The organism is Pseudomonas sp. NY15435, assembly GCF_048068295.1.
Lineage (GTDB): Bacteria > Pseudomonadota > Gammaproteobacteria > Pseudomonadales > Pseudomonadaceae > Pseudomonas.
On the sequence record NZ_JBLUQA010000004.1, the window covers coordinates 57,079 to 114,749 of the forward strand.

Genomic DNA, 57,671 nt, shown 5'->3' on the forward strand with positions numbered 1-57,671 from the left:
ATTGACCCTGCCACGAGAGCTCTTTCGTTGCATTGGCCCCGTCGTAGTATGTCTCCCAACCATGGTCAACCAGACTCTGGCCGGACGATGCCGACGTCGCCAAGGTGGTAGTGAAGTTGTCCAGCAACGTACCGTTCTTGTCCTGGTAGACCACCGCTTTGCCAATGTTCATCCCTTCCGGCGCGGTATAGGACACTTGCTCATAGTTGTAGGTCGAGCCGCCGTTGTTCACGACATAACGGTCGAAGATCAAGGCGCCATTGGTGTCGTAGACCTCCAGCCGGGAGCCGTTGTTGGCGATGGCCTGCTGGGTTTCCAGGCCCCACAGGTTGTAGGAGATGGACTGCACTGGCTGGTCGAAGGTGAAGATCGCTGCCGAGTTGCTGATCGCGCCGGTGCCGGTACCGATGTAAAGGTATGAGCCATCCAGGTTGTGCTCGACGTCACTGCGTACCGATACAGTGCCCTGCGATGTCAACGTGAAGTGCCCCTCATCGCTGTGATAGCCAGTGCCCGAGGTAGCCTTGCCAACTTCATTGGTAAATGTGTCGTTGTAGCCAGGCACGTGATGGACCTGAGAGAACTTCAGGGTATCAAGAACGACACCGCCTCCGGCCGCGCCCGAGCTGTTCACACCATCGCCATAGATCATCACTTTGCCGATGTCCGTACCAACCGGTGCGGTGAAGCTGTATTTCGCCGAGGCGCTGACACCACCACTTCCGTCAGCCAGGACATTCGAATCGGAAAGGACATTACCCTCGGTGTCGTAAACCACCACGCGCGAGCCACCCGAGGTGTTCTGCAGCGAGCTAATGTTGACAGAGAAGCTATCCACCGCCGTGGTGAAGTTGATCTGCGCATAGTTGGTGGTTGCGCCACTCGACGGGTTATCGAAGTACAGGCCGTCGTTACCCGAAGCGGTCGCAGCAAGGTGAGTAAGGGTGCCGTTGGAGGTGATGGTAATGCCACCGCCCTGGTAGACCGTTTGCGAGCCAAAGGTGGTGACGTTGCGGTTCAGGTCATCGATAGCCAGCGTCTCCCAACCCTGGCTGTGAACCTGGAACGCCGAACTCGGCAAGCTCACCTGCCCCTGCGGGGTGACAATTTGAGCGGTGACCGCGAAGTCCCACTGGCCGCCCTGGGTAGTGGTCTGCTGGGTTGGAACATTGGCCGTCACAGTGCCCGACGCGATGTCGCCAGCGGTCAGAACCTGATCATAGGTAGTGTCGCCCCAGACGATGTGCAAGGTGTCGCCCGCCTTGGCGTTGGTACCGGCCAGGGAGACGTTTACATCGCTACCGTCGGCCGCCTTGTCCGTGGTGTATGCGCCGACAGCATCCGGAATACCGGTGATTGTCGGCGCACCGCCTGCCGCGCCCAGTAAGGTCACGTTCTGGCTGGCCACATCGGTCTGCACCACACTGCCATCCACAACACGGGCCTGGATAGTCCAGTTACCGGTGTGTGCGCCGGTGTCTACGGCAGTCCAGTTCAGGTTGTTCGTGGCAGCGTCTTTCCAGGTAGCGCCGCCATCGAAGGAAACCTGAACCTTCTGATTGCCGGTCAGTGCCTGCGCAACGGTGCCGTACACACCACGTCCAGCCCCACCATCCTGGGTGATGAAATCGCCGGAGTGCGCCATGTCGTTGGCCGAGTCCTTGCTCATGCCGGTGATGAACACCGCGTTCAGCTGGACCTGATACGAATGACTGGCAGTGATGTCGCCCGCGTTACCCGCCGCATCATGCGCCACAAGGGTCGCATCGATCTGGCGGGTGCTGTCGGCCACCAGCACAGAACCCGGAATAGCCACGCTCCAAGTGCCATCCGCGCTTACATCGGCGCTGTAGGAGGAGCCATCGAGCACAAAGCTGACCTTGTCGCCGGCAATGAACTCACCGGTCACCTTGCCGCTGATGGTGACATTGCCAGCTGCTTCGACGGAATCGACGATGTCATCGCCTGCTACCGCATTGATGGTCAACTGGGTACTGGCCGAGTCTGGCGGGGTTGTGTCGATGATGACCGGATACGACTGCGAAGGCTCGCTGATATTGCCCGCCGGGTCTTCTGCCCTGGCAGTGAAATCATGCGCGCCTTGGTCCAATGCCTTGCCCGCCGGGACTTCGAACGACCAGGTGCCATCGTCGTTGGCAACGACGGTGCTGCCCAGTTCAGTCTCGCCATCGAACACATGGATGATGTCGCCCTTCTCGGCGCCGCCACCGGAAATCACCGGCGTGGTGTCGTTGGTCGAACCGTCCTTCGGTACGTCGATCAGGTGCGCCGGGTCATCGTTGTTGACGATGGAGTCGATGGTCGGGGCGCTCGGTGCGGTCGTGTCGATGTGGATCGGGTACGGCTGCGACGGTGCGCTCTGGTTGCCAGCAGGATCTTCAGCAACCACGGTGATGTCGTGCTCACCCTCGTCCAGGGCCTTGTCGGCCGGGACTTCAAACGACCAGTTGCCTTCAGGATCAACTACGGCGGTGCCGATCTCGGTGCCATTGTCGATCACGTGGATGGTGTCGCCCGGTACGGCGCCGCCACCGGAGATTACCGGCGTGGTGTCGTTGGTCGAACCGTCCTTCGGTACGTCGATCAGATGCGCCGGATCATCGTTGTCGACGACGGAGTCGATGGTCGGGGCACCTGGGATGTCGGTGCTGATGTTGACCGGGTAAGACTGCGAAGGCTCGCTGATATTGCCCGCCGGATCTTCTGCCTTGGCGGTGAAATCATGCGCGCCTTGGTCCAGTGCCTTGCCAGCCGGGACTTCGAACGACCAGGTGCCATCGTCGTTGGCAACGACGGCGCTGCCCAGTTCGGTCTCGCCATCGAACACATGGATGATGTCGCCCTTCTCGGCGCCGCCACCGGAGATTACCGGCGTGGTGTCGTTGGTCGAACCATCCTTCGGTACGTCGATCAGGTGTGCCGGGTCATCGTTGTCGACGACGGAATCGATGGTCGGGGCGCTCGGTGCGGTCGTGTCGATGTGGATCGGGTACGGCTGCGACGGTGCGCTCTGGTTGCCAGCAGGATCTTCAGCAACCACGGTGATGTCGTGCTCACCCTCGTCCAGGGCCTTGTCGGCCGGGACTTCAAACGACCAGTTGCCTTCAGGATCAACTACGGCGGTGCCGATCTCGGTCCCATTGTCGTTCACGTGAATGGTGTCGCCCGGTACGGCGCCGCCACCGGAAATTACCGGCGTGGTGTCGTTGGTCGAACCATCCTTCGGTACGTCGATCAGGTGCGCCGGATCATCGTTGTCGACGACGGAGTCGATGGTCGGGGCACCTGGGATGTCGGTGCTGATGTTGACCGGGTAAGACTGCGAAGGCTCGCTGATATTGCCCGCCGGGTCTTCTGCCCTGGCAGTGAAATCATGCGCGCCTTGGTCCAGGGCTTTGCCAGCCGGGACTTCGAACGACCAGGTGCCATCGTCGTTGGCAACGACGGTGCTGCCCAGTTCAGTCTCGCCATCGAACACATGGACGATGTCGCCCTTCTCGGCCCCGCCACCGGAAATCACCGGGGTGGTGTCGTTGGTCGAACCGTCCTTCGGTACATCGATCAGGTGTGCCGGATCATCGTTGTCGACGACGGAGTCGATGGTCGGAGCGTTCGGGGCGGTCGTGTCGATATGAATCGGGTACGGCTGCGACGGCTCACTCTGGTTGCCAGCAGGATCTTCAGCGACCACGGTGATGTCGTGTTCACCCTCGTCCAGGGCCTTGTCGGCCGGGACTTCGAATGACCAGTTGCCTTCAGGATCAACCACGGCAGTACCGATCTCAGTGCCATTGTCGCTCACGTGAATGGTGTCGCCCGGTACGGCGCCGCCACCGGAAATGACCGGCGTGGTGTCGTTGGTCGAACCGTCCTTCGGTACATCGATCAGGTGTGCCGGGTCATCGTTGTTGACGACGGAGTCGATGGTTGGAGCGGTCGGTGCGGTCGTGTCGATGTGAATCGGATACGGCTGCGACGGTGCGCTCTGGTTGCCAGCAGGATCTTCGGCGACCACGGTGATGTCGTGCTCACCCTCGTCCAGGGCCTTGTCGGCCGGGACTTCGAACGACCAGTTGCCTTCAGGATCAACCACGGCAGTACCGATCTCGGTGCCATTGTCGTTCACGTGAATGGTGTCGCCCGGTACGGCGCCGCCACCGGAAATGACCGGCGTGGTGTCGTTGGTCGAACCGTCCTTCGGTACGTCGATCAGGTGTGCCGGGTCATCGTTGTTGACGACGGAGTCGATGGTTGGAGCGGTCGGTGCGGTCGTGTCGATGTGAATCGGATACGGCTGCGACGGTGCGCTCTGGTTGCCAGCAGGATCTTCGGCGACCACGGTGATGTCGTGCTCACCCTCGTCCAGGGCCTTGTCGGCCGGGACTTCGAACGACCAGCTACCTTCAGGATCGACCACCGCAGTGCCGATCTCGGTGCCATTGTCGATCACGTGAATGGTGTCGCCCGGTACAGCACCGCCACCAGAAATCACCGGCGTGGTGTCGTTGGTCGAACCGTCCTTCGGTACGTCGATCAGGTGTGCTGGATCATCGTTGTTGACGACGGAGTCGATGGTCGGAGCGCTCGGTGCGGTCGTGTCGATGTGGATCGGGTACGGCTGCGACGGTGCGCTCTGGTTGCCAGCAGGATCTTCGGCGACCACGGTGATGTCGTGCTCACCCTCGTCCAGGGCCTTGTCGGCCGGGACTTCGAACGACCAGCTACCTTCAGGATCGACCACCGCAGTGCCGATCTCGGTGCCATTGTCGATCACGTGAATGGTGTCGCCCGGTACAGCACCGCCACCGGAAATTACCGGCGTGGTGTCGTTGGTCGAACCATCCTTCGGTACGTCGATCAGGTGCGCCGGATCATCGTTGTCGACGACGGAGTCGATGGTCGGGGCACCTGGGATGTCGGTGCTGATGTTGACCGGGTAAGACTGCGAAGGCTCGCTGATATTGCCCGCCGGGTCTTCTGCCTTGGCAGTGAAATCATGCGCGCCTTGGTCCAGTGCCTTGCCAGCCGGGACTTCGAACGACCAGGTGCCATCGTCGTTGGCAACGACGGTGCTGCCCAGTTCAGTCTCGCCATCGAACACATGGATGATGGCGCCCTTCTCGGCGCCGCCACCGGAGATTACCGGGGTGGTGTCGTTGGTCGAACCATCCTTCGGTACGTCGATCAGGTGCGCCGGGTCATCGTTGTCGACGACGGAGTCGATGGTCGGAGCGTTCGGTGCGGTCGTGTCGATATGAATCGGATACGGCTGCGACGGTGCGCTCTGGTTGCCAGCAGGATCTTCGGCGACCACGGTGATGTCGTGCTCACCCTCGTCCAGGGCCTTGTCGGCCGGGACTTCGAACGACCAACTGCCCTGAGGATCGACCACTGCAGTGCCGATCTCGGTGCCATTGTCGATCACGTGAATGGTGTCGCCCGGTACAGCACCGCCACCGGAAATCACCGGCGTGGTGTCGTTGGTCGAACCGTCCTTCGGTACGTCGATCAGGTGCGCCGGGTCATCGTTGTCGACGACGGAGTCGATGGTCGGGGCACTCGGAGCGATGGATTCGATCACGATCGGCAGAACACCAGGCTCGCTCTGGTTGCCCGCAGGGTCGGTGACAACGACGCTGATGTCGTTGTTGCCTTCAGGCAGTGGCTGGGTCGGCGTCACCGACCAGTCACCGTTCTCGTCGGCCTTGGCGTGGATTTCTTCACCGGTCGGGAAGGTGACGGTCACGTCAGAGCCCGGCTCGGTCTTGCCATCGATGGTCGGTGTGGTGTCGCTGGTGATGTTGTCGCCCTTTACGCCCGAATCGGACGCAGGATCGAGCCAGGCCTCCGGTGCAGCCGGAGCCTGTGTGTCGATGACCACGCTGACGGTAGTCGGCTCGCTCTGGTTACCGGCCAGGTCGGTAGCGACGACGGTGATGTCGTTGCTCCCTTCGGCCAGCGGCTGGGTCGGGGTCACGGACCAGTTGCCGTCATCGTCAGCCGTGGCGGTGACGATTTCGCCGGTCGGGAAGGTGACGGTGATCTCCGCACCCGGCTCGGTCTTGCCATCGATGGTCGGCATGTTGTCGTTGGTGATGTCATCACCCTTGATGCCCGAGTCGGACGACGGGTCCAGCTTGGCCTCGGGCGCAGTCGGGGCGACGGTGTCGACCACCACGGTAATGACCGCCGGCTCGCTTTGGTTGCCCGCCGCGTCGGTAGCAATGATGGTGATGTCGTTGTTGCCTTCAGGCAGCGGCTGGGTCGGGGTTACCGACCAGTCGCCATTCTCGTCGGCCTTGGTATGGATCTCTTCACCCGTGGGGAAAGTAACGGTCACGTCAGCGCCGGGTTCGGTCTTGCCGTCGATGATCGGCAGGGTGTCGCTGGTGATGTCGTCGCCTTTGATGCCGGTGTCCGAAGCCGGGTCCAACTGGACCTCCTGAGCTGTCGGGGCAATGGTGTCGATGATGAGCGGAATGACGATCGCGGTCTGATTGCCGGCCGGGTCCTGTTCGATCACCTGAATATCATTGCTGCCTTCCGGCAGCGGCTGGGTCGGAGCGGGAGCGACCCAATCACCATTGGCGTCCACGGTGGTGGTCACGGTCTCCCCGGTCGGGAAGACGATGATGATGGTGTCGCCCGGCTCACCCTTGCCATGGATGGTCGGGATATCGTCGTTGCTGTAGGTGTTGTCGCCGTCGGTCTTGGCGCCTTCGATCTCCGCGCTCGGCGCGGCCGGCGGCGTGGTGTCGACCACGATGTCGACGATGTTGATCGGTGCGCTAGGTTTCTCGCCCGGCAACTGCTGGGTGATATCGATGCTGTGCGCGCCGTCGGCGAGATCAGGTGTGAACGACCAGGTACCATCCGCCGCTACGATAGCGGTGCCGATTTCCTGGCCATTGTCGTAAACATGAATGGTCGCGCCAGGAATGCCGTTGCCGGATATCTCCGGGTGCGCATCATCAGTAACGTCACCGTTGTGCAACTGGCCCTGGATGGGGCCGACATCGTCAGTGGCGACTGTGTTGGCCGGCGCGCCCGTGGTGTGGGTTTTGTGGCTATCCTGCCGGTTGTGGTGGATGATCGCCGCGGTCGCAGCACCGACGCCAGCCAGCGCGGCCAGCCAGGGCCACAGGGCGAAGCCTGCTGCGTCAACGAGTCCGTTCGCCAGATAAGGGGCGCCATCGGCCAGGGCATCACCGCCCAGCGCAATGGAGGCTGATTCGCCGTCCGCCACCAGCAATTGGCCGTAGAAGCCCTCGCCGTCGGTACGTACGTACGCGTACAGCTGGCCATCCTCAGCCACACCGTACAGTTGGCTATCCATGCCTTCGGCGAAGAAGTTCGCGATCGTCAGATCGGGCTTGTCACTGCCCTCGAAGAAGACCTGCAGGTCCTTACCAGCGCGTTTGACCGTGACGTTTTCGGGAGCGATGTCACTGCCATCAGCCTGGAGAAGATACTTGGTACCTGACTCCGCCTTGATCTTCCCACCGGCCTTGACCGCAACCTTCCTGGCTGCGTTTTCGGTGACGGCGACAAGACCGATATTTTCAATTGCCATTTAACAGCCCACCTCAGGGAACACGGTTTGTGAGGTGGAAAGCTTAATTTTCTACTGGAGGCAAGAAGATCAGTCCGATCCGAGCTCTGGAGCGGTTTTTCTGGTCTATATCAAGGACATCCGTAGGAATCTCCAAGTTACCTGAGAGAAAGCAGGCACGGAAATGAAGGAAAAAGCGAAGGTCTGACGAATTGAACTGATGGGACCGGCCGGCGCTGATATCGCAAACCAAGAAGAAAAACCGTCACAGCGGTTGAACTATCCGCCATGCCATGAGCGAAATCCCATTGAAAGCTCAAAAAAAAAAACCCACCTGAAAAGGTGGGTTTCTTCCGAAGCGAGTTATTTTTCGCTTCAGTACCTGTAGGGAACAGGTACTTTAATATGGTGGGTCGTGTAGGATTCGAACCTACGACCAATTGGTTAAAAGCCAACTGCTCTACCGACTGAGCTAACGACCCAAATGTTGGTCGGGGTAGGGGGATTCGAACTCCCGACATCTTGCTCCCAAAGCAAGCGCGCTACCGGACTGCGCTATACCCCGTTTGAAAGTTGGCTCCGCGACCTGGACTCGAACCAGGGACCCAATGATTAACAGTCATTTGCTCTACCGACTGAGCTATCGCGGAACGACAAGCCTTTCAATCTCCTCCACTTCGCTTCCGGCTTCACCGGAATCCCGTATCAGAGGCGCGCCATTTTACGTATATCGAAACGCCTGTCAACACTCTGATCCAAAAAGTTTTTCTCTGCTTTGCAGGTGGCCGGACAGGTTGCTATATCTGCATGGAAAAACACGAGTGATCCACCGCGGGTGTAAACGGAAAGATCACGCACAGGATGGCCATGAGCACCAAGGACACCCCACCGCCCTCCCCAATCGCCAGCCGGGTCATTCAGCCCCGCTTCGGCGAACTGGTGCAGGGCTGCCGTCAGCTGGCGATGAATCACCTCGCCGAGCTACTGGGAAATGTTTTCGCCCAGGTGGACGACACGCTCTTCGAATGCGCCGAGAAAGCCGAGAACAACCAGGTCCAGGCGCTGTTCTTCGACGCCATGCGCGAAGTCCGTCGCGAACGGCCGAACCTCGAGCGCTTCTACCACCAGCGCATTGCCCAGGGCCTGAGCGACTTCCTCGAAGGCAAACTGCCCCTCGTGGAACCGCTGGACGAACTGGACATGGACCAGTTGACCCTGGTCGGCAACGACGAATATGAAGAGACGCTGCTGGTGACCAACATGGTCAACCAGGTGCGCGCCCACTGCGCCCAACTGCTATTCGCCCTGGATCAACGCCTGGCGCTGCTCAACAACGGCAGCAAGCTTGGGGAGGATCGAAACCCCTTTGGCCCGCAAGCCATTGCCCAGGCGTTCCGCGACACCCTGGCGCGCAGTGTCTTCCCACTGCGGATCAAGACCATCCTTTATGTGCTGTTCGATCAGCAGGTCATGCAGCACCTGCAGCCGTTATATGAACAGCTGAACAAGCGACTGGCCGACGCCGGCATCCTGCCGAACCTGAAATACCGCCCACAGGGTCAACGCTCGGCGGCTCCGCCTGCCCACCGCCCGGCCGCCGTGGAAACACACTCTGCCACGACAGACGGCATGACAGCGTCGGCGCCTGCCTATAGCTCCGGCGATCTGCCGGATATGCCGCCCGGCGACCGTAACGCCCTGTTCGATGGCCTCGCCGTGCTGCTCGCCGAGCACCGCCGGCGCGGGAACAAGGCCACGCTGTTCGGCAATACCCAGAGCATTGTCAGCTTCGGGCCGAACTCGGCCACGACGACCTACAGCGCCAATGAGCTGCTGGAGGCGCTGAACCGGCTACAGCGCGAGTCCGCCAATGAACTGGCCCAGCGACTTCGCCAGCCACAGCCGGTCGACGCACTGAAAGCCGACCTGCAACGCCAGCTCGAAGCCGGCAGCGCGCAGCCGACCAATACTCGGCTGACCGAACAGGAGGCCGACGTCATCGATCTGGTGGGCATGGTCTTCGACTTCATCCTCGACGACGAGAACCTGCCTGACAACTGCAAGACCACCCTCTCCCACCTGCACACGCCCTTCCTCAAGGTGGCGCTGCTGGACAAGCAGCTGTTCACCCAGCATCACCACCCCGCGCGCAAGCTGCTCAACGCCATGGCCCAGGCCGGCGTGCTCTACGGCGGCGAAGGCGAGGAGCGCGCGCTGCTGGCGAAGATGCACTGGGTGGTCGAGCGAGTGATCCAGGATTTCGTCGGCGACCTTGCGCTGTTCGATACCCTCCTGGGTGAGTTCAACGAGTACGTTGCCAACCTACGGCAGAAAGTCGAGCTGCGCGAGCGCCGCGCCATGGAGGCTGCCCGCGGCCGCGATCGCCTTCTGGCCGCACGGGAGCACGCGCTCGACGCCATCGCTAAGGTGACCCATAACCGCGATCTGCCGGAGTTGGTACGCAATTTCCTGGAAATGAGCTGGTGCGACGCTCTCACCTTCATCGTGCTGCGCAGTGGTGAACACAGCGACGAATGGAGGCGTGCCTGCGAGGTCGGTGAGCAACTGGCCTGGAGCGTGACACCACTGGACGCCGCTGGTCGCGATCATCTGCAGGCGATCCGCCTGGCCCTGCTGGAAGAGTTGCGCAAAGGTCTGGAAGTTCTGGGCGGCTACCACGAGGACGGCATCCGCCGGCTGCTGCAGGATCTGGTCGCCTGCCAACGCGCGATCCAGGCGCAACAGCCGCAGATCGCTGCGCAGCTCAAGCAGGAGCTGCCGGAAAGCCCGCTGGGCGCGATGCTCGGTGCCGAGGGGCACACCCTGGTCAAGCCCAACGGCGGGGAGCTGTCCGAGCGCGCGCGAACCCTGATGAAAGAGCTGAGCCACCTGGAGTTCGGCACCTGGTTCGAGTTCAGCGATACCACGCCGGCCCGCCGCCTCAAGCTTTCGTGGTTCAGCCCGACCACGCGCAACTACATGTTCGTCGACCACACCGGACAGCGGGTGGCGGTCAAACCGATAGTGCAGTTGGCCCAGGAGATGGAAGCGGGCAAGGTCCGCCTGGTGCCGACAGAACAATCTGCCCCGCTGATGGATCGCGCCTTGAATGCGATTTACCGGGTCCTGCAACGCTTTACTTCCGGGCGCAGCCCGGCACAGACCTGAAGGAGCAGTCGATGGGAGAACGTCGCCAGCATAGCCGGCAACAGACCGGGCTGACCGTGGAAGTCTTCGACCGCCACTCCGGGCGCAGCCTTGGCCGCCTCGCCGACCTGTCCGCCGAGGGCTTCATGCTCTGCGGCGTGGAAGTGCCCGAAGCCGATTCCGTCTGGGACTGCCGGCTCGTACCGGCGCCGCCGCTGGACGAGATCGGCGAGGTCCACCTGGGTGCAGACTGCCTGTGGAGCCGCGCCGGCGCCGATGGCCAACTGGGCTGGGCTGGCTTCCACATCATCGATATCGCCGAGGATCAGGCCGAGCTGATCGAGCAATTGCTGGTCATGCTGAGAGGTGGCGACCAGTCCAGCTGAGCATTTGCAGGAGCGAGTCTGCCGGCGAACCGAGCCCCACTTCGGAGGCTGTTCGCGAGCAAGCTCGCTCCTACGAAGAGCCCAAGGAAAAGCCCGCCAATTGGCGGGCTTTTTCGTGGAGCGCGGATCAGGCGAAGACGATCTCGTCGTTCTCGACCTTGGCATGGATTTTCGCGCCAGGGTTGAACTTGCCGGCCAGGATCATCTGCGCCAGCGGGTTCTCGATCCAGCGCTGGATTGCGCGCTTGAGCGGCCGCGCGCCATACACAGGGTCGAAGCCGACGGCGATCAGCTTGTCCATCGCCTCATCACTCAGGTCCAGGCTCAGCTCTCGCTCAGCCAGGCGTTTGCGCAGGCGGCCCATCTGAATCTGGGCGATGCCGGCGATCTGCTCGCGGGCCAGCGGCTCGAAGACCACCACCTCATCGATCCGGTTGATGAATTCCGGGCGGAAGTGCGCATTCACCGCATCCATGACGGCAGCGTGCTGGGCTTCGCGGTCGCCCACCAGTTCCTGGATCTGCGCCGACCCCAGGTTCGAGGTCATCACCACCACGGTGTTGCGGAAGTCCACGGTACGACCATGGCTGTCGGTCAGGCGACCGTCTTCCAGCACCTGCAGCAGCACGTTGAAAACGTCCGGATGGGCCTTCTCGACCTCGTCCAGCAGCACCACAGAGTAAGGCTTGCGGCGCACAGCTTCGGTCAGGTAGCCGCCTTCTTCATAGCCGACGTAGCCCGGAGGCGCACCGATCAGGCGAGCCACGGAGTGTTTCTCCATGAACTCGGACATGTCGATGCGCACCAGCGCCTCCTCGGTATCGAAGAGGAACTCGGCCAGGGCCTTGCACAGCTCGGTTTTGCCCACGCCGGTCGGGCCGAGGAAGAGGAACGAGCCGCTGGGGCGATTCGGGTCCGCGAGGCCGGCACGGGAACGACGCACAGCGTTGGAAACGGCCACCACGGCCTCATGCTGGCCGATGACGCGCTTGTGCAGCTCATCTTCCATGCGCAGCAGCTTCTCGCGCTCGCCTTCGAGCATCTTGGACACCGGAATACCCGTCCATTTGGCAACGACTTCGGCGATTTCCTCGTCGGTCACCTTGTTGCGCAGCAGTTGCTTCTCGGTCTGGCCGTGCTGGTCGACCATCTGCAGGCTGCGCTCCAGATCTGGAATGGTCTGGTACTGGATGCGAGCCATGGTTTCCAGGTCGCCCTTGCGCCGCGCGGTTTCCATTTCCTGCTTGGCCTGCTCGATCTTCTGCTGGATCTGCGCGGAACCCTGGACCTCGGCTTTCTCCGATTTCCAGATTTCCTCGAGGTCGGCGTACTCGCGCTCGAGCTTGGCGATGTCTTCTTCCAGCTTGGCAAGACGCTTCTTGGTGGCCTCGTCGTCTTCCTTCTTCAGCGCTTCGCGCTCGATTTTCAGCTGGATCAGGCGGCGATCCAGGCGATCGAGTTCCTCCGGCTTGGAGTCGATCTCCATGCGGATGCGGCTGGCGGCCTCGTCGATCAGGTCGATGGCCTTGTCCGGCAGTTGGCGGTCAGTGATATAGCGGTGGCTGAGCTTGGCCGCGGCAATGATCGCGCCGTCGGTGATGGTGACACCGTGGTGCACCTCATAGCGCTCTTTCAGGCCACGCAGGATGGCGATGGTGTCTTCCTCGCTCGGCTCATCCACCAGGACCTTCTGGAAGCGGCGCTCCAGAGCGGCGTCCTTCTCGATGTACTGGCGGTATTCATCCAGCGTAGTGGCACCCACGCAGTGCAGTTCGCCTCGGGCCAGGGCCGGCTTGAGCATGTTGCCGGCGTCCATGGCGCCCTCGGCCTTGCCGGCACCGACCATGGTATGCAGTTCGTCGATGAACAGGATGATCCGGCCTTCCTGCTTGGACAGCTCGTTGAGCACGGCTTTCAGGCGCTCTTCGAACTCGCCGCGGAACTTGGCGCCAGCGATCAACGCGCCCATGTCCAGCGCCAGCAGGCGCTTGTCCTTCAGGCCGTCGGGCACTTCGCCGTTGACGATGCGCTGGGCCAGACCTTCGACGATGGCAGTCTTGCCGACGCCGGGCTCGCCGATCAGCACGGGGTTGTTCTTGGTGCGGCGCTGCAGGACCTGGATGGTCCGGCGGATTTCGTCATCACGGCCGATCACCGGGTCGAGCTTGCCGTCCTCGGCGCGCTTGGTCATGTCGACGGTGTATTTGTCCAGTGCCTGACGAGATTCCTCGGCATTGGGGTCGTTCACCGCTTCACCGCCGCGCAGGTTTGCCACGGCGTTTTCCAGGGCCTTCTTGGACACGCCCTGGCCGGTCAGCAATTTGCCCAGCTTGGTGCTGTCATCCATGGCGGCGAGCAAAACGAGCTCGCTGGAGATGAACTGATCGCCCTTCTGCTGGGCCAGACGGTCCGCCTGGTTGAGCAGGCGCGCCAGATCCTGCGACAGGTTCACGTCGCCGGTGGGGTTCTGGATCTTCGGCAGCGTGTCCATCTCCTTATTAAGAGAGGAACGCAGCGCGGGAATATCGAAGCCGACCTGCATCAGCAGGGGCTTGATGGAGCCGCCCTGCTGATCGATCAGCGCGGATAGCAGGTGCACCGGCTCGATGGCCGGGTGGTCATGTCCAACGGCCAGGGACTGGGCATCGGAGAGTGCAAGCTGGAGCTTGCTGGTCAAACGGTCGATTCGCATGAGGGTCGTCCTTCCTTTCTATAGCGGGCCGGAGCGATGAGTGCCCCTGGTCACGACAAAGCCCGCCGGGATGCCAGATAGATAAGGACGATTTTGGTCGGTTCAAGCCATTTGGCCATGACACCCGTCAGTTTGTGCCTACAGAAGGCCATAAGGTGCAAGCCTGCAAAGCTTCAGCGCAGGAGAAACCTGTAGGAGCGAGCTTGCTCGCGAACCTCACCCGGTACCACGGCATCAAGTGGTTCGCGAGCAAGCTCGCTCCTAAAAACCCGGCTCAGGCCAGCCAGATCAGGCTGGCGAGGCGGCCGGTACGGGAGTTGCGGCGGTAGGAATAGAAGCGCTCGGTGTCGGTGAAGGTGCAGAAATTCCCACCATAGACGGCGGTCACACCTTTTGCCGCGAGACGGATGCGCGCCAGCTCATAGATGTCGGCCATGAACTTGCCGGCATTGGCGCTGGGTACGAAGGCACGTGCGGCTTCGGCGTGGTCCGCCAGGAAGGCTTCGCGTACTTCCGGGCCGACTTCGAAGGCCTGCGGGCCGATGGACGGGCCGAGCCAGACCAGCAGCTCTGCCGGTGCGACGCCCAAGGCGTCCACGGTCGCTTCCAGCACGCCACCCGCCAACCCGCGCCAGCCGGCGTGGGCGGCGCCAACCCGTGTGCCGGCGCGGTCGCAGAACAGTGCCGGCAGGCAATCGGCGGTCATGATGGTGCAGGCTATGCCGGGCGCGGCGCTCCAGCTGGCATCGGCAGTGGCGACGGCGGACGGGTCAGCCTCGACCACGTCGATACCATGCACCTGGCTCAGCCAGGCCGGCTGGCAGCCCAATTCGGCCGTCAGGCGGCGGCGATTCTCGGCCACAGCGGCCGGCTCGTCACCGACGTGGTCACCGAGGTTGAAGCTGTCAAAAGGCTCGACGCTGACGCCGCCGGCGCGGGTGGTCACGCAGGCGCGAACATTTGCCGGAGCCGGCCAGTCAGGCGTCAGCCAGGCGGTCATACGAAGGACTCGTTGTCCTGACGCAGCAGACTCAGCAGCCAGGTGAAGTCGTCCGGCAGCGGGGACTCCCACTTCATGCGCACGCCGGTGGCCGGGTGATCCAGCTCGAGGAAGCGCGCATGCAGGGCCTGGCGCGGGAAATCACGCAGAGACTCGACAAGGGTCGGGCTGGCACCCGGCGGAATGCGGAAACGCCCGCCGTAGGTGAGGTCGCCCACCAGCGGGTGGCCGATGTGCGTCATATGGACGCGGATCTGGTGGGTACGCCCGGTTTCCAGCTTCACCCGGGTGTGGGTGTGCGCGCGGAAACGCTCCAGTACGCGGTAATGGCTGATGGCGACCTTGCCAGTCTCGATCACCGCCATCTTCTGCCGCTGTACACCATGGCGACCGATGGGCGCGTCGACGGTGCCACCGGCCACGATGACACCGGTGACGATCGCCTCGTAGATGCGGCTGACCGAGCGCGCCTGCAACTGGGCGACCAGATTGGTATGGGCCTCCAGGGTCTTGGCCACCACCATCAGGCCGGTGGTGTCCTTGTCCAGGCGGTGCACGATGCCGGCGCGCGGCACGTTGGCCAGGTGCGGTACGTGGTGCAACAGTGCGTTGAGCAGGGTGCCGTCCTGGTGGCCGGCGGCGGGATGAACCACCAGGCCGGTCGGCTTGTCGATGACCAGGATGTGATCGTCTTCATAGACGATATCCAGTTCGATGTCCTGGGCGACCCATTCACCCTGGGCCTCCAGCTCGACGTCCAGTTCCAGGCGCGAGCCGGCATGGACGATGTCGCGCGGACGCAGCACGGCGCCGTCGACCTTGAGACGGCCGTCCTTGATCCAGCCAGCCAGGCGGGAGCGGGAGTGGTCGGAGAAGAGCTGGGCGGCGACCTGGTCGAGACGCTGACCACCGAGGTCGAACGGCACTTCTGCCGCGAGTTGGATCATATTGGACATGACGGGACACGAAGGGCGCGCGGCCTTTTGGTTCGGCTGCACGCTGTGGTTAAATACGGGGCCTTTGTCCCAGGGGTATCCCTGGGGCGCCAATCATAACAGACGGTTGCGGCCGCGACAGCCGACCGTCCAGGGACGCAAGCCGCCATGCAAGTGAAACACCTGCTGCTGATCGCCACCCTCGCCTTCGTTACCGCCTGCTCCTCCAAGGGCGAGAAGGTGGATGAGAACCTGAGCGAAAGCCAGCTGTACCAGCAGGCACAGGAAGACCTCAACAACAAGAGCTACACCAACGCCGTTTCCAAGCTGAAGGCGCTGGAGTCCCGCTATCCGTTCGGCCGCTATGCCGAGCAGGCCCAGTTGGAACTGATCTACGCCAACTACAAGAACATGGAGCCCGAGGCCGCCCGCGCCTCCGCCGAGCGCTTCATCCGCCTGCACCCGCAGCACCCGAACGTCGACTACGCCTACTATCTCAAGGGCCTGGCCTCCTTCGACCAGGACCGTGGCCTGCTGGCGCGCTTCCTGCCGCTGGACATGACCAAGCGTGACCCGGGCGCCGCCCGCGACTCCTTCAACGAGTTCGCCCAACTGGTCAGCCGCTACCCCAACAGCCGCTACGCCCCGGACGCCAAGGCGCGCATGATCTATCTGCGCAACCTGCTGGCGGCCTACGAAGTGCACGTCGGCCACTACTACCTCAAGCGCCAGGCCTATGTCGCCGCCGCCAACCGTGGTCGCTACGTGGTCGAGAACTTCCAGGAAACCCCGGCCGTCGGCGATGGCCTGGCGATCATGGTCGAGGCCTACCAGCGCCTGGGCCTGAACGACCTGGCCGATTCCAGCCTGGAAACCCTGAAGGCGAACTACCCGGATAACCCCAGCCTGAAGGATGGCCAATTCGTCCCGCGCGAGGACGAAGCCGACAACCGCTCCTGGCTGGCCAAGGCCACTCTGGGCCTGATCGAGACCAATGATGCCCCGCCGCACATGGAAACCCAGGCATCCAAGGACGTGATCAAGCAGTACGAAGACGCCGAGCAGCAGATTCCCGCCGAGCTCAAGCCCGAAAACCAGAGCGATGTGGAAGAAGAACAGCACGAAGCCGAAGGCAACGCCGGCAGCAACGATCGCTCCTGGTTCAGCTACATGACCTTCGGCATCTTCGACTGATACCGGCAGGTTTGACGAAAAAGGGAGGCTTCGGCCTCCCTTTTTTCATCCTGCAAATTCACGTGCGCTTTTTGCCGCGCTCGCACAGGCTCACTGTGCGGCACCGCCCGGCTTGGATAAACTGCCGACTTTCTGCACAAGGGATTGCCATGACCCGTCTGCTGTTCTGGATCGCGCTTTTCGCCTTCGGCTGGTGGCTGTGGCGCAAAGCCACTCGCCCAGCACGTCCCATCGACAAGCCCAAGGGCGACGATCAGGCCGCGCCGATGGTCCGCTGCGCCCAGTGTGGCGTGCACGTGCCGCAGAGCCACGCCCTGCAGGACGAGAGCCAGTGGTATTGCAGCCGAGCGCACCTCGAACAGGACCGCACTGACCGTGGTCGCTGAGGGTATCTCCCTCACGGGCCAGGGCCTGCGGGTCCTGCGCCTGTACCACCTGTATCGCCTGACGATCGGCCTGGTTCTGGTGCTGCTGATCTCCAGCAGCCTGGACGATGAACTGCTCAAGCTCGCCCACCCCGAACTGTTCCACGTCGGCTGCTGGGTCTACCTGGTCCTCAATATTCTGATCGCGGTGCTGATGCCGACGCCGCGCCAGCTCTTACCGCTGTTTATTCTTGCCGCGCTGGACATACTCCTGCTCTGCGCGCTGTTCTATACCGCTGGCGGCATTCCCAGCGGCATCGGCAACCTGATGGTGGTCGCCGTGGCCATCGCCAACATTCTGCTGCGCGGGCGCATCGGCCTGCTGATCGCCGCCATCGCCGCCATCGGCCTGATCTACCTGACCTTCTACCTGAGCCTCAGCCAGCCCACCGCCATCAACCACTATGTGCAGGCTGGCGGCCTGGGCGCCCTGAGCTTCGCCTCGGCACTGCTGATCCAGGCCCTGGCCCGGCGCCAGCAGATCGTCGAGAGCATTGCCGAGCAGCGCGCGACCACGGTAGCCAATCTCGAAGAGCTCAATGCGCTGATCCTGCAACGCATGCGCACTGGCATCCTGGTGCTGGGCGACCGTCACCGTGTGCTGCTAGCCAACCAGAGCGCCACCACCCTGCTGGGCGGCCACGACCTGCCCGGCCATTCGCTGGCCGAGTACAGCCCGCAGCTGGTTTCCAGCCTGCAGCAGTGGCAGCAGAATCCCGCCCTGCGCCCACCGAGCCTGCAACCGGTGGAGTCCGGCCCGACCGTGCAGCCGAGCTTCATTCCGCTACGGCGGGGCAACGAACAACACATCCTGATGTTCCTCGAGGACATTTCGCAGATTGCCCAGCAGGCACAGCAACTCAAGCTCGTCGCCCTCGGCCGCCTGACCGCCGGGATCGCCCACGAGATCCGCAACCCGCTGGGCGCGATCAGCCACGCCGCGCAACTGCTGCTGGAGTCGGAGGAGCTGGACAAACCCGACCGGCGCCTGGCGCAGATTATCCAGGACCAGTCACGGCGAATGAATCTGGTCATCGAAAACGTCCTGCAGCTGTCCCGCCGCCGTCAGGCCGAGCCGCAGCTACTCGACCTGAAGTACTGGCTGCATCGCTACGCAGGCGAGATGCGCGAAGGGCTCCGGGAAGGCCAGCAGATCCATGTGGAGACTGGCCAGGGCACGGTACAGACGCGCATGGACCCGCACCAGTTGACGCAGGTACTGACCAACCTCGTGCAGAATGGGTTACGGTACAGCACTCAGAAGAACGGTACCGGCCAGGTCTGGCTGCGGCTGTTCCGCGACAGCGAAACCGACCTGCCCGTGCTGGAAGTGCTTGATGACGGCCCCGGCATCGCAGCCGAACAGCGCAGCAAGCTGTTCGAGCCGTTCTTCACCACGGAAAGCAAGGGCACAGGCCTTGGCCTGTACATCTCCCGCGAGCTGTGCGAAAGCAATCAGGCTCGGCTGGATTACAAGACGCGTGACGAAGGCGGCAGCTGCTTCCGCATCACCTTCGCCCACCCGCGCAAACAAAGCTAAGAAGACGCAAAACACCATGAGCCGTCAAAAAGCCCTGATCGTCGACGACGAACCCGACATCCGCGAGCTGCTGGAGATCACCCTCGGCCGCATGAAGCTGGATACCCGCAGCGCCCGCAACGTCAAGGAAGCCCGCGACTTCCTGGCTCGCGAGCCCTTCGACTTCTGTCTCACCGATATGCGCCTGCCCGATGGCACTGGCCTGGACCTGGTGCAGTACATCCAGCAACGCCATCCGCAGATGCCGGTGGCGATGATCACCGCCTTCGGCAGCCTGGACACCGCAGTGCAGGCACTCAAGGCCGGCGCCTTCGACTTCCTGACCAAGCCGGTGGACCTCGCCCGCTTGCGCGAACTGGTGAATTCCGCGCTGCGCCTGCGCTCACCGGACGCCGAGGAAGCGCCGGTGGACAACCGCCTGCTCGGCGACTCGCCCCCCATGCGCACCCTGCGCAACCAGGTGGCCAAGCTCGCCCGCAGCCAGGCGCCGGTGTACATCAGCGGCGAGTCCGGCAGCGGCAAGGAGCTGGTCGCCCGGCTGATCCACGAACAGGGCCCGCGTGAGGTCCAGACCTTCGTGCCGGTCAACTGCGGCGCCATCCCTTCCGAGCTCATGGAAAGCGAATTCTTCGGCCATAAGAAAGGCAGCTTCACCGGCGCTGTGGAAGACAAGCTCGGCCTCTTCCAGGCAGCCAACGGCGGCACCCTATTCCTCGACGAGGTCGCCGACCTGCCGCTGCCGATGCAGGTCAAGTTGCTGCGCGTCATCCAGGAAAAGGCCGTGCGCGCTGTGGGTGGCCAGCAGGAAGTCGCAGTGGACGTGCGCATCCTCTGCGCGACCCACAAGGACCTGGCCGCCGAAGTGGCCGCCGGCCGCTTCCGCCAGGACCTCTATTACCGTCTGAACGTCATCGAGTTGCGAGTGCCGCCGTTGCGCGAGCGCCGCGAGGACATTCCGCTGCTGACCGACCGCGTGCTCAAGCGCCTGGCCGGCGACAGCGGGCTGGTGGCCGCCTCGGTCAGCGCCGATGCCCTGGAAAAGCTCAAGAGCTACCGCTTCCCAGGCAACGTGCGGGAGCTGGAGAACATGCTGGAGCGCGCCTACACGCTGTGCGAGGACGATGTCATTCAGCCCCACGACCTGCGCCTCGCCGAGAGCAGCGCCCCGGACAATGGCGGCGAAGCCAGCCTTGCGCAGATCGACAACCTCGAGGACTACCTCGAGGACATCGAGCGCAAACTGATCATGCAGGCACTGGAAGAAACGCGCTGGAACCGCACCGCAGCAGCACAGCGCCTGGGCCTGACCTTCCGCTCCATGCGCTACCGCCTGAAGAAACTGGGGATCGACTGATCCCCGGACGTACTCAGACGATGGGCGTTGCGACCAGACGCCCAGCCGGCGCGTAGGGCGCCGCCTCAATGATTGGCTGACGCTTCTGCATCAGGTCCGCCAGCAACTGGCAGGACGCCGGCGCCAGAACCAGTCCATTGCGGTAATGCCCGGTGTTCAGCCACAGACCGCGATGGCCGGGCACCTCGCCGATGAATGGAATCCCCTGCGGCGAGCCCGGACGCAGCCCCGCCCAATGGTTCACCGGCTCCATCTCCGCCAGCGCTGGAATCAGCTCCTGCGCCGAGGCGCGCAGGCTGCTCAGGGCCTCGTCCGACGGCGTCTTGTCGAAGCCTGCGTGCTCCAGCGTGCTGCCTACCAGGATGTGCCCATCGCGGCGAGGAATCGCGTAACGACCTTTCGCCAGCACCATGCTGGAGAGAAAATCCGCAGCGCAACGGTACAGGATCATCTGCCCCTTCACCGGCTCCACCGGCAACTCCAGCCCCAGCTTCGCCAGCAGTTGACCACTCCAGGCACCGGCCGCCAACACCACCGAATCAGCGGTGATATCGCCTTCGGCTGTGCACACGCCCGTCACGGACTCTCCATCGCGCAAGAAACCGGTTACCTCAACCTGCTCCCGCACACTGACATTCGGCAGCCGCACCAGCGCCTCGCGCAGCGACTTTGCCAGCCGCGGGTTGCGCACGTTGGCCACGCCGGACATGTACACCGCGCGTTCGAAGCCCTGCCCCAACACCGGAACGGCCTCATGCACGGCGCCAATCTCCACTTCCGAAAGCGGGCGGCCATGAGCCTTGGCCCAAGCCAGTGCCTCTGCCTGATCATCCAGATCGAGCCAGTAGAGACCGGTGACATGTACTTCCGGATCAAGCCCGGTATCGGCGAGCAGGCGATCACCCAGTTGCGGATAGAAGTCCTGCGACCAGTGGGCCAGGCTGGCGACCGCCGCACTGTAGCGCCACGGATAGAGCGGCGAGACGATGCCGCCACCGGCCCAGGACGCTTCACGCCCGGTCTCGCCACGCTCCAGCAGCACCACCTCGGCGCCTGCCTGCCCCAGCGTCCAGGCAGTCAGCATGCCAACCACCCCTCCGCCCACTACGATCATGTCCGGCATACCACGCCCCACATCACAGGAAAATCAACGGCCCATCGCCGGTCGCACACTATACCGGGCGTGCGCCACTGACGGAGCACGACAGAAGTCGGTGCGGCATCGGACCGCTCCTACATCATCCATCCAACTCGACGACAAGCGCCCTCCCCACCGCCGCCAATACTTTCCGTACCTCAACTGCTCGGAAGCGAACCATGGCCAGGGAACGGGGCTTCACTCTTGTCGAACTGCTGCTTACCCTTGCGCTGCTCGCCATCGCATTGTCCCTCGCAGCTCCGTCCTTCAGCGAAATGCTGCGCAACCAGCGAACGAGCACCGCAACCCAGGGGCTGCGCAACGCCCTGGACTTCGCCCGAGAGTCAGCCGCGCATAGCGGGCAGCCGATCAGCATTGCGGCGGCCAACGCAGACTGGGCCTCCGGCTGGGAGGTTTTCGTCGACACCGACAATCGCGGCGTCCGCGCCCCACAACAACCACCGATCGTAGCCCACGGCCCCCTGGGTGACATCAGCATCCGCACCGACAGCCTCTCGCGCCGGTACATCCACTTCACCCCACGCGGCAATGCCATCCAACCCAACGGCGCCTTCCTCTCAGGCACGCTGACGCTCTGCGGCGCGGGTCGCACGAGTTTTCGCGTCGTGTTCAACAAGGCTGGACGGATTCGCACCGAGGCTGGCAATACCGAAGACTTCTGCCCTCGCTGACCGACTTCGCACAGCTTGCGCGACAGGGTTCACAGAACCCCGGAAGGCATGACCGAACGTCCCCCTAATACGAACGGTCATCCATAGAAAACAGACATTTCCCACACGACTAGGCAGCATTGCCCTCGATAAAACGAGAGGACTGCGCTGATGTTGCGCTCCAAGGAAATGACCGGGTTCACCCTGGTGGAGTTGATGGTTACACTTGCCGTGCTGGCAATCCTGATCTCCATCGCTGCTCCATCCATGGGCGACTTCGTGACTCGACAACGAATAGCCAGCCAGGCTTCCGACTTGGCCAGCACGTTGGCGACTGCCCGAGCCGAGGCCGCCAAGCAAAACACCAATATGGTCGTGATTCCGGCGGCCAGTGGCTCCAATGGCTGGGTCAGTGGCTGGTGCTTTGGCCCTGCGACCATCGCCAACTGCCAGGATGCTGCCGCGATCCAGCACTACGACGCCATGAGTGGTGTCGAGGTATCCAGTGACTACCAGCTCAGCGCCAACAAGCTGACCTTCCGCCGCGACGGTAGTCTGCTGAGCGGTCTCAGCGCCCGGCCATTCAAGATAAACGCGCCATCCTCATCGTCCGTGACGGAGGGGCGCTGCATCGACATCAATGCCGTGGGACGCGCCACCGTGCGTACCGTGGCGCGTGCCACTTCGTGCTGAGGGGAACAACCATGATGCGTACTCCCCAACGAGGCATCACCTTGATCGAGGTGCTGGTCACTCTGCTGGTGTTCACCGTCGGACTCCTTGGAGTCGCAGCCCTTCAACTGAATGCGCTGAAGGGTATCGCCGACAGCAACCAACGCTCACAAGCAACCTGGGTGATGCAGGAGCTTGCCGAGCGTATGAGAGCCAATAGCGTTGGTGGGGAAAGTGGCTATACGACGGCGCCAAACTGCTCGACCTTGCCCACGAACTGGTGCGCCGACCATTACAACCCCGTGTCCGGCGCCAAGGTCAATGCGACCACCTGCACCAGCGACCAGATGGCGGCCTTCGATCGTTGGGAAGCCCAATGCTCCTATGCAGCCAGCGCCACCTACGCAGCGAATGCAACCGCCGCGGCGGGGCGATACACCAGCACGGATTTTCTCACGGCGCCAGCGCAAGGCTCATCCATGACAGTCAGTGCCAACAACCATCTGCTGACCGTTACAAGTCGATGGACCAGCAAGGGTGACGAAGCCAAGCAACAGAGCTCGGAGTCGGTACTGAGCGCCACCCTGGGGGTCCGCCGATGATTTCCCGTAACCGCCGCCAGGCAGGTCTGACCCTGGTCGAGTTGATGATCGCGATGACCCTCAGCCTGGTTCTCATGCTGGGCGTCATCCAGGTCTTCCTGTCCGTCCGACAAACCTACAGCGCTAACGATGCAACCTCGCGCATGCAGGAAAGCGGGCGCTTTGCCTTGACCTTCATTTCCAGCAGCGTGCGCCTGGGAGGCTACCTGGAGCCGGGCTCGATTGCTGCCAAGCCCATGGCCATCCAAGGTCCAAACTGTGCAGGCCCGGATGACTCTCCCTGCAGCAGCAATGGTGCTGGCAATGCCTCCGATAGCATTGCCGTGGCGTTCCAGGTTCCGCCGGACAGCTCCGACAGCAACAAGCGACGCGACTGCGCAGGAACGGAGATCACGACCGCCAACGCAGGCAAGGTTGTGGTGAACGTCTTCCGAGTCAGCGATGGCAACCTGACGTGCAGCTCGTACTTCCTTGGTGAGACATCCTGGCTCAGCCAGAACCAGGCACTGGTGCCAGGCATCGATGCCATGCAGGTGCTCTACGGTGTCAGCACCGACGGCAATGCAGAGGGCGTCACCCGCTACGTGTCGGCCAACAGAGTTTCGAAGTGGGCGGATGTGCGGGCAGTTCGTGTCGCGGTGCTGGCCAATTCGCAGACGACGGTGTCGCCGCGGCCACCACAACGTGGCTTCTACCTGCTGGACGCCGCTGCGCTGACGCCGAACGACGGGCTCGCACGCCAGATTTTCAGCACCACCATCGGTCTTAAGAACACTTACTGAGGCTCGCATGCGGAACGCCCTTTCACTTCGAAACCAACAAGGCGCCGGCCTCATCGTGGCCCTGGTATTCCTGGCTGTACTGACCATTGCCGGCATCACTGCCGCGCGCCTGACCAACATGGAAGAGCGCATGGCCGGCAACGCACAGTTCAGGGGATTGACCTACCAGAACGCCCAGAGCGAAATCCGTTCGCAGATGGCGGCATACAACGCCAATCTGCTCGGGCGCAAGCCCTTGCTGGATGCAGCCAACCAGGGCGCGGATCCCATTACCAATTTTCCTGATCGCCGCCGCGCCTTGGCTGTGGACGCCGTCCTGAGCAACGCGAATATCGCTACCAACACCATTCGCTTCATGAACAAGGGAATCTGCGAAGGCGCCAGCGCCGGCAAGTTCGAATGCTCTACCTATGAGATCAACTCGGTCTCCCGTTTGGACAACGGCGCATCGTCCAACCAGATCCAAGGCATCTACTTCATCAATTCGAAATAGGCCCTCGTATGAGACGCATCCTCCTGTTCGCTCTTGCGATTTGCGCCAACGCCTTTAGCGTCGCGGCCCATTCAGAAGACGAAGAAAAAACCGGGTACATCGAAGATACCCAGATGATCATCAACGCGAGCTCCGGCCCCAACGGGGCGGCTGGTGTAATTCTCGCCCTGCCTTGCGCCGAGTGCCCCAGCCGCCGCTTCACTTATAACCACGACACGGTCTTCGTGCTCGGCGGCGCTCCGGTGGAGTTCAGCGAGCTGGGAGGAAAAATCGACTGGAGCGGCATGATCATGTTTCCGATAGCCGACCCCACCCGTGCGTCCAAGGTTTTCCTGCGTAAACCGGAGTCCCCGTGATGAAACTCAAGCGCAATCTTCTTCTCGGGCTCTCTGCCTTCGCCTATGTCTCGGGTGGCCTGCAAACCGCAATGGCCGATGATACCGAGATCTATGTCACCCGCGACCTTCCGGCGGACCAGCGTATCCGCCCGAACCTGATGTTCCTTATCGACACCTCCGGCTCCATGCTCAGTTCGGTACCGGGCACCAACTGCAAGACGCTGAACTACAACGGCACCAACACCGTGCCGGAGAACTGGTGCACCAACACGAACAGGACCAAAGGCACCAAGACCCGTATTCAGGTGGTCAAGGAAGTAGTCAATTCGCTGGTGGACGAGCTGGCCGCCAGCAATGACGTGAACATCGGCCTGGCGCGTTTCGACTCCTCGAGTAACGGTGGCTTCGTCAACATCCCCATGCAGCGCGCTGGCGACGTATCCGCGGCCTTCAAGACTGCGCTGAGCACCTACTTCGCCGACGGGGGGACGCCCCTGCTGGAGTCTTACTACGAGACCTATCTGTACATGTCGGGGGGCACTCCGAGCTGGGGTCTCAATTCCAAGGGCTATATAGAGAACAAACTCGACTCCAAACTGGTCAGCCCCTGGAAGAGCGACAGCGGGTCCTTGACGGGCAGCAAGTACAAGTCGCCGATCCAGTATTCCTGCCAGAAGAGCAACATCATCGTCCTGACCGATGGCCTGCCCAGCAACGACGTCGGGTCCAACAGCACCGTCCAGAGTCTCGTCTCGTCGGTCAATCAGACTTACAAATCGTGCAATCGAAACTACCCGACCGACGATAACGGTTCGACTTCCGGCTGCTGGATGCCCGGCCTCGCCGAGTACATGGCGAACCAGGACGTGAGTTCGAGCCAGACCGGCAAGCAGACGGTCAACACCTATACTATCGGCTTCGGCAACATCAGTGACACGCGCCTGCTGGAGGACACCGCGAGCCTGGGCGGCGGGCGCTTCTTCACCACTAGCAATACGTCGGAACTGGCTGAAGCGCTGCGCTCGATCGCCGTGGATATCCTGGCCGAGAACACCACTTTCGCCACCCCCAGCGTTTCCGTCAGTGCGTATAACAACCTCGGCTATCGCAATGACCTCTACTACGCTCTGTTCCGCCCCGCCGCGGGGGCTCGCTGGTTCGGCAACATCAAGAAGTACAAGCTGGGCAAAGACAGCACCGGCAACTCCATCGTGATGGATAGCGCTGGACGGAACGCCGTAGATCTCTCGACGGGCTTCTTCAGCGGGACTTCACAGAGCTACTGGAGCACCGTCACCGATGGCAAGGATGTGAAGCTGGGCGGCGCGGCGGGTCGACTGACCAACCCGAGCAGCCGAAACATCTACACCTATGTGGGCGACGAGCGCGCTCCCGGCCTCACCGGCTCCGTGGCGCTGAGCGCACTGTCCACCAGCAACACCGGGATTACCAAACCCCTGCTCGGCCTGGCAGCCGGCGCCAGCGACCAGTCGCGCCTCGACACCATCAACTGGGGCGTCGGCATCAACCCCAGCGACGGCTCGGCCCGCCTTGCCATCGCCGATATCCTGCACAACGAGCCGCGTCTGGTGGCCTATGTGACGGACGAAAACCTGCAGCGAGTGGTCAACTCCCAGACCACACCGCCGACGGCTACGTCGACCGAGCGTCTGGTGCTGTTCTACGGTACCAACGAAGGTTTCATCAACGCCGTCGATCCCGCCACCGGTACCGAGATTTTCTCCTTCATACCCAAGGAACTGCTGCCCAACCTCAACTTCTACCTGAACGATCCGAAGGGGACAGCCAACAAGCGCTACGGAATGGACGGGCAGATGGAGATGAGCGTGACCTATGGCGCGCTTAGCTCCAACCAGGCTCGTACTGTTACCCAGGCGACGCTCTATGCCGGCATGCGCCGCGGAGGGCGCAACTACTACGCTCTGGACGTTTCCCCCTCCAGCACCAGCGGCCCGGTCAGCATCACCCCCAAATTGAAGTGGGTGATCAAGGGCGGAACCAGTACCGGCTTCGAGAAACTGGGGCAGACCTGGTCGACGCCCAAGCAGGCGAAAGTGAAATTCAACGGCAGCAACAAGAACGTATTGTTCTTCACGGGTGGCTACGACACCAACCAGGATACCGAGTCGCCTAACACGCCCACCAACGACACCGTCGGCAACGCACTCTACATGGTGGATGCGGATACCGGCGCACTGCTCTGGCATGCCGGCGTCACGTCCGAAACTTCCGCCAACCTGAAGATTGCCACTCTGACCAACAGCATCCCGGCTGACCCGACGCTGGTGGACATCACCGGCGATGGGCTGATCGATAGCATCTTCATGGCGGATACACGCGGCCAGGTCTTCCGTATCGACCTCAACTCCGGCAACGCCGGCGCGAGTAACTTCGCCACCGGCGGCCGAATCGCCGCGCTGGGCGGCGCCACGGCAGCGGAGAACCGCCGCTTCTACAATGCGCCTGACGTGTCCCTTATTCGCGAACGTGGTGGCAAGACCTACTTCACCATCGCTCTGGGCAGCGGATACCGCGAACACCCTCTCAACGAAGATACTGTCGATCGGTTCTACGTGCTTCGCGACAACAACGTGTATTCCGGACCGTCCAGCTACACCACGCTGACGGAGTCAAGCCTGGTCGATGTAACCAGCGTCAACCTCACCAGCCAGCAGGCTCAGGAGATCAAGCAGAACATCGACACGAAACTCGGTCAGATCGCGCAGCTGAATCAGGCAACCAGCAGTGCGGATACCAATTTCGACAGCTACAAGAGCAGCATCGGCTACACCCAGAAATACAACCAGTTTACCCAGGCCAACAGCGACGCAACCCAACGCCAGGCGCAGATCGATGCGATCTACAAGGAGAACCCGTTCCTGGACGAGCACGCGCCTGAGACGTCGCAGCAAAGCACGTTGCAGAATCAGTTGCTGACACTGCAGACGTCCCTGAAACAGCTGTTTGCCTTTGACACCGGCTCAGCTCAAGCTCTGGGACAGCAGATGGCTGGCGTCATGATCGTACAGAAGACGCTGGAGAACTCCGCAACCTCCATTACTGCCAAGGAGCAAGCCGTTCTCGATGCCAAGGCAAGTGGCGCCTCCGATGCGACCATCACCGCCCTGCAGACCGATCTGGACCAGTCCCGTACTGCATATCAGGCGTCTACCGCCTATACCCAGCGGAACTCACTCAACGGGGTCGATCTGAGCGCTGCAATCAATAGCCTCAATCAAGCTATCAGCGCCAAAGACGTCGCCGCGGCGAACTCCGCCGTTCAAGCCATCGCCTCTCAACTCGGCCTGACGGACGTACCGAGCACTGTGGACGTATCGATGCTCAACGGCCTGGATGAAGCCACGAAGGCCTCGGAGCTCCAGACCCAAGCTAGTAGCCAGAACGGACTGCTGACGCTGGCCACAGACCTGGAGACGCAACGGGTTTCCCTGGTCAGCCAGGCTTCCTCCTTGCAGGCTGAGCTCCAGGCTCTATCCAATACGCCGTATGACTCTTCCAGCAACCTGCTGACCTCCGCCGAACTGCAGGACGCGAGAGCCCAGGACAGCACCCCGCCACTGAGCGCTTTCGAGGCCTATGACTACCTGCGCAACAAGGCGCGCAGTACCGCACTGGCACGCATTCCTGTGCTGCGTGGTGAAATCAACGCGCTGTACCAGCAACTGACGCCCGGCGATAGCTACACCGTCAACTCGGATCTGCTGAATGCCAGTAGCGGTTGGTTCGTGCGCTTCCCGCAGGGCGAAAAAGTATTGGCTACTTCGATCAGCTACCAGGGAGCAGTGCTGTTCACCACCTTCAGCCCCAATGGCCAGACCGTCACTACTTGTGGCCCGGATGTGGGGCGCGGCCGCATGTACGCCATGAGCCTGGTGGACGCTTCCGCCGTCTACACCAAGACGGTCAGCGGTTCCGAAACACCCAGCCGCTCGTTCGATCTGATCCGCGGCGGCATTCCGCCGACCCCTGCCGTCATTCTCGGCGACGACAAGACGACCATATTGGTAGGCTCGGAAAAACCCTCGGGAGACGGTAACGGCGGCGACCTGAAATGCACCTTCACCAGCTCCGGCCTGTGCAAGACGAACAACGCCGTAAGCGGTACCTACTGGAGAGAGAATTGATGCGTCAAAAGGGATTTACGCTGATTGAAGCGATGATTGTCGTCGCGATCATCGGCATCATTGCCGCCATCGCCTACCCCAGCTATGAGCAGTATGTGCTGCGCTCAGGACGAGCCGACGGGAAAGCCAAGCTGATGGAAATGCTCCAGGCCCAGGAGCGCTTCTTCTCGCAGAACCAGACCTACACCGCAACGCTGGGCACAGCGAGTGGAGGATTGGGATATACGGCTGACGCCAATGGCGCCGTCGCGAGCGAGTCCCGCAAGTACAACGTCACGGCGGCAGCCTGCAATGGAAAGACCATTGCAAGCTGCGTGAACCTGACCGCGACCCCGACCGGGGCGCAAGCCAATGATAGCCAGTGCGGCACGCTCACCCTGGACAGCACCGGCATCAAGACGAAAAGCGGCAGCGCAGCGCTGTCAGACTGCTGGTAAAGCAAAAGGGCCGACATTGTCGGCCCTTTTTTTCAGCACATGCATCAACGCGAAATCAGATCGCCTTCACCCGAAGTTCCTTGGGCATCGAGAAAGTAATATTCTCCTCGCGCCCATCCAGTTCCACCTCAGGCTCAGCCCCCCAGTCGCGCAGTTGCTGAATTACACCACGCACCAGCACCTCCGGAGCCGAAGCGCCAGCAGTGATACCGATGCGCTGCACGCCATCGAACCACTCTTTCTGCATATCTTCGGCGCCGTCGATCAGGTAGCCGGGGGTGCCCATGCGCTCGGCCAGCTCGCGCAGGCGATTGGAGTTGGAGCTGTTCGGGCTGCCGACCACCAGCACCAGGTCGCACTGGTCGGCCAGTTCTTTCACCGCGTCCTGGCGGTTCTGGGTGGCGTAGCAGATGTCGTTCTTGCGCGGGCCCTGGATGTGCGGGAATTTTTCGCGCAGGGCGTCGATCACCTTGGAGGTGTCGTCCATCGACAGGGTGGTCTGGGTGACGAAGTGCAGCGCTTCAGGATTGCGCACTTCCAGCGCAGTCACGTCTTCCTCGTCCTCCACCAGGTAGATGGCGCCGCCGTTGGAGGCGTCGTACTGGCCCATGGTGCCTTCCACTTCCGGGTGACCCTCGTGGCCGATCAGGATGCATTCGTGGCCGTCGCGGCTGTAGCGCACGACTTCCATGTGCACCTTGGTCACCAGCGGGCAGGTCGCGTCGAAGACCTTCAGGCCGCGGTTTTCGGCTTCATTGCGCACCGCCTGGGAAACGCCGTGGGCGCTGAAGATGACGATGGTGTCGTCCGGCACCTGGTCGAGTTCTTCGACGAAAACGGCGCCACGGTTGCGCAGGTTCTCCACCACGAACTTGTTGTGTACCACTTCATGGCGCACGTAGATCGGCGGGCCGAATACGTCGAGGGCGCGGTTGACGATCTCGATCGCCCGGTCAACGCCGGCGCAGAAGCCGCGGGGATTGGCGAGTTTGATTTGCATGGTGGCCTCGGGTGCTACGCAAGCCGGCCCACGAGGGGCCGGTAGGAATACTTCGCCTCAAGTGCAACGGCCCGCCAGTGACGGGCCGCGCAGCCAGTCAGGCTGGTTGTACGTCGATGATATCGACTTCGAACGACAGGGTCTTACCGGCCAGCGGATGATTGAAGTCGATGGTGACGTGCTGCTCATCGAACTCCTTCACGACGCCCGGCAGCTCGGTCTTGGCGGCATCGTTGAAGATCACCAGCAGGCCCTCGGCCAGCTCCATGTCCTGGAACTGGTCGCGCGGCATGACCTGCACGTTGGCCGGGTTCGGCTGGCCGAAGCCATTCTCCGGCTCGATGGTCAGGGTGCGCTTGTCGCCGGCCTTGAGGCCGAACAGCGCCTGCTCGAAGCCCGGCAGCAGGTTGCCGTCGCCGACCTTGAAGGTGGCCGGCTGCTTGTCGAAGGTACTGTCGACGACGTTGCCGTCTTCCAGTTTCAGGGCGAAATGCAGGGTGACTTGGGAATCACCACCAATACGGACATCAACCATTGGCGGTCTCTCCGGAATTCTTCGATTTGAACATGTCCAGCGCCAGCATGATGGCACCGACGGTAATAGCGCTGTCGGCCAGGTTGAAAGCCGGGAAGCGCCACTGGTCCTGCCAGTGCACGAGGATGAAGTCCACCACGTGCCCCAGGACCATGCGGTCGTACAGGTTGCCTAGCGCGCCGCCCAGCACCAGGGCCAGGGCGATGGCCAGCCAGGTCTCGCCGCGCTTGAGGCGCTTGAGCCAGACTACCAGCACGATGCTGACGACGATGGCGATCAGGGCGAACAGCCAGCGCTGCCAGCCGGAGCTGTCGGCGAGGAAGCTGAACGCCGCGCCGGTGTTGTAGGCCAGGGTCCAGCTGAACAGATCGGGGATAACCACGATCTGCTGGTACATGCTCAGCTCAGCCTGGAAGAAGGCCTTGGTGACCTGATCCAGGACGAACACGACCACGGTGATCCACAGCCAGGGCAAACGGCCGAAACGATCGGCGTTAGGCATAGTGACGCACCTCGCCCGCACCTTCGATGTTCTCGACGCAACGGCCACACAGTTCCGGGTGCGCGGCATTGCTGCCAACGTCAGCGCGGAAGTGCCAGCAACGGCCGCACTTGGCGTGGGACGACTTCACGACCTGCAGCTTCAGGCCCGGCAGTTCGCTCTCAACCGCATCGGCGGGCGCTGCGGACAGCGGCGCGACAGTGGCGGCGGAGGTGATCAGCACGAAACGCAGTTCGTTGCCCAGCTTCTCCAGGCGCTTGGCCAGGGAGTCTTCGGCGTAGAGGGTGATCTCAGCCTGCAGGTTGCCGCCGATGGTCTTGGCGCTGCGCAGGTTTTCCAGCTCCTTGTTCACGGCGGCCTTGGCAGCCATGACTTCGTCCCAGTAGGCGCGGTCCAGCTCGGCGTCTGCCGGCAGCTCGGTCAGGCCGTCGTACCAGGTGGTCAGCATCACCGACTCGACGCGCTCGCCCGGCATGAAGCTCCAGATCTCTTCGGCGGTGAACGCCATGATCGGGGCGATCCAGCGCACCAGGGCTTCGGCAATGTGGAACAGCGCGGTCTGGCAGGAACGGCGGGCGACGCTGTTGGCCTGGGTGGTGTACTGGCGGTCCTTGATGATGTCCAGGTAGAAGCCGCCCAGCTCCTGCACGCAGAAGTTGTGCACCTTGGAGTAGACGTTCCAGAAGCGGTAGTCGCGGTAGGCCTCTTCCAGCTCGCGCTGCAGTTGCAGGGCGCGGTCGATGGCCCAGCGGTCCAGGGCCAGCAGTTGGTCGTTGGGCAGCAAGTCCTTGGCCGGGTCGAAGCCGGACAGGTTGGACAGCAGGAAGCGCGTGGTATTGCGGATACGGCGGTAGGCATCGGCGCTGCGCTGGAGGATCTGCTGGGAAACGGCGATCTCACCGGAGTAGTCGGTGGACGCGACCCACAGGCGCAGGATGTCGGCGCCCATGCTGTCGATCACGGTCTGCGGCACCACGGTGTTGCCCAGCGACTTGGACATCTTTCGGCCGGACTCGTCCACGGTGAAACCGTGGGTCAGCAGTTGGCGATACGGCGCGTGGCCGTCGATGGCGCAGCCGGTCAGCAGCGAGGAATGGAACCAGCCGCGGTGCTGGTCGGAGCCTTCCAGGTAGAGGTCGGCAGCCGGACCGCTGGCATGGCCCAGTTCAGCGTGGGAACCACGCAGCACGTGCCAGTGGGTGGTGCCGGAGTCGAACCAGACGTCCAGGGTGTCGTTGATCTTGTCGTACTGTGCGGCTTCATCGCCCAGCAGTTCGGCGGCGTCGAGCTTGAACCAGGCCTCGATGCCTGACTGCTCGACGCGCAGAGCGACTTCTTCCATCAGCTCGACGGTGCGCGGGTGCAGCTCGCCGGTGGCCTTGTGCAGGAAGAACGGAATCGGCACGCCCCAGTTGCGCTGACGCGAGATGCACCAGTCCGGACGGCCGGCGATCATGCCATGCAGGCGCGCCTGGCCCCAGTTGGGCACGAACTCGGTCTGGGTGATGGCCTCCAGCGCGCGCTCACGCAGGGTGGCGCCCGTCTGCGGCTGCTTGTCCATGCCGACGAACCACTGCGCGGTGGCGCGGTAGATCAGCGGGGTCTTGTGGCGCCAGCAGTGCATGTAGCTGTGGCTGATGCTGGCGTGCTTGAGCAGCGCGCCGACTTCATCGAGCTTGGCGACGATGGCCGGGTTGGCCTTCCAGATGAACTGACCGCCGAAGAACGGCAGGTCGGCCACGTAGACGCCATTGCTCTGTACGGGGCTGAGGATGTCGTCGTTGACCATGCCGTACTGCTTGCAGGTACGGAAGTCGTCCTCGCCATAGGCCGGGGCGGAGTGAACCACGCCGGTGCCGGCGCCCAGCTCGACGTACTCGGCCAGGTAGACCGGCGAGAGGCGCTCGTAGAACGGATGGCGGAAGCGGATCAGGTCCAGCGCTTCACCTTGTGCCGTGGCGATGACCTTGCCTTCCAGTCCGTAGCGTTGCAGGCAGGACTCGACCAGTTCCTCGGCCAGCACCAGCAGGCGCTCGCCGGTGTCGACCAGCGCATAGGTGAATTCGGGGTGGACGTTCAGCGCCTGGTTGGCCGGGATGGTCCAGGGGGTGGTGGTCCAGATGACGATCGCGGCCGGCTTGGGCAGGTTGGCCAGGCCAAAGGCGGCGGCCAGCTTGTCGGCATCTTCGATGGGGAAGGCGACGTCGATGGCGTCGGACTTCTTGTCGGCGTACTCGACTTCCGCCTCGGCCAGGGCCGAACCGCAGTCGAAGCACCAGTTCACCGGCTTCAGGCCCTTGAACACGAAGCCCTGCTTGACCATCTCGGCGAGGGCGCGAATTTCGCCGGCCTCGTTGGAGAAGTTCATGGTCTTGTAGGGATTGTCCCAGTCGCCCAGCACACCCAGTCGGATGAAGTCGGCCTTCTGCCCTTCGATCTGCTCGGCAGCGTACTCGCGGCACAGCTCGCGGGTCTTGTCCGCCGGCAGGTTCTTGCCGTGGGTGGTCTCGACCTTGTGCTCGATCGGCAGGCCATGGCAGTCCCAGCCCGGCACGTAGGGAGCGTCGTAGCCGGCCAGGGTCTTGGAGCGGACGATGATGTCCTTGAGGATCTTGTTGACCGCGTGACCGATGTGGATGCTGCCGTTGGCGTAGGGCGGGCCATCGTGCAGGATGAATTTCGGGCGACCTTCGCCAATCTTCCGCAGCTTCTGGTACAGGCCAATGTCGTTCCAGAGCTTCAGGGTCTGCGGCTCGCGCTGCGGCAGGCCGGCTTTCATCGGGAAGTCGGTTTCGGGAAGGTTCAGAGTGGCTTTGTAATCGGTCATCTCAGGGCCTGTTCAGGATCTTCAATCAAGCGGTTGGCCCAGCCAGTAGGCTCGGGCGGCGGCGATGTCGGCGAGGATGGCCGCCTTGAGTGCCTCGAGCGAGGCGAAACGCTGCTCATCACGCAGCTTCTGGTGGAACGTGATATCCAGGTGCTGGCCGTACAGATCGCCGGCAAAGTCCAGCAGATGCACTTCCAGGTGGGGCCGGCCGTCGCCATTCACAGACGGCCGGGTGCCGATGTTGGCAACCCCGTTCCGGCGCAGGCCAGCCACCATCGTGCTGACCAGGTAAACGCCGTTGAGCGGCGCCTTGCGGCGCTTGAGCTGGATGTTCGCAGTGGGCGAGCCCAGAGTGCGACCCAGCTTCTGCCCGTGCAGCACGCGGCCGCTCAGGCGATACGGGCGACCCAGCAGACGCTCGACCATGTGCAGGTCGCCATCGGCGAGGTCCTTGCGGATACGCGAACTGCTCACGCGCATGCCGTCGACTTCCACGGTGGTCGCGGCTTCGACGGTGAAGCCCTGTTCCGCGCTGGCGTTGACCAGGAAGGCGAAGTCACCGGAACGGTCGCAACCGAAGCGGAAATCATCGCCCACTTCCAGATGGCGGACCCGCAGGCCCTCCACCAGCACCTGGCGCACGAACTCAGCAGCCGACAGCTCGCGCAGACGGCGGTTGAAGGCCAGGCAGAGGACGAAATCGACACCGTACTGGCGCAGCAGCTCAAGCTTCTCGCGCAGGCGGCTCAGGCGAACCGGCGCGGCATCAGGCGCAAAATATTCGCGCGGCTGCGGCTCGAAGATCACCACGCAGCTGGGCACGCCCAGCTCCAGCGAACGCTCGCGCAGACGCCCCAGGATCGCCTGGTGGCCAAGATGGACGCCGTCGAAGTTACCGATGGTGGCGACACAGCCCCCGGACAGGGGCCGCAGGTTGTGAAGGCCTCGAAGCAGCTGCATAGCGCGCGTATTGCTCAGAAAGTGGTCGATTATACCCGCACCCGCCGCGGCGCGACAGGCAAAATGCCGTCGCCGCAAACGGATGCAATGCTTTACCCGGTGAAGGCTACAGCACCGCGCGACGGGAGAAGTCCCGCAGGCGGAAGCCAAGGAGCGCCAGCATACCGAAATAGGCGACGATACCCGCCACCACCAGGGCCCCCAGGCGCACCAGGCGAATCGGCATGCCGCCCTGATCCCAGGCCGGCATGAAGTGCATCATGCCGATCAGCACGGCGCACATCACCAGTACAGATACGACTAATTTGGCGATGAACTTGCCCCAGCCCGGCTGCGGATCGAACATCTGGTGCTTGCGCAGCTGCCAATAGAGCAGGCCGGCGTTCAGGCAGGCCGCCAGGCTGATCGCCAGCGCCAGGCCCGCGTGCTTGAGCGGACCGATGAACACCAGGTTCATGAGTTGGGTGGAAACCAGGGTGAACAGCGCGATCTTCACCGGCGTCTTGATGTTCTGCCGCGCATAGAAGCCCGGCGCCAGCACCTTCACCAGGATGATGCCAAGCAGGCCGACCGCATAGGCGACCAGTGCGTGCTGGGTCATCAAGGCGTCGTGGGCATCGAACTTGCCGTATTGGAACAGCGCGACGGTCAGTGGCTCGGCGATCACCGCCAGGGCCAGGGAGCATGGCAGCACCAGCAGGAAGCACAGGCGCAGGCCCCAGTCCAGCAGGCGCGAGTACTCGTGGCGATCGTCGCTGGCATAGGTCTTGGCCAGCGACGGCAGCAAAATGGTGCCCAGCGCTACGCCGAGCACGCCGGAAGGCAGCTCCATCAGGCGGTCCGCGTAGTACATCCAGGACACCGAGCCGGCGACCAGGAAGGAAGCGAAGATGGTGTTGATGATCAGCGAAATCTGGCTGACCGAGACACCGAGAATCGCCGGACCCATCTGCTTGAGCACACGCCAGACGCCAGAGTCGCGCAGGTTGATGCGCGGCAGCACCAGCATGCCGATCTTCTTCAGGTGCGGCAGTTGGTAGAGCAACTGCGCCAGGCCGCCGGCCAGCACCGCCCAACCCAGCGCCATGATCGGCGGGTCGAAGTACGGGGTCAGGAACAGCGCGAAGAGAATCATGCTGACGTTCAGCAGAGTCGGCACGAAGGCCGGCACCGAGAAGCGGTTCCAGGTATTGAGGATCGCCCCCGCCAGCGAGGCCAGCGAGATCAGCAGGATATAAGGGAAGGTCACCCGCAGCAGGGAGCTGGTGAGCTCGAACTTCTCGGGCGAATCGACGAAGCCGGGCGCCGTTACCCAGATCACCCAGGGCGCGGCGAGCATGCCCAGCGCGGTGACCAGCGCCAGGATCAGGGTCAACAAGCCGGACACATAGGCAATGAAGGTGCGGGTCGCCTCCTCGCCCTGCTGGGTCTTGTACTCGGCCAGGATAGGCACGAAAGCCTGGGAGAAAGCGCCCTCGGCGAAGATGCGGCGCAGCAGGTTGGGCAGCTTGAAGGCAACGAAGAAGGCGTCGGTGGCCATGCCAGCGCCGAACATGCGCGCGACGATGGTGTCGCGCACGAAGCCGAGCACCCGCGAGATCATGGTCATCGAGCTGACCGCGGCCAGCGACTTGAGTAGGTTCATAGCGTCCAGAACTGGTAGAATGGCCGACCCTGCAGGGCGCGGCACTGGCCTGGGCGAAAGCCCGGCCGCCAGGCGAAGCGCAGCAGTGTAGGGCCGCGGGGCGAATAAATCACCCCATCCGCCGGACAGCGTGCGCCCGTCGCACCACTCGTCGGAGGCCGCGCATACCCTTGACAAGGCCCTGATGCGACGGCATTATTCGCGGCCTTAATTTATTCGCAACATCCCAAGTTTTTTTCGAGGAGCTCGACGGTGGCCAACACACCTTCCGCCAAAAAACGCGCCAAACAGGCTGAGAAGCGTCGCAGCCACAACGCCAGCCTGCGTTCCATGGTTCGTACCTACATCAAGAACGTAGTCAAAGCAGTCGACGCCAAGGACCTGCCGAAGGCCCAGGCCGCTCTGGTTGCTGCCGTACCGGTCATCGACCGCATGGCCGACAAAGGCATCATCCACAAGAACAAGGCCGCTCGCCACAAGAGCCGCCTGAACGCCCACGTGAAGGCCCTGGCCACCGCGTAAGCGTTCCGTTCTTGAAAAACCGGCCCCAGGGCCGGTTTTTTATTGCCTGCGATTTCTCCGGAAACAGCCGCAGGGCGCACAACGCACCAGCGCTATCCGTCAAAAACCAGCGAATCACCTGCCCCAGGTTATTCACCCTGCAGAAAGCCCCCTTATCCACAGGCACACCTTTCTGCGGACAAAAAGAAAGGGCGGTCGCCCGCCCTTCTCTTTCTTACTTTTCAGGCCACGGCATGATCGGAATCGCCGTCACCGCATTCTGCGGACTGCCTTCGATCACCCGGTCGCTGTAGACCAGATAAACCAGCGCGTTGCGCTTCTTGTCGAGGAAACGCACCACCTGCATGGTCTTGAACACCAGCGACGTGCGCTGCTGGAACACCACCTCGCCATCCTTAAGCTCACCCGAGAAGCGGATCGGCCCGACCTGACGACAGGAGATCGACGCCTCGGCGCGATCCTCCGCCAACCCCAGACCGCCCTTCACGCCACCAGTCTTTGCGCGGGACAGGTAGCAGCTGACGCCCTCCACCTTCGGATCGTCAAAAGCCTCGACGACAATCTTGTCGTTCGGCCCGACCCACTTGAAGACGGTGGACACTTCGCCAATCACATCAGCCCGTGCCAGCGCCGGCAGCAGCATCAACGCAGCGATCAATCCCTTGCGCATGGAGAAGCCCTCAGACAAGTACCAGGTTGTCGCGGTGCACCAACTCCGGACCATCGACATAGCCCAGCAGGCTTTCGATGGCATCGGTCGGCTGACCGATAATCTTCTGCGCCTCGAGCGCACTGTAGTTGGCCAGCCCACGGGCAATTTCGCGCCCCTGCTGATCGACGCAAACGATCATCTCGCCGCGCCGGAAGCTGCCCTGCACGGCCTTCACACCAACCGGCAGCAGACTCTTGTGATCCTGGGCGACCGCCTTGACGGCGCCGTCGTCCAGCACCAGCGTGCCGCGCATCTGCAAATGCCCAGCCAGCCACTGCTTGCGCGCCGCCTTGCGGCTCTGCTCAGGGGTCAGCAGCGTACCGAGACGCTCACCGACACGCAGGCGATCCAGCACGCGCTCGATACGACCACCGACAATGACGGTATGCGCACCAGAACGCGCCGCCAGACGAGCCGCGCGCAGCTTGGTCTGCATACCGCCACGCCCCAGCGCACCACCCGTGCCGCCAGCCACGGCATCCAGCGCCGCATCATCGGCACGGGCCTCGAAGATCAACTGGGCGTCGGGATTGTTGCGCGGATCGGCATCGAACATGCCGTCGCGATCGGTAAGGATCACCAGCAGGTCAGCCTCGACCAGGTTGGCCACCAGCGCCGCCAGGGTGTCGTTGTCACCGAAGCGGATCTCGTCGGTGACAACGGTGTCGTTCTCGTTGATGACCGGGATCACACCGAGATCAACCAGCGTGCGCAGGGTATTGCGCCCATTCAGGTAGCGCTTGCGGTCAGACAGGTCGTCATGGGTCAGCAACACCTGCGCGGTCTGCAGGCCATGCACGCCGAAGCTGGACTCCCAGGCCTGCACCAGGCCCATCTGCCCCACCGCGGCAGCCGCCTGCAGCTCATGCATGTCACTAGGTCGGGAAACCCAACCCAGGCGACTCATGCCCGCCGCGACGGCGCCCGAGGACACCAGCACCAGCTCGACGCCCGCGCAATGCAGCGCGACCATCTGCTCAACCCATACCGCCATGGCGTCGCGATCCAGACCGCGACCATCGGCGGTCAGCAACGCACTGCCAATCTTGACTACCCAGCGCTTGGCGCCAGTGACCTTCTCACGCATACCCTCAACCTTAGAAGTCAGGCTTCACACGTTTCATCCGGACCGGCGGGCGCCGCTCCGATCAAGGCACGTAGAAGATTTCCGGCCCGTCGCCGTCGTCTTCGTCGTCCTCGAAATCATCATCATCCACATCATCGACATTCTTCAGACCGGAGCGGCGCAGTGCACGGGCATCATCCAGGGCCTGCAGACGGGCACGAGCCTCGTCTTCGATGCGCTGATCCAGGGTCGCCAGGGCTTCGCCATAGGCCGGCTCCTCCTCGATGCGCAGAGTGCGCTCGTCGAGGTACTTCATGATGTCCTGGCTCAGCTTCTCGGTGCCTTCGCGCTCCAGCGCAGAGATCACATAGACCGGGCCTTCCCAACCCAGGCGCTCGACCACGGCCTGCTTGCGACGCTCCTGCTCCTCGGGCTCGAGGATCTGGTCCATCTTGTTCAGCACCAGCCAGCGGTCACGCTCGGTCAGCGCCGGGCTGAACTTCTCCAGCTCGTGGACGATGGTTTCCGCGGCATCGGCCGGATCACTTTCATCCAGCGGCGCCATGTCGACGATATGCAGCAGCAGGCGGGTACGCGCCAAATGCTTGAGGAAGCGGATACCCAGGCCGGCGCCTTCGGCAGCACCTTCGATCAGGCCGGGAATGTCGGCGACCACGAAGCTCTTGAAGCGACCGACGCTGACCACGCCCAGGTTCGGCACCAGGGTGGTGAAGGGATAATCGGCAACCTTCGGCTTGGCGGCAGACACCGCACGAATGAAGGTGCTCTTGCCGGCGTTCGGCAGACCGAGCAGACCGACATCCGCCAGCACCTTCAACTCCAGCTTGAGGTCACGCGCATCACCCGGCTTGCCCGGAGTGGTCTGGCGCGGCGCGCGGTTGGTACTGGACTTGAAGCGGGTATTACCCAAGCCGTGCCAGCCGCCCTGGGCAACCATGATGCGCTGGCCCGCAGCGGTCAGGTCACCGATGATTTCCTGGGTATTGGCATCAATGATGGTGGTACCGACCGGCACGGGCAGGACGAGATCATCACCCTTGGCGCCCGTGCAGTCCTTGCTGCCGCCGTTCTCGCCGCGCTGGGCGTCGAAACGACGGGTGTAGCGGTAGTCCACCAGGGTATTCAGGTTCTCGTCGGCCTCGAGATACACCGAGCCGCCGTCACCACCGTCACCGCCGTTGGGACCGCCTTTCTCGATGAACTTCTCGCGGCGGAAGCTCATGAGACCGTTGCCGCCGTCACCGGCTTTCACGTGGATGGATACTTCGTCGACGAATTTCATTGCGAACGCCTCCCGCAGAGCCTGCGGGTTGAAAATAAGAAAAGGAGCATAGGATACAGCCAAGTCCGCGCAAACGCCCGAACCGACAGCACCTCGCCTGGAAACGCCAGAAACAAAAAAGCCCCGTCGCGAGACAGGGCTTTTTCAGTGAGAGCTCGCTTAGGCAGCGACGACGCTTACATAGCGACGGCCAAAGGCGCCTTTCACTTCGAACTTGATCACGCCGTCGACTTTAGCGAACAGGGTGTGATCCTTGCCCATGCCAACGCCGTAGCCAGCGTGGAACTGGGTACCGCGCTGACGCACGATGATGTTGCCTGCTTTGACAGCCTGGCTACCGAACAGCTTCACGCCAAGGCGTTTGCTTTCTGAGTCGCGGCCGTTGCGGGTACTACCGCCAGCTTTTTTGTGTGCCATGAGTCAATTCTCCTGAAGAGGAATTAGGCCTGGATGCCGGTGATTTTGATTTCAGTGAACCACTGGCGGTGGCCCTGACGCTTCATGTGGTGCTTGCGGCGGCGGAACTTGATGATGCGCACTTTGTCGTGACGACCGTGGGAAACCACTTCTGCGGTCACTTTCGCGCCTTCTACCACCGGCAGGCCGATCTTGACGTCGTCGCCATTGGCAACCAGCAGGATACGATCCAGGTTGATCGCTTCGCCGGTGGCAACGTCGAGTTTCTCGACCTTGAGGAATTCGCCTTCGGTGACTTTGTATTGCTTGCCACCAGTAACAATTACTGCGTACATCTGGATGTCTCCGTTAGACCTGCTCACCCGACGCTTTATAGAAAGAGGAATCGGTCGGCATGGCTGCATGGGGCCGGAAAGGACGCCCGTGCAATTGCGTAAGGCAGGATATGCCAGGGAAGTTCGGGGCCGCGATTGTACGCAAACCCCCAGTGCGGATCAAGCCCCATGGGGCCTCGCCTTGACAGGCCTTCCCCCCGGCACCTAGCATGCCGCGCAATCTACGAGGAGCGCTGTCTTTAATGCAACCCCAGGCTTTCTATCGCGTGGTGGCGGACGACTTCACCGCCGTCGACGGCATCATCCGTCGCCAACTCACTTCCCGCGTTCCCCTGGTGGAAAAGATCGGCGACTACATCATCTCCGCCGGCGGCAAGCGTCTTCGCCCGCTGCTGGTGCTCCTCTCCGGCAAGGCGCTGGGTTATTCGGGCGATGACCTGAAGCTGTTGGCCGCCACCATCGAATTCCTGCACACCTCCACCCTGCTGCACGACGACGTGGTCGACGCCTCCGGCCTGCGCCGCGGCCGCGCCACCGCCAATGCCCAGTGGGGCAATGCGCCGAGCGTGCTGGTGGGCGACTTCCTTTATGCGCGCTCCTTCGAAATGATGGTCGAGCTGGGCTCCATGCCGGTCATGCGCATCATTTCCCAGGCCACCCGCGTGATCGCTGAAGGCGAAGTGCTGCAGCTGTCCAAGGTTCGCGACGCCAGCACCACCGAAGATACCTATATGGAAGTCATCCGCGGCAAGACCGCGATGCTCTTCGAGGCCTCCACCCACAGCGCAGCTGCGCTGGCTAACGCACCGGCCGAGCAAGCCGAGGCGCTGCGCCTGTTCGGTGATGCCCTGGGCATCGCCTTCCAACTGGTGGACGACCTGCTCGACTACCGCGGCGACGCCGCCAGCCTGGGCAAGAACGTCGGCGACGACCTCGCCGAAGGCAAGCCCACCCTGCCGCTGATCGCCACCATGCGCGACGGCACCCCGGAACAGGCTGCACTGGTGCGCAAGGCTATCCAGCAAGGCGGCAGCCAGGACCTGGAAGGCATCCGCGCCGCCGTGGAAGCCGCCGGCGCGCTGGACTACACCGCCAACCTCGCCCGCGAATACGCCGCCCGCGCCATCGAGCACCTCAAGGCGCTGCCGGACAACGAATACCGCGCCGCGCTGATCGAACTGGCTGAGTTCTCGGTCGCCCGCACGCACTGATCCGCCGTTTCGCAAAAGCCCGCCCCGGTTCGCCGCGGCGGGCTTTTTGTTGTCTGCCCGGAAACAACAGATCGTCGCCAGCAGAAAAATTTTTCCAATTGGCGCTTGCTATTAAGATAATAAGAATTATTCTCATTAAACGGTCTGCACGGAGGAACACGCCATGACCTACATGATCGACGCCTGGCTGGATCGCCCGCACCCTTACCTGCGCATCCTGCATCGGGACACCGGGGAAGTCTGCGCGGTACTGGAGGAAGAGGCCCTGGATGAGCTGCGCGAACAGGGCGGCCTGGAGCTGTCCGAGCTCAGCACCAGCGAGCCGCTGGTGCTCAAGGAACTGGTGCGCAACCTGTTCCTGTTCTGTTACGCCCGCGCGCTGCGCTGACGACCACAACCACGACTGCAGGAGCGAGCTTGCTCGCGAGCCTCTCTCGATACCGATGCAGGGGCTGTTCGCGAGCAAGCTCGCTCCTACAAAAAACATGTGCAGTGTGGAAATTGCGGCGGCGCAGGACGCGCCGCCAGCGCTCTGCCGCCCGGGAGGCAGATGCACAAAGGGGCGCCGAAGCGCCCCTTTTCCTGCGGAGTGGCCAGGGATGGCACTGCGCAGCGAACCCTCGGGAATCAGAGGATTTCCAGCAGCTCGACGTCGAACACCAGCACGCTGTGCGGCGGGATGCTGCCGACGGCCTGGCCGCCATAGGCCAGTTCGCTCGGCACATGCAGGCGCCACTTGCTGCCAGCGTTCATCAGCTGCAGGGCCTCGACCCAGCCGGCGATCACACCGCCCACCGGGAATTCAGCCGGCTGGCCGCGCTCGTAGGAGCTGTCGAAGACAGTGCCGTCGACCAGGGTGCCGTGGTAGTGGGTGCGCACGGTGTCTTCGCGGGACGGCTTGGCGCCTTCACCGGTGGTCAGCACTTCGTACTGCAGGCCGGACGGCAGGACGGTCACGCCTTCGCGCTTGGCGTTCTCCACCAGGTACTCGCGACCAACAGCAGCGGCGGCTTCGGCTTTCACCTGGGCTTCGGCCTGCATACGCTCGCGGATCACCTGGAAGCTGGCGGACAGGGCTTCGCCCGGAACGCGGCTTTCGGCGCCGGCGTAAGCGTCGGACAGGCCAGCCAGAATGGCGTCGAGGGTCATGCCCGGAACCGGGTTCTCGCGCAGCTGGTCGCCCAGCTGACGGCCGATGCCGTAGCTGACGCGGGCTTCGTCGGTGGAAAGATTGAGTTCGCTCATGGCGGCGCTCCGCTGGGGGTTCAAAAAAGGGCCGCCAGCCTAGCACAGATGCACCGCCTCCCCCACCGCGCGTGCCTCGCGCAGCGGGATGGGCCAAGCGCCTCGCTACACACTCAGTGCAGCGGGATGGTCACACCGGCGCCGATGTCGCGCTCATCGTCCATGCCGCACATCTCGTCATGCACCACGGCATGCACCAGATGGAAAGGGACGCTGGGCAGCGCCCGGAGCACTTCCCGCGCGTGGGCAACCGAGCGCACGCTGATGACGTGCCCGGCCTCGTCCTGGACCGGGTAGAAGCGCGCGCCCATGCGAGCCTCCAGCACGTAGATATCGCCCTCCAGCGACACCAGGTTGATCTCGTCGATGTCGCCGGCGACGGAGCGGCTGGTCAGTTCCTGCAGATTCATATGCTGCACCTCCTGCGGATTGATCCACGCGGAAAGTCTTGACCAGCAGGCGCGCACCGCAAGCCGAAAACGCAACCGCCCGTCCGTTTTGCAACGGTCGGGCGGTGTGGATGACGCAGCAGAGCCTTAGTGGTCGTGGCGCGTGGCCTTGTCCAGGTAGCCCATGGCGAAGGCCGAGAGGACGAAGGTGAGGTGCATGATCACGTACCACATCAGCTTGTTGTCTTCGATGTTCTTGGCGTCCATGAAGATCCGCAACAGATGGATCGAGGAGATCGCCACGATGGAGGCGGCCACCTTGTTCTTCAGCGAACTGGCGTCCATCTTGCCGAGCCAGCTGAGCTTTTCCTTGCCTTCGTCGATATCCAGCTGCGACACGAAGTTCTCGTAGCCGGAGAACATCACCATCACCAGCAGGCCGCCGACCAGCGCCATGTCGATCAGCGACAGCAGCACCAGGATCAGGTCCGCCTCGGCGATGCTGAAGATGCTGGGCAGGATGTGGAAGATTTCCTGGAAGAATTTGATGGTCAGCGCCAGCAAGGCCAGCGACAGGCCGATGTAGATCGGCGCCAACAGCCAGCGCGCGGCGTACAGGGAGTTTTCGACGAATCGTTCCATGGTGCTCGTAGGAAAAGTCTTGGGAAAGGGCGGCCGCAGTATAGCGGATGACTTTTGCGAGTTATCCCGGATTTCTGTGGATAAATATGTGGGCGGCCACGGTATGAAACCGTAGCGACCAAGCGCCCCGCGGCTTTCAGCGGATCGTGCAGGGACTGCGCAATCCTTCTCTCAGCCTTGCAAGCCTCAACCCTCGGGGCGGAACTGGAAGTTGCCGACATGGCGCGAGCGTTCGCCGTTCAGGCGGCGCAGTTCGCCTTGCAGGTGCAACTGCCAGATGGGGGGATCGTCTGCCACGATGTAGCCCTGCTGGGCCAGGCAGTCGGAGATCGCCTCAAGCACACCTTCGGCCACGAAAGGCCCGCAGAACGGGCCCTGCGCCTTGATGGCGGTAGGCTGCGCACCGGACATGCCGGCGGCACACAACAAGGTCCAGAGTCCATTCTCTCCGGCCAGCGGCCTGATCTCGCACTCGATGCGCGTGGTCAGCCCCAGACAGGGGCGGATAAGGCAGAGGTTACGCGGCATGGCGGCACCCTCGCGGTTGTCCTGAGTTTGAGACTACACCCAGGTTCCGACACGCGAAAGTGCGGATTTATCCGCCCATCTTGCGGACAACGGCGTGAAAATGGCGCCGGTGGAATGCCCCGGCCGGCGCCCTGCCCTGGCCGTATTCAGTCAGCGTCTTTCTTCTTGCGGGCGCGCTCTTTCTCCACAGGGGCTTTGTCCACCGGCACCTTCTCCGCCTTCGGCTTGCTGGCGGGCTTGGCAGCAGCGGGCTCCTTGGCGGGCTTTTCCTTCTCTTCCTCGTCCATGCCCAGCTCGGAGATTTCCTTCAGGCGTTCGACGACACGGGCGTTGACGCTGCCCTTGGGGAAGTGGCCCTTGGCGTCCGGCGCACCGGCCGGCTCACCGACCAGCAGGCTCAACGCCTCGTCGGCCTGGCGCACGGCGTAGATGTGGAACTGGCCGTTACGCACCGCCTGCAGCACACGCTCGTCGAGCATCAGGGTGGCAACGTTGGCGCGCGGAATGATCACCCCCTGCTCGCCGGTCAGGCCACGGGCCTCGCAAAGGCGGAAGAAGCCTTCGATCTTCTCGTTGACCCCGCCCACCGCCTGCACTTCACCGAACTGGTTGATCGAGCCGGTGATCGCGAAGCATTGGCGCAGCGGCGTGCGCGACAGGGCGGAAATCAGCGTGCAGACCTCGCCCAGCGAGGCGCTGTCACCGTCCACGTAACCGTAGGACTGCTCCAGGGCGATGCTCGCGGAAATCTCCAGCGGGAACTCCTGGGCGTAGCGGCTGCCGAGGTAGCCGGTCAGGATCATCACGCCCTTGGAGTGGATCGGCTGGCCGAGGTTGACCTCGCGCTCGATGTCGACGATGCCGCTGCCGCCCGGATAGACGGTGGCAGAGATGCGCGCCGGCATGCCGAAGGCGGAGTCGCCCACTTCCAGCACGGTCAGGCCGTTGCACTTGCCCACCGCGGCGCCTTCGCTGTCGATCAGGATGATGCCGGCGAGAATGTCGTCGAGAATCCGCGCCGAGACGCGGCCGGTGCGGGTTTCCTTGGCCTTCAGGGCACGCTCGATGTGGCCCAGGTCAGTCACTTCCTGGCCGGCCAACTGGCGGATGAAGTCCGCTTCGCTGACCAGCTGGAACAGGTCGCCGATGCGCGCCGAAAGACGGCCCTGGTGTTCGGCCAGGCGGGCGCTGTAGGTCGCCAGGCGCGCCACGGCTTCACGGGTGAGCGGCGCCAGGCCTTCTTCCGAGGTACGAGTTTTCAGCAGTTGGGCGAATTGTTCGAGGCTGTCCTCGGCGAGCGGGATGTCCTCGTCGAAATCCACCAGCACGCGGAACATCTCCTGGAAGTCCGGATCGAGGTCCTGCAGCGTGTAGTAGATCTGCCGCGAGCCAATGATGATCACCTTGAGGTTCAGTGGGATCACCTGGGGCGTCAGGCTCATGGCGGTCAAGCGGCCGAGCTCGGCCAGGGGCGACTCCATCTTCAGCTGGCGCGATTGCAGCGCGCGCTTGAGGGCGTCCCAGACGAATGGCTCGCTGAGCAGCTTCTCCGCCTCCAGCACCAGGAAGCCACCATTGGCGCGATGCAGCGCACCGGGGCGCAACTGGCGATAGCTGGTGTAAAGCGCGCCCTGGTCGGAGGCGTACTCGATGCGACCGAACAGGTTGTCATAGGTCGGGTGCGACTCGAACACCACCGGCGCGCCGCTGGTGGCATGGTGGCCGATCGCCTGGTTCGGTGCGTACTGCTCCTCCAGGCCCTGCTTGCGTTGCGGGTCGGTGCGTTCGGCGTCCACCAACTGGTCGACCACGGTCTTCAGCAGGTTGAGCTGCATGGCCTGCAGGTAGGCGCTGACTCCGGAGTTGTTGTTGTACTTCTCCACCAGTGGCGCCAGCAGCGGCTGCAGCGCCAGGGTGATGGTTTCCTCGTTGAGCTGACGCAGTTGGTTGCTGGACTCGCGCTTCCACTGCGGCAGGCTGGAAAGCTCCTCGTTGAGGTGTTCCTCGAGGTCGGCAATGTCGGCGTGGAAGCGCTCGCGCTCCTCTTCCGGCAACTGGGCGAACTCAGCTTCATCCAGCGCCTTGCCGTCCTTCATCGGGGTGAAGGCAATATTCGCGCTATCGCGGTAAAGGGCGACTTCCTTCTCCAGCGCGAGGCGCTCGACGGTGTCCAGAGCCTTGTCGTAACGCTGGTTGAAGGCGCGGTCGATGGCGCTCTTCTTCTGCTGGTACGCGGGGCTCTCGAATACCGAGGGGAAGGTAGAAAGCAGGTTGTCGATCAGGTGGTCGATGTCGGCGCCGAACTCAGCGGCGCTGCCTGGCGGCAACTCGATCACGCGCGGCTCGCGCGAATCATCGAAATTATTGACGTAGACCCAGTCGGCCGGCGTCGGCAAGCGCTTGCCCTCGGCCTTCAGATAACGCTGCACGAAAGAGAAGCGACCGGTGCCCGGCTCGCCCATGACGAACACGTTGTAACCCGGACGCGGCATCGCCACGCCGAACTGCAGCGCCTCGACCGCGCGCTCCTGTCCGAGCACGCCCAGGAAAGGCTCCAGTTCTTCGGTGGTCTTGAAGGGAAACTGTTCGGGGGTGAAGGGGCGGGTCAGTTCATCGGGCGCCAGGCGCAGGCCGGCAGCAACGGAATCGGGCATTGGAGGTCCTTGCTTCGGGCGGCGCGAGGCCGCGGAGATTCGTCCGCATTCTCGCGCCGCCTGCGCGCCACTGGCAAGGCAGTATTGGTGACAGTTTCAGTCCACCGCATCGGCGCAGCGCAGGCAGTGCTCGGCAGCCGGCAGAGCGCGCAGGCGGCGCTCCTCGATGGCCTCGCCACAACGCGCGCACTCGCCGTAGGTGCCGTCAGCCAGGCGCAGGCGCGCCAGGCCCACCAGGCGCATCCCCGCGTCCGCTTCGGCCAGCAACGCGCGCAGCACGTCGTCGTTCTGCCGCTGCTGGGCCTGTTCGGCGAAGTCCGGCGAATGGCTGCGACCCAGGTCGCGGCGGATGGCTTCGGCACGTTTGGAATACTCGGCTGCCAACTGGTCAAGCGCTGGCCGTGGATCGAAATCGACCATGACGACTTCCTCGCAAGGGGAACTGATACAAGTGTGGTCGGTTCCAAGACTTCCGCCGCTGATGCCGATCAAGTGCCGGTCATCCGGGCCCTTTAAGCCGGGGCCGGCCATACTGCCTGCGGCAGCGGTTGCCTTGACACCTGCAAGGCATTGGAGAAAAGCTCTGACAGGCGCTGTTAGGCTGTCAGCGACTGTTCAACGTTTCCCGATCTCAAAAAGCCCGACCTCAAAAAGAGAGAAAAACGATGAAAAGGATTCTGCTCGGTACCCTCCTCGCCACCGCCTCCCTGAGCGCCCTCGCCGATGCCCCCGGCAGCGACGGCTGCGGCTGGGGCAACATGCTGTTCAAGGGCCAGCGCGGCACCGCCACCCACGTCCTGGCAGCCACCACCAACGGCACCAGCGGCAACAACACCTTCGGCATGACCACCGGCACCAACGGCTGCCACACCAACGGTGCGCTGACCTACGGCGGCAAACCGATGATCGTGCTCAGCAGCATGATGGACGAGCTCTCCGAAGACATGGCCAAGGGTGACGGCGAAGCGCTGACCACCTATGCCGTAGTGCTGGGCGTGAAGCCCGAGGACCGCGCGCACTTCGCCCAGGTCACCCATGAACACTTCGCGCAGATCTTCAACAAATCCGACGTCACCGCCGAAGATGTCTACGCCAACACCCAGGCCGTCCTGAAGCAGGACAGCACCCTGGCCAAGTACGCCGAACAGGCCTGATGGCCAACGCGAGCCCGCTGCCCTGACGGCGGGCTCACCCTTCCCTCCCAGTAGCCCACTCGATGCCCAAACGCCTGTTGCCCTGGATGGCGCTGTGCGCCTGCACCCCACTGCTGGCTTCGCCCGCGATCGACCCACAACGCTTGCAGTCGCTGGCTGACGAGCCCTACTGGCTGGCCCTGGGTCACTATGAACACGCCAAGCTCGGTGGCTGGCGCAGCTTCGTCGACGACCCGAAGTTCTTCCTCGCCAAGGATGGAGACCGCCATCCGGAATCCGAACTGGCCGCCACCGTGAAGGCCCTCTACGCCCCGGCCAGCCTCGGCGACAAGCACGCACAGTGCGTCTACCCGGCGCGCACCCGCTGGCTGCGCCAGCAGTTGCAGCTCGATGACCTGCCAACGGTGGAGTGCAAGGAGTTCACCACCTGGTATCAGGACATCAACCCGCACAGCGCCGTGCTGGTATTCCCGGCGGCCTACCTGAACAGCCCGTCCTCGATGTTCGGTCACACCCTGCTGCGCATTGACCAGGCCGACGTCGACTCCGACAACACCGCCCTGCTCAGCTATGCGCTCAACTTCGGCGCCTATATCGAGGGCATGGACAACAGCATCCTCTACGCCTGGAAAGGCCTGATGGGCGGCTACCCCGGCCTGTTCGCCCTGGTGCCTTACCGCGAGAAGCTCTCCGAATACAGCCGCCTGGAGAACCGCGACCTCTGGGAATACCGCCTGAACCTCACGCCGGAAGAAACCGCGCGCATGGTCGAGCACGTCTGGGAGCTGAAACAGATCCGCTTCAAGTACTACTTCTTCGACGAGAACTGCTCCTTCCGCCTGCTGGAGCTGCTGGAAATCGCCCGCCCCGGCACCGAGCTCACCGACCATTTCCCGATCACCGCCATTCCCACCGACACGGTGCGCGCGGTGAAGGACGCCGGGCTGATCGACCGGGTGGACTATCGCCCCTCCCGCGAGCGTGAGCTGCTGGCCCGTGGCGAGCCCTTGAGCCACGACGAGAAGGTGCTGGCCCGCCACATCGCCGACGATGACAGTCAGCTGCAGAGCCCCGAATTCACAGCCCTGCCCGCTGATCGCCAGGCCCTGGTGCAGGACACTGCCTTCCGCCTGGTGCGCTACCGCGCCACCGGACAGGAGCGCGACCAGTCCACCGCCTCGCGCAGCTACAACCTGCTCAAGGCGATCAACCGCAACCCGCCGCCAGCACTGGAGGTGGAACGCCCTGGCCAGCCGGAGAACGGCCACGAGTCGCGCACCTGGCAACTGGGCGCCGGCAGCCGCGACGGCGAAGCCTTCGCCCAGTACGGCCTGCGCATGGCCTACCACGACCTCGACGACAACGCCTACGGCTTCCCGCTGGGCGCACAGATCGAGATCGGCCAGCTGAAGCTTCGCCAGTACGAAGGCAACCGCTGGCAACTGCAGCAGCTGGACCTGGTCACCATCCGCTCCATGACACCGCGCAACGAGCTGCTGAAACCGCTGTCGTGGCAGGTCGCCGGCGGCTGGGAACGGGTGATCGGCAAGCACAGCGACAACGACCACGACACCCTGGTCGGCCACCTCAACGGTGGCGCCGGTGGCAGCTGGAAGCTGACCGATGATCTGCAGGCCTATGCCCTGGGCACCGTGCGCCTGGAGAACAACCAGGACTTCGCCGCCACCCTCGCCCCGGCCATGGGCTTCGACACCGGCGTGTTGTGGAGTAATCCGCTCGGCAACCTCAGCCTCGAAGGCAAGGGCGACTACTTCCACAACGGCGAAGTACGCCGCACCCTGAGCTTCGGCCAGCAGGTGGAACTGGGCCGCAACCTCGGCCTGCGCCTGTCAGCCCAGCGTGAGTTCAGCCATGAAGCCAGCCCGCGCAACGAAGTGATGCTGGAGCTGCGCTGGTACCACTACTGAGGCGCGTTGCGCCTCAGCTCCTCAACGACGCCCAATCCAGGCCGAAGCGCGCCAGGTACTTGCGCAGGCGGTCCGCGTCGTTGGGGTTCTGCTTCTCCTGACGCGAGACGGCGAACAGCTGGCGGCCCGCGTCGGACAGGCTGCGTGCCTGCCGACAGACGTCGATCACCGCTTCCAGCTGCAGGCGGTCGAACAGGTCCAGCGCTTCGGCCCCCTCCCCCAGCAAAGGATCCAGCAGGCTCTGGGCCTGGGTGGCGCCCCAGGAACGGCGCAGTCGGCCAATCTCCTCCTCCACCAGCACCTCGTCGATCCGGCCGCTGTCGGCAAGCGTCGCCATGCGGGTGATGGACGCCGACAGCTCGCGGAAGTTGCCGCTCCACAACGCCTGCGCCGAGTTGGCGAAAGCCAGGTAACGCGTACGTGCCTCGCGGTTGAAACGCACCAGGCGGCCCTGCTCGCGGGCGTGGCGCTCCAGTTCGAAATCGATGTTCGGCTCGATGTCCTCGCGGCGGCCGGCCAAACCCGGCAGATCGAATGTCCAGAGGTTGATGCGGGCGAACAGGTCCTCGCGGAACAACCCTTCGGCCACGCGCTCGCGCAGGTCACGATGGGTGCCGGCAATCAGTTGGAAGTCACTGCCCACCTCGCGGTCCGAGCCCAGCGGGAAGAAGCGCTTCTCTTCGATGGCCTTGAGCAGCATGGCCTGCTCATCCAGGCCCAGCTCGCCGATCTCGTCGAGGAACAGCATGCCGCCATCTGCCGCGCGCAGCAGGCCCTCGCGGGCGTTCTGCGCGCCGGTGAAGGCGCCCTTGATATGGCCGAACAACGCGGACATGGCGCCGTCACCGCGCAACGTCGCGCAGTTCACCTCGACGAAGCGCCCCTGGAATTGGTGCCGTGCGCGCTTGAGTTCGTACACGCGACGAGCGAGGAAGGACTTGCCGGCACCGGTCGGGCCGATCAGCAGCATCGGCGCGCGGGAGCGCCCGGCAACTCGCTCGATCTGCTCGATGGAGCGGTTGAATTCGGCGTTGCGCGTCGCGATGCCGGACTTGAGGAAAGCCAGGCTCTCCTCCTGCTCACGACGGAAGCGCGTGGCAATGCGGTCGTAGCGTGACAGGTCAAGGTCGATGACCGCGACTGTCCCTTCCGGCTGCCGCGCCTCGTCCTTGCGCCGCGATGGCGAAGCCTGCACCAGCCGCGCCGGCAGGTAGCGCGCCTCAGTCAGGAGGAACCAGCAGATCTGCGCAACGTGGGTCCCGGTGGTGATGTGCACCAGGTAGTCCTCGTGCTCGGTATCGAAGCTGTAGCCACCGACGAAATCGTGCAGCGCGCCGTAGACCTCCTCGAAGTCCCAGGGGTTGCGCAGCGCCATGGGCTGCAGGCGCACCTCGGTTTCCGGGGAGATATGCCGCACGTCTGCCGCAATGCGCTCGGCCAGGCTGACATCCCGCGCATCCAGCCCATGGATCAGCTCCAGGCGATCGATCAGCAGGTCCTGCTGTTGGCACAGGCCGACCGTGGGCCGCCACTTCTGCCAGCGCGCCGCGCCCTTGCCAACGCGATCCAGGGTGGAACCGAGGAAGCCGATGGCGACGGTTTTCTTGGCTGTCATCTTTTATCCATAAAGATAAATAACGATCTCAGGATATCCATAAATAGCTGCATCAGCCAACCGACACAACCGAAAAGCAACACAATAAAAATAATTAAGCTGTTATTTATCAAATAGTTATAAAAACTCCCTACCCATCCAAAACAAACCTGGCACGCCCCTCGCTATATCTCCCTCGACCGCATCGCTGATGCAGCCCACGGGCAGGGACTTCCACTCCCGCCGGTGCCCGAGCCCACCCCTGGTGTCGGCTTCGTGCATGCCGCTGCAGCAGTCACGGTCGATGGCGCGGTAGCTCAGCCCGGTAGAGCACTCCCCTTAGTGGGAACCGTCGCAGGTTCGAATCCTGCCCGCGCCGTTCGATAGCTCAGTCCGGTAGAGCAGCCATCGAAGCAATGGCCTGTCGCGGGTTCGACTCCCGCTCGAACACTGCCCTGTTAAGGCAGCTACTCATGAAGGCAACACCCCGCCGGTGGGCGACGGGACAGGCGCAAAGCGGCCAGGAAGGCCGGATACGCCAGGGACCCGAAGCCGCCGCCGGCCCGCCCGGTACGAGGACCGGGCCTGCGACAAGGCAAGTGCTGGCCGATGGATTCGGCGCAATGGACAGGACGTCCGCAGCACCTGGCTCTCGCAGACCCCCACCTCGCCACCCGACGGGCCGGCGAACACCGGCACCCAAGGACAAAGAGAAGAAGGAAGAGAACGAAATGAAACTGCTGAAGCGCTTTACCGTGAAGAAGAACGAACGCGGCCTGTTGTACTCCGAGGGCGATTTCCTGGCGATCCTCGAGCCGGGCATCCACCGCCACCTGGACCTATACAACCGCCTGAGCGTGGAAACCTTCAGCCTGAACACCCCGCTGTTCGAACACCGCCTGGCCGGCTACCTGCGCCAGTCGGAACCTGCACTGGTCGAACGCTACTTCACCCGCATGGACCTGGCCGAGAACGAGGCCGGCCTGCGCTTCGAAGACGGCGTGCTGGCGGAAATCCTCGCACCGGGCAGCCGCCGGCTGTACTGGAAGGGCCAGACCGAGCAGCACCTGGAGCGCATCGACCTGAGCCAGGAGTACCGCGTTGCGCCGGCGCTGCTGCAGCAGATGCAGGGCAACCTGCGCGGCCGCAGCGTGATCGGTGTCGAAGCGCTGCTGGTGACCCTGGTGCCGGCCTACCAGGTCGGCGTGCTGAAGGTCGACGGTGCGGTGGTCGAGTTGCTGCCGGCTGGCCAGTACGGCTTCTGGCGCTACAACCGCCAGGTGAGCGTGGAACTGATCGATACGCGGATCCAGGCACTGGAAGTCAGCGGCCAGGAAATCCTCACCCGCGACAAGGTCAGCCTGCGCCTGAACCTGGCCGCCAACTGGCGTTACAGCGACGTGCTGACGGCGTTTTCCAGCCTGTCCAAGCCGCTGGAGCACCTCTATCGCGAGCTGCAGTTCGGCTTGCGTGCAGCGGTCGGCACTCGCTCGCTGGATGAACTGCTGGAGAACAAGCAGCTCATCGACGACTCGGTCAGCGCCTACCTGAAAGAGCGCCTGCCGGGCACCGGCATCGAGGTCAGCGGCCTGGGCGTGCGCGACATCATCCTGCCGGGCGAGATGAAGACTCTGCTGGCCCAGGTGGTGGAGGCGGAAAAGGCTGCACAGGCGAACGTGATCCGCCGCCGCGAAGAAACCTCGGCGACCCGTTCGCTGCTGAACACGGCCAAGGTGATGGAAGACAACCCCACCGCCCTGCGTTTGAAGGAACTGGAAACCCTGGAGCGGGTAGCCGAACGAATCGACCGCATCTCGGTATTCGGCGGCCTGGATCAGGTATTGAATGGACTGGTAACGCTGAAGCAGGCCTGACCAGGGCCTGCCCGGCGCAGGAGTTGGCACCGTGAAGAGCAACAAGCAGCGCCGCCAGGAAATCCGCCAGAAACGCGAGCGACGCAAGGCCTGGAAGGTCGAGCGGGCCAGGCAGCCAGAAAGCCGCCTGGCGCCGCCCGGCAGCTTGCCGGTCAACCGCCCGAACCTGGCGCCCTACAACAGCTACGGCGACCCGCTATTCGTGCGCCGTGGCTGGTACGAGGATCAGCAGTTCACCTGCCACGACTGCGGCGCCGAGCAGACCTGGACCGCCGCGCAGCAGAAGTGGTGGTACGAAGACTGTCAGGGACAGGTGTATTCCACGGCGATACGCTGCCGTACCTGTCGATTGAACAAACGAATTCGCGACGGCCGAGCGCAACCCGCTGCCGGCCAGATCGCCCCGCAACAATAGAGAGTTGAAACATGAGCACCAAGACCTTCCAACTGCTGGAAGTCGCCAACGGCAAACCGATCAAGCTCTGGACCCAGGGCGTACCGGTCGAGGACGACGCCAGGCAGCAACTGATGAACACCGCGACGATGCCCTTCATCTTCAAGCACCTGGCCGTGATGCCGGACGTGCACCTGGGTAAAGGCTCGACCATTGGCAGCGTGATTCCCACCAAGGGCGCCATCATCCCGGCCGCCGTGGGTGTGGATATCGGCTGCGGCATGATCGCCGCGCGCACCTCGCTGGTGGCCTCGGACCTGCCGGATAACCTGCACGGCCTGCGCACCGCCATCGAGAAGGCCGTGCCCCACGGCAAGACCTTCGGCCGCCGCGACCAGGGCGCCTGGGAAGACGTGCCCGAGCACGCCGACGACGCGTGGCGCGCACTGGCCGGACGCTTCAAGGTGATCACCGACAAGCACCCGAAACTGGAGAAGACCAACAACCGCAAGCACCTGGGAACCCTCGGCACCGGCAACCACTTCATCGAGGTCTGCCTCGACGAAGCCAACCGCGTCTGGTTCATGCTCCACAGCGGGTCGCGCGGCGTGGGTAACGCCATCGGCAACCTGTTCATCGAACTGGCCCAGGCCGATATGCGCCAGCACATCGCCAACCTGCCGGACCGTGACCTGGCCTACTTCGAAGAAGGCAGCCAGCACTTCGACGACTATGTCGAAGCCGTGGGCTGGGCCCAGGACTTCGCCCGGCAGAACCGCGAACTGATGATGCGCGCGGTGATTGCGGCGGCGCGGCAGGTCATCCGCAAGCCGTTCGAAGCCAGCCTGGAAGCGGTGAACTGCCACCACAACTACGTGCAGAAGGAACGCCACTTCGGCGAAGAAGTACTGGTAACGCGTAAAGGCGCGGTGTCCGCGCAGAAGGGCCAGCTCGGCATCATTCCGGGGTCGATGGGCGCCAAGAGCTTCATCGTCCGCGGCCTGGGTAACGAAGAGGCGTTCTGCTCGTGCAGCCACGGGGCAGGGCGGACCATGAGCCGCACCAAGGCCAAGAAGCTGTTCAGCGTCGAAGACCAGGTGCGCGCCACCGCCCACGTCGAATGCCGCAAGGACAAGGACGTGATCGACGAGATCCCGATGGCCTACAAGGACATCGACGCGGTGATGGACGCCCAGCGCGAGCTGGTGGAAGTGCTGCATACCCTGCGTCAGGTGGTGTGCGTGAAAGGATGAGGTAAGGACATGCTGCAACCCATGGAAAACCAGCGCACGGAAGAGCTGCGCGCCCGCCTGGAACAGGCGGGCTGCGTCTTCGACTTTCGCGTGCTGACACTCGCCCCGACCGCCACGCCCGGCGAGGCGGAACATCGCCTGGCGTTGCAGATGCTGTTCGAGTCCATCCAGGAGCGCGCGAGGAAATGGCAGGCTGAGATCATCGCCAAGTACCCGCAACACGCCCACCACCGTTGGCCAGACCTAACCCCGGACCTGGCACAGGCCCGCCCGCAAACACTCGACATCAAGGCAGTGCGCGAATTGGCCCGCGACGACAACCCGCTGTGCCGCGCCTTCCGCAACCCACCCTACGGCACCCAGCTGCAGGTGGCGGACTTCCGCGAATGGCTGCAGGTGCTGCGGCTGTACCCGGACGAGGAGCTGCAGGTGCTCGACTGGGTCGGCGACGGCGATGCCGAGCCCCATCGCAGTAACTGGAGCAGCTACTTCGACGACGGCAAGGAATGGTGGGGTATCTGGTGCCTCACCCTGCACAACCCGCGACGGCGAACATTGTCCGCGCTGGCCGCCAGCGCGACAGATTGACAACAGACGTCGCCGACGACAATGGACTGTGAATGCGCGCCTGACCATTGAGCGCGCACAGAGAGGGAAATATGAAACAACTCAAACACTGGCTGGAGCGCAGGCGCTCGCCGGACACCCCCTCGGACGAGACGGCGCAAGCCCTGCGCAACTGGCTGGACCAGCAACGCGCTGGCTACGGCGTCAACGAAGCGCTGACCGTGCTGGCGAACGCCAACCCTGAGACGGACTGGCCAGGCTGGAGCCGCAGCTACAACGGATATGTCCGCGAACTGGCCGTACGCATGCTGGCCCGTCGGCGTTCCGCGGAGGCACTCGGCGTACTGCTCACCCGCGCCAACGACTGGGTGCTAGCCATACGCGTACAGGCTCTGCAAGGCATCGAAGACTACTTGGCCGATGAGCAGGTTTCGCTGATCCTGCAGAACCTGCCGCAACTGCTCGCGTTGAGCCGTCAGCAACGCGGCGATCATCGCTCCCTGCTGCATAAAGTGCAGTCATTACTGGCCCGACCGGAGCATGCGGCGGAGGTCAAGGCAACCTGGCTTGGTTTACGCGGGGAGGCGGCGCGCTTGCTTTTCCGCGTACTGGCCGAAGCCGATGGCTCCGCTGCGCTGGTGGAGCAGGCGCTGCGTCATCCCGACCCGGTGGTGCGTACACGGGCAGTGGATGCGGCCCGAAAGCAACCAAGCGCGATCCGGCAAGCACTACTGCACATGGCTATGGCCAATGCTTCGGCAACAGTGCGCGGCAAGGCCCTCAGGCTCCTGATGAAAGAGCCGATGGTGCCGCCCGAGGCACTTGAACGCGGACTGCTGGATAGTTCGGCGAGCGTGCGCTCGATAGCA

47 protein-coding genes and 4 tRNA genes (2 of these 51 only partly in view) are annotated in these 57,671 nt (G+C 63.2%); 25 read left to right on the forward strand and 26 right to left on the reverse strand.

The genetic code is table 11. The features are described from left to right. The 4 genes from ACNFH5_RS10540 to ACNFH5_RS10555 all read right to left on the reverse strand — a co-directional run. Positions 1 to 7,594, reverse strand: partial view of an Ig-like domain-containing protein gene (locus tag ACNFH5_RS10540; RefSeq protein WP_416745757.1) — the 5' portion only. It extends 893 nt beyond the left edge of the window; 7,594 of the gene's 8,487 nt are visible here — the first part of the coding sequence; it begins with the start codon at positions 7,592 to 7,594; its stop codon lies beyond the left edge, outside the window. A 385-nt stretch (positions 7,595 to 7,979) separates the two neighbouring features. Continuing rightward, positions 7,980 to 8,055 (reverse strand) — tRNA-Lys (locus ACNFH5_RS10545). A 6-nt stretch (positions 8,056 to 8,061) separates the two neighbouring features. Beyond that, positions 8,062 to 8,138 (reverse strand) — tRNA-Pro (locus tag ACNFH5_RS10550). A gap of 9 nt (positions 8,139 to 8,147) precedes the next feature. Next, positions 8,148 to 8,223 (reverse strand) — tRNA-Asn (locus ACNFH5_RS10555). Between the two features lie 217 nt (positions 8,224 to 8,440). Between ACNFH5_RS10555 and ACNFH5_RS10560 the strand changes: the two genes are divergently transcribed. Together ACNFH5_RS10560 and ACNFH5_RS10565 are read left to right on the forward strand one after the other, a co-directional pair. After that, the gene (locus tag ACNFH5_RS10560) at positions 8,441 to 10,741 is read left to right on the forward strand and encodes a DUF1631 domain-containing protein (protein WP_416745759.1); all 2,301 of its coding nucleotides are present in this window, start codon (positions 8,441 to 8,443) and stop codon (positions 10,739 to 10,741) included. Positions 10,742 to 10,752: 11 nt separating this feature from the next. Next, on the forward strand, positions 10,753 to 11,106 hold the full coding sequence (locus ACNFH5_RS10565) for a PilZ domain-containing protein (protein WP_416745761.1): 354 nt from the start codon (positions 10,753 to 10,755) through the stop codon (positions 11,104 to 11,106). A 127-nt stretch (positions 11,107 to 11,233) separates the two neighbouring features. Here the strand turns inward: ACNFH5_RS10565 and clpB are convergent, their stop codons facing one another. From clpB to rluD, 3 genes are all read right to left on the reverse strand, one after another. After that, positions 11,234 to 13,798, reverse strand: a complete 2,565-nt coding sequence (gene clpB, locus ACNFH5_RS10570; protein ID WP_416745763.1) for an ATP-dependent chaperone ClpB — start codon at positions 13,796 to 13,798, stop codon at positions 11,234 to 11,236. Positions 13,799 to 14,072: 274 nt separating this feature from the next. Next, positions 14,073 to 14,798, reverse strand: coding sequence for a peptidoglycan editing factor PgeF (pgeF, locus tag ACNFH5_RS10575; protein ID WP_416745765.1), 726 nt, complete (start codon positions 14,796 to 14,798; stop codon positions 14,073 to 14,075). Further along, the gene (gene rluD / locus ACNFH5_RS10580; RefSeq protein WP_416745767.1) at positions 14,795 to 15,754 is read right to left on the reverse strand and encodes a 23S rRNA pseudouridine(1911/1915/1917) synthase RluD; all 960 of its coding nucleotides are present in this window, start codon (positions 15,752 to 15,754) and stop codon (positions 14,795 to 14,797) included. Before rluD ends, pgeF begins: the two co-directional genes overlap by 4 nt. Before the next feature lie 147 nt (positions 15,755 to 15,901). On the opposite strand from rluD, the gene ACNFH5_RS10585 reads away from it, so the two are divergent. From ACNFH5_RS10585 to ACNFH5_RS10600, 4 genes are all read left to right on the forward strand, one after another. After that, positions 15,902 to 16,927: an outer membrane protein assembly factor BamD gene (locus ACNFH5_RS10585; RefSeq protein ID WP_416745769.1), complete on the forward strand. Its 1,026-nt coding sequence runs from the start codon at positions 15,902 to 15,904 to the stop codon at positions 16,925 to 16,927. 143 nt (positions 16,928 to 17,070) lie between these two features. Then, the gene (locus ACNFH5_RS10590; protein WP_416746438.1) at positions 17,071 to 17,313 is read left to right on the forward strand and encodes a PP0621 family protein; all 243 of its coding nucleotides are present in this window, start codon (positions 17,071 to 17,073) and stop codon (positions 17,311 to 17,313) included. After that, positions 17,303 to 18,892 carry a sensor histidine kinase gene (locus tag ACNFH5_RS10595; RefSeq protein ID WP_416745771.1) on the forward strand — a complete coding sequence of 530 codons (1,590 nt, stop codon included), beginning with the start codon at positions 17,303 to 17,305 and terminating at the stop codon, positions 18,890 to 18,892. The genes ACNFH5_RS10590 and ACNFH5_RS10595 overlap by 11 nt, the downstream gene beginning before the upstream one ends. 16 nt (positions 18,893 to 18,908) lie before the next feature. Continuing rightward, a complete protein-coding gene (locus ACNFH5_RS10600; RefSeq protein WP_416745773.1) occupies positions 18,909 to 20,246 on the forward strand; it encodes a sigma-54-dependent transcriptional regulator in 1,338 nt (445 codons plus the stop codon). Positions 20,247 to 20,259: 13 nt separating this feature from the next. Here the strand turns inward: ACNFH5_RS10600 and thiO are convergent, their stop codons facing one another. Beyond that, on the reverse strand, positions 20,260 to 21,369 hold the full coding sequence (gene thiO, locus ACNFH5_RS10605; RefSeq protein WP_416745775.1) for a glycine oxidase ThiO: 1,110 nt from the start codon (positions 21,367 to 21,369) through the stop codon (positions 20,260 to 20,262). A 194-nt stretch (positions 21,370 to 21,563) separates the two neighbouring features. On the opposite strand from thiO, the gene ACNFH5_RS10610 reads away from it, so the two are divergent. The 8 genes from ACNFH5_RS10610 to ACNFH5_RS10645 all read left to right on the forward strand — a co-directional run bounded on the left by ACNFH5_RS10610 (position 21,564) and on the right by ACNFH5_RS10645 (position 29,545). Further along, positions 21,564 to 22,076: a GspH/FimT family protein gene (locus ACNFH5_RS10610; protein WP_416745777.1), complete on the forward strand. Its 513-nt coding sequence runs from the start codon at positions 21,564 to 21,566 to the stop codon at positions 22,074 to 22,076. Between the two features lie 150 nt (positions 22,077 to 22,226). Beyond that, the gene (locus tag ACNFH5_RS10615) at positions 22,227 to 22,748 is read left to right on the forward strand and encodes a GspH/FimT family pseudopilin (protein ID WP_416745779.1); all 522 of its coding nucleotides are present in this window, start codon (positions 22,227 to 22,229) and stop codon (positions 22,746 to 22,748) included. An 11-nt stretch (positions 22,749 to 22,759) separates the two neighbouring features. Beyond that, the gene (gene pilV / locus ACNFH5_RS10620) at positions 22,760 to 23,329 is read left to right on the forward strand and encodes a type IV pilus modification protein PilV (RefSeq protein ID WP_416745781.1); all 570 of its coding nucleotides are present in this window, start codon (positions 22,760 to 22,762) and stop codon (positions 23,327 to 23,329) included. Further along, positions 23,326 to 24,111: a PilW family protein gene (locus tag ACNFH5_RS10625; RefSeq protein ID WP_416745783.1), complete on the forward strand. Its 786-nt coding sequence runs from the start codon at positions 23,326 to 23,328 to the stop codon at positions 24,109 to 24,111. The genes pilV and ACNFH5_RS10625 overlap by 4 nt, the downstream gene beginning before the upstream one ends. Before the next feature lie 7 nt (positions 24,112 to 24,118). Next, positions 24,119 to 24,604, forward strand: coding sequence for a pilus assembly PilX family protein (locus tag ACNFH5_RS10630; protein WP_416745785.1), 486 nt, complete (start codon positions 24,119 to 24,121; stop codon positions 24,602 to 24,604). A gap of 8 nt (positions 24,605 to 24,612) precedes the next feature. Next, positions 24,613 to 24,960: a hypothetical protein gene (locus ACNFH5_RS10635; protein ID WP_416745787.1), complete on the forward strand. Its 348-nt coding sequence runs from the start codon at positions 24,613 to 24,615 to the stop codon at positions 24,958 to 24,960. Then, complete coding sequence (locus ACNFH5_RS10640) at positions 24,960 to 29,108, forward strand: PilC/PilY family type IV pilus protein (RefSeq protein WP_416745789.1); 4,149 nt, start codon at positions 24,960 to 24,962, stop codon at positions 29,106 to 29,108. Before ACNFH5_RS10635 ends, ACNFH5_RS10640 begins: the two co-directional genes overlap by 1 nt. Further along, positions 29,108 to 29,545 carry a type IV pilin protein gene (locus ACNFH5_RS10645; RefSeq protein WP_416745791.1) on the forward strand — a complete coding sequence of 146 codons (438 nt, stop codon included), beginning with the start codon at positions 29,108 to 29,110 and terminating at the stop codon, positions 29,543 to 29,545. Before ACNFH5_RS10640 ends, ACNFH5_RS10645 begins: the two co-directional genes overlap by 1 nt. A 55-nt stretch (positions 29,546 to 29,600) precedes the next feature. Here the strand turns inward: ACNFH5_RS10645 and ispH are convergent, their stop codons facing one another. From ispH to murJ, 6 genes are all read right to left on the reverse strand, one after another. Further along, positions 29,601 to 30,545 (reverse strand): 4-hydroxy-3-methylbut-2-enyl diphosphate reductase, encoded by a 945-nt coding sequence (gene ispH, locus ACNFH5_RS10650; RefSeq protein WP_416745793.1) that lies wholly within the window; start codon positions 30,543 to 30,545, stop codon positions 29,601 to 29,603. Positions 30,546 to 30,642: 97 nt separating this feature from the next. Further along, the gene (gene fkpB / locus ACNFH5_RS10655) at positions 30,643 to 31,080 is read right to left on the reverse strand and encodes an FKBP-type peptidyl-prolyl cis-trans isomerase (protein WP_416745795.1); all 438 of its coding nucleotides are present in this window, start codon (positions 31,078 to 31,080) and stop codon (positions 30,643 to 30,645) included. Further along, entirely contained in the window at positions 31,073 to 31,582 is a 510-nt protein-coding gene (gene lspA, locus ACNFH5_RS10660) for a signal peptidase II (RefSeq protein WP_088421667.1), read from the reverse strand. The genes fkpB and lspA overlap by 8 nt, the downstream gene beginning before the upstream one ends. Next, a complete protein-coding gene (ileS, locus tag ACNFH5_RS10665) occupies positions 31,575 to 34,409 on the reverse strand; it encodes an isoleucine--tRNA ligase (protein ID WP_416745798.1) in 2,835 nt (944 codons plus the stop codon). Before ileS ends, lspA begins: the two co-directional genes overlap by 8 nt. Positions 34,410 to 34,430: 21 nt before the next feature. Further along, a complete protein-coding gene (ribF, locus tag ACNFH5_RS10670) occupies positions 34,431 to 35,369 on the reverse strand; it encodes a bifunctional riboflavin kinase/FAD synthetase (RefSeq protein ID WP_416745800.1) in 939 nt (312 codons plus the stop codon). 106 nt (positions 35,370 to 35,475) lie between these two features. Beyond that, on the reverse strand, positions 35,476 to 37,014 hold the full coding sequence (murJ, locus tag ACNFH5_RS10675) for a murein biosynthesis integral membrane protein MurJ (RefSeq protein WP_416745802.1): 1,539 nt from the start codon (positions 37,012 to 37,014) through the stop codon (positions 35,476 to 35,478). Between the two features lie 252 nt (positions 37,015 to 37,266). Between murJ and rpsT the strand changes: the two genes are divergently transcribed. Next, positions 37,267 to 37,536, forward strand: a complete 270-nt coding sequence (gene rpsT / locus ACNFH5_RS10680) for a 30S ribosomal protein S20 (protein ID WP_009617555.1) — start codon at positions 37,267 to 37,269, stop codon at positions 37,534 to 37,536. A gap of 214 nt (positions 37,537 to 37,750) precedes the next feature. Here the strand turns inward: rpsT and ACNFH5_RS10685 are convergent, their stop codons facing one another. The 5 genes from ACNFH5_RS10685 to rplU all read right to left on the reverse strand — a co-directional run bounded on the left by ACNFH5_RS10685 (position 37,751) and on the right by rplU (position 41,369). Beyond that, positions 37,751 to 38,206: a CreA family protein gene (locus ACNFH5_RS10685; RefSeq protein WP_416745805.1), complete on the reverse strand. Its 456-nt coding sequence runs from the start codon at positions 38,204 to 38,206 to the stop codon at positions 37,751 to 37,753. 10 nt (positions 38,207 to 38,216) lie between these two features. Beyond that, positions 38,217 to 39,335, reverse strand: coding sequence for a glutamate 5-kinase (gene proB / locus ACNFH5_RS10690; protein WP_416745807.1), 1,119 nt, complete (start codon positions 39,333 to 39,335; stop codon positions 38,217 to 38,219). 61 nt (positions 39,336 to 39,396) lie between these two features. Then, entirely contained in the window at positions 39,397 to 40,617 is a 1,221-nt protein-coding gene (cgtA, locus tag ACNFH5_RS10695) for an Obg family GTPase CgtA (protein WP_416745809.1), read from the reverse strand. A gap of 159 nt (positions 40,618 to 40,776) precedes the next feature. Then, entirely contained in the window at positions 40,777 to 41,034 is a 258-nt protein-coding gene (gene rpmA / locus ACNFH5_RS10700; RefSeq protein WP_017521622.1) for a 50S ribosomal protein L27, read from the reverse strand. 23 nt (positions 41,035 to 41,057) lie between these two features. Then, entirely contained in the window at positions 41,058 to 41,369 is a 312-nt protein-coding gene (gene rplU / locus ACNFH5_RS10705) for a 50S ribosomal protein L21 (RefSeq protein WP_015475683.1), read from the reverse strand. Positions 41,370 to 41,611: 242 nt separating this feature from the next. On the opposite strand from rplU, the gene ACNFH5_RS10710 reads away from it, so the two are divergent. Further along, positions 41,612 to 42,580: a polyprenyl synthetase family protein gene (locus ACNFH5_RS10710; RefSeq protein WP_416745812.1), complete on the forward strand. Its 969-nt coding sequence runs from the start codon at positions 41,612 to 41,614 to the stop codon at positions 42,578 to 42,580. 163 nt (positions 42,581 to 42,743) lie between these two features. Next, positions 42,744 to 42,968, forward strand: coding sequence for a hypothetical protein (locus ACNFH5_RS10715; RefSeq protein ID WP_024763077.1), 225 nt, complete (start codon positions 42,744 to 42,746; stop codon positions 42,966 to 42,968). 239 nt (positions 42,969 to 43,207) lie between these two features. On the opposite strand, the gene ACNFH5_RS10720 is transcribed toward ACNFH5_RS10715, so the two are convergent. The 6 genes from ACNFH5_RS10720 to ACNFH5_RS10745 all read right to left on the reverse strand — a co-directional run bounded on the left by ACNFH5_RS10720 (position 43,208) and on the right by ACNFH5_RS10745 (position 48,458). After that, positions 43,208 to 43,825: an FKBP-type peptidyl-prolyl cis-trans isomerase gene (locus ACNFH5_RS10720; protein ID WP_416745814.1), complete on the reverse strand. Its 618-nt coding sequence runs from the start codon at positions 43,823 to 43,825 to the stop codon at positions 43,208 to 43,210. A gap of 113 nt (positions 43,826 to 43,938) precedes the next feature. After that, a complete protein-coding gene (locus tag ACNFH5_RS10725) occupies positions 43,939 to 44,235 on the reverse strand; it encodes a DUF6482 family protein (RefSeq protein ID WP_024763075.1) in 297 nt (98 codons plus the stop codon). A 126-nt stretch (positions 44,236 to 44,361) separates the two neighbouring features. Then, a complete protein-coding gene (locus ACNFH5_RS10730; protein WP_017521628.1) occupies positions 44,362 to 44,856 on the reverse strand; it encodes a TIGR00645 family protein in 495 nt (164 codons plus the stop codon). A 186-nt stretch (positions 44,857 to 45,042) separates the two neighbouring features. After that, the gene (locus ACNFH5_RS10735) at positions 45,043 to 45,384 is read right to left on the reverse strand and encodes a hypothetical protein (protein WP_024763074.1); all 342 of its coding nucleotides are present in this window, start codon (positions 45,382 to 45,384) and stop codon (positions 45,043 to 45,045) included. A gap of 146 nt (positions 45,385 to 45,530) precedes the next feature. Further along, the gene (locus ACNFH5_RS10740; protein ID WP_416745817.1) at positions 45,531 to 48,038 is read right to left on the reverse strand and encodes a Lon protease family protein; all 2,508 of its coding nucleotides are present in this window, start codon (positions 48,036 to 48,038) and stop codon (positions 45,531 to 45,533) included. A 96-nt stretch (positions 48,039 to 48,134) separates the two neighbouring features. Further along, positions 48,135 to 48,458, reverse strand: a complete 324-nt coding sequence (locus ACNFH5_RS10745; protein WP_045217219.1) for a TraR/DksA family transcriptional regulator — start codon at positions 48,456 to 48,458, stop codon at positions 48,135 to 48,137. A gap of 245 nt (positions 48,459 to 48,703) precedes the next feature. Between ACNFH5_RS10745 and ACNFH5_RS10750 the strand changes: the two genes are divergently transcribed. Together ACNFH5_RS10750 and ACNFH5_RS10755 are read left to right on the forward strand one after the other, a co-directional pair. Next, positions 48,704 to 49,192 (forward strand): DUF3015 domain-containing protein, encoded by a 489-nt coding sequence (locus tag ACNFH5_RS10750; RefSeq protein WP_038803701.1) that lies wholly within the window; start codon positions 48,704 to 48,706, stop codon positions 49,190 to 49,192. 62 nt (positions 49,193 to 49,254) lie between these two features. Beyond that, the gene (locus tag ACNFH5_RS10755; protein WP_416745820.1) at positions 49,255 to 51,120 is read left to right on the forward strand and encodes a DUF4105 domain-containing protein; all 1,866 of its coding nucleotides are present in this window, start codon (positions 49,255 to 49,257) and stop codon (positions 51,118 to 51,120) included. Positions 51,121 to 51,133: 13 nt separating this feature from the next. On the opposite strand, the gene rtcR is transcribed toward ACNFH5_RS10755, so the two are convergent. Further along, positions 51,134 to 52,735, reverse strand: a complete 1,602-nt coding sequence (gene rtcR / locus ACNFH5_RS10760) for an RNA repair transcriptional activator RtcR (RefSeq protein WP_416745822.1) — start codon at positions 52,733 to 52,735, stop codon at positions 51,134 to 51,136. Between the two features lie 285 nt (positions 52,736 to 53,020). On the opposite strand from rtcR, the gene ACNFH5_RS10765 reads away from it, so the two are divergent. The 6 genes from ACNFH5_RS10765 to ACNFH5_RS10790 all read left to right on the forward strand — a co-directional run. Next, positions 53,021 to 53,093, forward strand: a tRNA-OTHER gene (locus tag ACNFH5_RS10765). A 352-nt stretch (positions 53,094 to 53,445) separates the two neighbouring features. Then, entirely contained in the window at positions 53,446 to 54,588 is a 1,143-nt protein-coding gene (locus ACNFH5_RS10770; protein ID WP_416745824.1) for a slipin family protein, read from the forward strand. Between the two features lie 31 nt (positions 54,589 to 54,619). Continuing rightward, complete coding sequence (locus tag ACNFH5_RS10775; RefSeq protein WP_416745826.1) at positions 54,620 to 55,003, forward strand: zinc-ribbon domain containing protein; 384 nt, start codon at positions 54,620 to 54,622, stop codon at positions 55,001 to 55,003. Positions 55,004 to 55,014: 11 nt separating this feature from the next. Continuing rightward, positions 55,015 to 56,235, forward strand: a complete 1,221-nt coding sequence (locus tag ACNFH5_RS10780; RefSeq protein ID WP_416745828.1) for an RtcB family protein — start codon at positions 55,015 to 55,017, stop codon at positions 56,233 to 56,235. Positions 56,236 to 56,244: 9 nt separating this feature from the next. After that, positions 56,245 to 56,823, forward strand: coding sequence for a hypothetical protein (locus tag ACNFH5_RS10785; protein WP_416745830.1), 579 nt, complete (start codon positions 56,245 to 56,247; stop codon positions 56,821 to 56,823). 71 nt (positions 56,824 to 56,894) lie between these two features. Then, positions 56,895 to 57,671 carry the 5' portion of a PBS lyase gene (locus ACNFH5_RS10790; RefSeq protein ID WP_416745831.1) on the forward strand. 606 nt of this gene lie beyond the right edge of the window, so 777 of the gene's 1,383 nt are visible here — the first part of the coding sequence; it begins with the start codon at positions 56,895 to 56,897; its stop codon lies off the right edge, out of view.

Coding starts and splice junctions, on each gene's coding strand:
- ACNFH5_RS10560 (WP_416745759.1), top strand. CDS start 8,441: ATGAGCACCAAGGACACCCCACCGCCCTCCCCAATCGCCAGCCGGGTC.
- ACNFH5_RS10565 (WP_416745761.1), top strand. CDS start 10,753: ATGGGAGAACGTCGCCAGCATAGCCGGCAACAGACCGGGCTGACCGTG.
- clpB (WP_416745763.1), bottom strand. CDS start 13,798: ATGCGAATCGACCGTTTGACCAGCAAGCTCCAGCTTGCACTCTCCGAT.
- pgeF (WP_416745765.1), bottom strand. CDS start 14,798: ATGACCGCCTGGCTGACGCCTGACTGGCCGGCTCCGGCAAATGTTCGC.
- rluD (WP_416745767.1), bottom strand. CDS start 15,754: ATGTCCAATATGATCCAACTCGCGGCAGAAGTGCCGTTCGACCTCGGT.
- ACNFH5_RS10585 (WP_416745769.1), top strand. CDS start 15,902: ATGCAAGTGAAACACCTGCTGCTGATCGCCACCCTCGCCTTCGTTACC.
- ACNFH5_RS10600 (WP_416745773.1), top strand. CDS start 18,909: ATGAGCCGTCAAAAAGCCCTGATCGTCGACGACGAACCCGACATCCGC.
- thiO (WP_416745775.1), bottom strand. CDS start 21,369: ATGCCGGACATGATCGTAGTGGGCGGAGGGGTGGTTGGCATGCTGACT.
- ACNFH5_RS10610 (WP_416745777.1), top strand. CDS start 21,564: ATGGCCAGGGAACGGGGCTTCACTCTTGTCGAACTGCTGCTTACCCTT.
- ACNFH5_RS10615 (WP_416745779.1), top strand. CDS start 22,227: ATGTTGCGCTCCAAGGAAATGACCGGGTTCACCCTGGTGGAGTTGATG.
- pilV (WP_416745781.1), top strand. CDS start 22,760: ATGATGCGTACTCCCCAACGAGGCATCACCTTGATCGAGGTGCTGGTC.
- ACNFH5_RS10625 (WP_416745783.1), top strand. CDS start 23,326: ATGATTTCCCGTAACCGCCGCCAGGCAGGTCTGACCCTGGTCGAGTTG.
- ACNFH5_RS10630 (WP_416745785.1), top strand. CDS start 24,119: ATGCGGAACGCCCTTTCACTTCGAAACCAACAAGGCGCCGGCCTCATC.
- ACNFH5_RS10635 (WP_416745787.1), top strand. CDS start 24,613: ATGAGACGCATCCTCCTGTTCGCTCTTGCGATTTGCGCCAACGCCTTT.
- ACNFH5_RS10640 (WP_416745789.1), top strand. CDS start 24,960: ATGAAACTCAAGCGCAATCTTCTTCTCGGGCTCTCTGCCTTCGCCTAT.
- ACNFH5_RS10645 (WP_416745791.1), top strand. CDS start 29,108: ATGCGTCAAAAGGGATTTACGCTGATTGAAGCGATGATTGTCGTCGCG.
- ispH (WP_416745793.1), bottom strand. CDS start 30,545: ATGCAAATCAAACTCGCCAATCCCCGCGGCTTCTGCGCCGGCGTTGAC.
- fkpB (WP_416745795.1), bottom strand. CDS start 31,080: ATGGTTGATGTCCGTATTGGTGGTGATTCCCAAGTCACCCTGCATTTC.
- lspA (WP_088421667.1), bottom strand. CDS start 31,582: ATGCCTAACGCCGATCGTTTCGGCCGTTTGCCCTGGCTGTGGATCACC.
- ileS (WP_416745798.1), bottom strand. CDS start 34,409: ATGACCGATTACAAAGCCACTCTGAACCTTCCCGAAACCGACTTCCCG.
- ribF (WP_416745800.1), bottom strand. CDS start 35,369: ATGCAGCTGCTTCGAGGCCTTCACAACCTGCGGCCCCTGTCCGGGGGC.
- murJ (WP_416745802.1), bottom strand. CDS start 37,014: ATGAACCTACTCAAGTCGCTGGCCGCGGTCAGCTCGATGACCATGATC.
- ACNFH5_RS10685 (WP_416745805.1), bottom strand. CDS start 38,206: ATGCGCAAGGGATTGATCGCTGCGTTGATGCTGCTGCCGGCGCTGGCA.
- proB (WP_416745807.1), bottom strand. CDS start 39,335: ATGCGTGAGAAGGTCACTGGCGCCAAGCGCTGGGTAGTCAAGATTGGC.
- cgtA (WP_416745809.1), bottom strand. CDS start 40,617: ATGAAATTCGTCGACGAAGTATCCATCCACGTGAAAGCCGGTGACGGC.
- rpmA (WP_017521622.1), bottom strand. CDS start 41,034: ATGGCACACAAAAAAGCTGGCGGTAGTACCCGCAACGGCCGCGACTCA.
- rplU (WP_015475683.1), bottom strand. CDS start 41,369: ATGTACGCAGTAATTGTTACTGGTGGCAAGCAATACAAAGTCACCGAA.
- ACNFH5_RS10710 (WP_416745812.1), top strand. CDS start 41,612: ATGCAACCCCAGGCTTTCTATCGCGTGGTGGCGGACGACTTCACCGCC.
- ACNFH5_RS10715 (WP_024763077.1), top strand. CDS start 42,744: ATGACCTACATGATCGACGCCTGGCTGGATCGCCCGCACCCTTACCTG.
- ACNFH5_RS10720 (WP_416745814.1), bottom strand. CDS start 43,825: ATGAGCGAACTCAATCTTTCCACCGACGAAGCCCGCGTCAGCTACGGC.
- ACNFH5_RS10725 (WP_024763075.1), bottom strand. CDS start 44,235: ATGAATCTGCAGGAACTGACCAGCCGCTCCGTCGCCGGCGACATCGAC.
- ACNFH5_RS10730 (WP_017521628.1), bottom strand. CDS start 44,856: ATGGAACGATTCGTCGAAAACTCCCTGTACGCCGCGCGCTGGCTGTTG.
- ACNFH5_RS10735 (WP_024763074.1), bottom strand. CDS start 45,384: ATGCCGCGTAACCTCTGCCTTATCCGCCCCTGTCTGGGGCTGACCACG.
- ACNFH5_RS10740 (WP_416745817.1), bottom strand. CDS start 48,038: ATGCCCGATTCCGTTGCTGCCGGCCTGCGCCTGGCGCCCGATGAACTG.
- ACNFH5_RS10745 (WP_045217219.1), bottom strand. CDS start 48,458: ATGGTCGATTTCGATCCACGGCCAGCGCTTGACCAGTTGGCAGCCGAG.
- ACNFH5_RS10750 (WP_038803701.1), top strand. CDS start 48,704: ATGAAAAGGATTCTGCTCGGTACCCTCCTCGCCACCGCCTCCCTGAGC.
- ACNFH5_RS10755 (WP_416745820.1), top strand. CDS start 49,255: ATGCCCAAACGCCTGTTGCCCTGGATGGCGCTGTGCGCCTGCACCCCA.
- rtcR (WP_416745822.1), bottom strand. CDS start 52,735: ATGACAGCCAAGAAAACCGTCGCCATCGGCTTCCTCGGTTCCACCCTG.
- ACNFH5_RS10770 (WP_416745824.1), top strand. CDS start 53,446: ATGAAACTGCTGAAGCGCTTTACCGTGAAGAAGAACGAACGCGGCCTG.
- ACNFH5_RS10780 (WP_416745828.1), top strand. CDS start 55,015: ATGAGCACCAAGACCTTCCAACTGCTGGAAGTCGCCAACGGCAAACCG.
- ACNFH5_RS10785 (WP_416745830.1), top strand. CDS start 56,245: ATGCTGCAACCCATGGAAAACCAGCGCACGGAAGAGCTGCGCGCCCGC.